The 54,825-nt window shown below is 57.4% G+C and carries 57 protein-coding genes and 7 tRNA genes (2 of these 64 cut by a window edge); 48 read left to right on the plus strand and 16 right to left on the minus strand.

The genetic code is table 11. From position 1 onward, the window contains the following. From rpsS to CLU84_RS20800, 8 genes are all read left to right on the plus strand, one after another. Positions 1–32, plus strand: the 3' end of a protein-coding gene (rpsS, locus tag CLU84_RS20765) for a 30S ribosomal protein S19 (RefSeq protein ID WP_099739882.1). It extends 244 nt beyond the left edge of the window; the window shows 32 of its 276 coding nt (coding positions 245–276); its start codon lies off the left edge, out of view; the stop codon is at positions 30–32. A 10-nt stretch (positions 33–42) separates the two neighbouring features. After that, positions 43–375 (plus strand): 50S ribosomal protein L22, encoded by a 333-nt coding sequence (gene rplV / locus CLU84_RS20770; protein WP_099739883.1) that lies wholly within the window; start codon positions 43–45, stop codon positions 373–375. A 16-nt stretch (positions 376–391) separates the two neighbouring features. After that, complete coding sequence (gene rpsC, locus CLU84_RS20775; protein WP_099739884.1) at positions 392–1,264, plus strand: 30S ribosomal protein S3; 873 nt, start codon at positions 392–394, stop codon at positions 1,262–1,264. 2 nt (positions 1,265–1,266) lie between these two features. Then, a complete protein-coding gene (rplP, locus tag CLU84_RS20780) occupies positions 1,267–1,683 on the plus strand; it encodes a 50S ribosomal protein L16 (protein WP_099739885.1) in 417 nt (138 codons plus the stop codon). Positions 1,684–1,693: 10 nt separating this feature from the next. Then, on the plus strand, positions 1,694–1,891 hold the full coding sequence (gene rpmC, locus CLU84_RS20785; protein ID WP_003059403.1) for a 50S ribosomal protein L29: 198 nt from the start codon (positions 1,694–1,696) through the stop codon (positions 1,889–1,891). 9 nt (positions 1,892–1,900) lie between these two features. Next, positions 1,901–2,170 carry a 30S ribosomal protein S17 gene (gene rpsQ, locus CLU84_RS20790; protein WP_099739886.1) on the plus strand — a complete coding sequence of 90 codons (270 nt, stop codon included), beginning with the start codon at positions 1,901–1,903 and terminating at the stop codon, positions 2,168–2,170. A 117-nt stretch (positions 2,171–2,287) separates the two neighbouring features. Beyond that, positions 2,288–2,794: a peroxiredoxin gene (locus CLU84_RS20795; RefSeq protein ID WP_099739887.1), complete on the plus strand. Its 507-nt coding sequence runs from the start codon at positions 2,288–2,290 to the stop codon at positions 2,792–2,794. Between the two features lie 12 nt (positions 2,795–2,806). Next, positions 2,807–3,139 carry a hypothetical protein gene (locus CLU84_RS20800; RefSeq protein WP_233210324.1) on the plus strand — a complete coding sequence of 111 codons (333 nt, stop codon included), beginning with the start codon at positions 2,807–2,809 and terminating at the stop codon, positions 3,137–3,139. A 90-nt stretch (positions 3,140–3,229) separates the two neighbouring features. Here CLU84_RS20800 and CLU84_RS20805 read toward each other — a convergent pair whose 3' ends face one another. After that, positions 3,230–3,718: a GNAT family N-acetyltransferase gene (locus CLU84_RS20805; RefSeq protein ID WP_099739888.1), complete on the minus strand. Its 489-nt coding sequence runs from the start codon at positions 3,716–3,718 to the stop codon at positions 3,230–3,232. Positions 3,719–3,800: 82 nt separating this feature from the next. Beyond that, positions 3,801–4,505: a cytochrome b/b6 domain-containing protein gene (locus CLU84_RS20810; RefSeq protein ID WP_099739889.1), complete on the minus strand. Its 705-nt coding sequence runs from the start codon at positions 4,503–4,505 to the stop codon at positions 3,801–3,803. A gap of 147 nt (positions 4,506–4,652) precedes the next feature. Here CLU84_RS20810 and CLU84_RS20815 point away from each other — a divergent pair, with 147 nt between their 5' ends. Then, the gene (locus CLU84_RS20815; protein WP_099739890.1) at positions 4,653–5,099 is read left to right on the plus strand and encodes a cytochrome c; all 447 of its coding nucleotides are present in this window, start codon (positions 4,653–4,655) and stop codon (positions 5,097–5,099) included. A 154-nt stretch (positions 5,100–5,253) separates the two neighbouring features. Here the strand turns inward: CLU84_RS20815 and CLU84_RS20820 are convergent, their stop codons facing one another. Further along, positions 5,254–5,766 (minus strand): TlpA disulfide reductase family protein, encoded by a 513-nt coding sequence (locus CLU84_RS20820; protein ID WP_099740093.1) that lies wholly within the window; start codon positions 5,764–5,766, stop codon positions 5,254–5,256. A 152-nt stretch (positions 5,767–5,918) separates the two neighbouring features. Between CLU84_RS20820 and CLU84_RS20825 the strand changes: the two genes are divergently transcribed. From CLU84_RS20825 to ptsP, 4 genes are all read left to right on the plus strand, one after another. Beyond that, positions 5,919–6,491: a hypothetical protein gene (locus tag CLU84_RS20825; RefSeq protein ID WP_099739891.1), complete on the plus strand. Its 573-nt coding sequence runs from the start codon at positions 5,919–5,921 to the stop codon at positions 6,489–6,491. A gap of 97 nt (positions 6,492–6,588) precedes the next feature. After that, positions 6,589–7,044 carry a PTS sugar transporter subunit IIA gene (locus CLU84_RS20830; protein ID WP_099739892.1) on the plus strand — a complete coding sequence of 152 codons (456 nt, stop codon included), beginning with the start codon at positions 6,589–6,591 and terminating at the stop codon, positions 7,042–7,044. After that, positions 7,013–7,282 carry an HPr family phosphocarrier protein gene (locus tag CLU84_RS20835; protein WP_099739893.1) on the plus strand — a complete coding sequence of 90 codons (270 nt, stop codon included), beginning with the start codon at positions 7,013–7,015 and terminating at the stop codon, positions 7,280–7,282. Before CLU84_RS20830 ends, CLU84_RS20835 begins: the two co-directional genes overlap by 32 nt. A gap of 202 nt (positions 7,283–7,484) precedes the next feature. Continuing rightward, a complete protein-coding gene (ptsP, locus tag CLU84_RS20840; protein WP_099739894.1) occupies positions 7,485–9,251 on the plus strand; it encodes a phosphoenolpyruvate--protein phosphotransferase in 1,767 nt (588 codons plus the stop codon). Between the two features lie 475 nt (positions 9,252–9,726). Here ptsP and lipA read toward each other — a convergent pair whose 3' ends face one another. Genes lipA through CLU84_RS20855 form a run of 3 tightly spaced genes read right to left on the minus strand, consistent with a single transcriptional unit; the run spans position 9,727 to position 11,766 of the window. After that, complete coding sequence (gene lipA, locus CLU84_RS20845; protein WP_099739895.1) at positions 9,727–10,707, minus strand: lipoyl synthase; 981 nt, start codon at positions 10,705–10,707, stop codon at positions 9,727–9,729. Between the two features lie 10 nt (positions 10,708–10,717). After that, complete coding sequence (gene lipB, locus CLU84_RS20850) at positions 10,718–11,410, minus strand: lipoyl(octanoyl) transferase LipB (protein ID WP_099739896.1); 693 nt, start codon at positions 11,408–11,410, stop codon at positions 10,718–10,720. Positions 11,411–11,448: 38 nt separating this feature from the next. Beyond that, on the minus strand, positions 11,449–11,766 hold the full coding sequence (locus CLU84_RS20855; protein ID WP_099739897.1) for a YbeD family protein: 318 nt from the start codon (positions 11,764–11,766) through the stop codon (positions 11,449–11,451). A 372-nt stretch (positions 11,767–12,138) separates the two neighbouring features. Here CLU84_RS20855 and CLU84_RS20860 point away from each other — a divergent pair, with 372 nt between their 5' ends. The 9 genes from CLU84_RS20860 (at position 12,139) to CLU84_RS20900 (ending at position 19,349) form a co-directional block, all read left to right on the plus strand. Next, on the plus strand, positions 12,139–12,609 hold the full coding sequence (locus CLU84_RS20860) for an ATP synthase subunit I (protein WP_099739898.1): 471 nt from the start codon (positions 12,139–12,141) through the stop codon (positions 12,607–12,609). A gap of 20 nt (positions 12,610–12,629) precedes the next feature. Next, the gene (gene atpB, locus CLU84_RS20865) at positions 12,630–13,493 is read left to right on the plus strand and encodes a F0F1 ATP synthase subunit A (RefSeq protein WP_099739899.1); all 864 of its coding nucleotides are present in this window, start codon (positions 12,630–12,632) and stop codon (positions 13,491–13,493) included. Between the two features lie 45 nt (positions 13,494–13,538). Further along, positions 13,539–13,790, plus strand: coding sequence for a F0F1 ATP synthase subunit C (gene atpE / locus CLU84_RS20870; protein ID WP_003059376.1), 252 nt, complete (start codon positions 13,539–13,541; stop codon positions 13,788–13,790). Positions 13,791–13,825: 35 nt separating this feature from the next. After that, a complete protein-coding gene (locus CLU84_RS20875; protein ID WP_099739900.1) occupies positions 13,826–14,296 on the plus strand; it encodes a F0F1 ATP synthase subunit B in 471 nt (156 codons plus the stop codon). 12 nt (positions 14,297–14,308) lie between these two features. Further along, positions 14,309–14,848, plus strand: a complete 540-nt coding sequence (locus CLU84_RS20880; protein ID WP_099739901.1) for a F0F1 ATP synthase subunit delta — start codon at positions 14,309–14,311, stop codon at positions 14,846–14,848. Between the two features lie 45 nt (positions 14,849–14,893). Continuing rightward, on the plus strand, positions 14,894–16,453 hold the full coding sequence (atpA, locus tag CLU84_RS20885; protein WP_099739902.1) for a F0F1 ATP synthase subunit alpha: 1,560 nt from the start codon (positions 14,894–14,896) through the stop codon (positions 16,451–16,453). A gap of 18 nt (positions 16,454–16,471) precedes the next feature. Continuing rightward, complete coding sequence (gene atpG / locus CLU84_RS20890; protein WP_099739903.1) at positions 16,472–17,338, plus strand: F0F1 ATP synthase subunit gamma; 867 nt, start codon at positions 16,472–16,474, stop codon at positions 17,336–17,338. 34 nt (positions 17,339–17,372) lie between these two features. Further along, the gene (gene atpD / locus CLU84_RS20895) at positions 17,373–18,782 is read left to right on the plus strand and encodes a F0F1 ATP synthase subunit beta (protein ID WP_099739904.1); all 1,410 of its coding nucleotides are present in this window, start codon (positions 17,373–17,375) and stop codon (positions 18,780–18,782) included. Positions 18,783–18,932: 150 nt separating this feature from the next. Then, positions 18,933–19,349 (plus strand): F0F1 ATP synthase subunit epsilon, encoded by a 417-nt coding sequence (locus tag CLU84_RS20900; RefSeq protein WP_099739905.1) that lies wholly within the window; start codon positions 18,933–18,935, stop codon positions 19,347–19,349. Positions 19,350–19,505: 156 nt separating this feature from the next. On the opposite strand, the gene CLU84_RS20905 is transcribed toward CLU84_RS20900, so the two are convergent. Continuing rightward, positions 19,506–19,775, minus strand: a complete 270-nt coding sequence (locus CLU84_RS20905; protein ID WP_099739906.1) for a hypothetical protein — start codon at positions 19,773–19,775, stop codon at positions 19,506–19,508. A 138-nt stretch (positions 19,776–19,913) separates the two neighbouring features. Here CLU84_RS20905 and CLU84_RS20910 point away from each other — a divergent pair, with 138 nt between their 5' ends. Continuing rightward, positions 19,914–20,408 (plus strand): cold shock and DUF1294 domain-containing protein, encoded by a 495-nt coding sequence (locus CLU84_RS20910; protein WP_233210325.1) that lies wholly within the window; start codon positions 19,914–19,916, stop codon positions 20,406–20,408. Positions 20,409–20,414: 6 nt separating this feature from the next. Further along, positions 20,415–20,588, plus strand: a complete 174-nt coding sequence (locus CLU84_RS22540) for a DUF1294 domain-containing protein (protein ID WP_304441944.1) — start codon at positions 20,415–20,417, stop codon at positions 20,586–20,588. Between the two features lie 69 nt (positions 20,589–20,657). Here CLU84_RS22540 and CLU84_RS20915 read toward each other — a convergent pair whose 3' ends face one another. Genes CLU84_RS20915 through CLU84_RS20925 form a run of 3 tightly spaced genes read right to left on the minus strand, consistent with a single transcriptional unit; the run spans position 20,658 to position 22,783 of the window. Next, positions 20,658–21,200 carry a TPM domain-containing protein gene (locus CLU84_RS20915; protein WP_099739907.1) on the minus strand — a complete coding sequence of 181 codons (543 nt, stop codon included), beginning with the start codon at positions 21,198–21,200 and terminating at the stop codon, positions 20,658–20,660. A gap of 1 nt (position 21,201) precedes the next feature. After that, positions 21,202–22,140: a YgcG family protein gene (locus CLU84_RS20920; protein WP_099739908.1), complete on the minus strand. Its 939-nt coding sequence runs from the start codon at positions 22,138–22,140 to the stop codon at positions 21,202–21,204. A gap of 25 nt (positions 22,141–22,165) precedes the next feature. Further along, positions 22,166–22,783 (minus strand): LemA family protein, encoded by a 618-nt coding sequence (locus CLU84_RS20925; RefSeq protein ID WP_099739909.1) that lies wholly within the window; start codon positions 22,781–22,783, stop codon positions 22,166–22,168. Between the two features lie 115 nt (positions 22,784–22,898). Here CLU84_RS20925 and CLU84_RS22590 point away from each other — a divergent pair, with 115 nt between their 5' ends. Genes CLU84_RS22590 through CLU84_RS20940 form a run of 3 tightly spaced genes read left to right on the plus strand, consistent with a single transcriptional unit; the run spans position 22,899 to position 24,595 of the window. Then, positions 22,899–23,024 (plus strand): hypothetical protein, encoded by a 126-nt coding sequence (locus tag CLU84_RS22590; protein WP_255409161.1) that lies wholly within the window; start codon positions 22,899–22,901, stop codon positions 23,022–23,024. Continuing rightward, positions 23,021–24,034, plus strand: a complete 1,014-nt coding sequence (locus CLU84_RS20935; RefSeq protein ID WP_099739911.1) for a YheT family hydrolase — start codon at positions 23,021–23,023, stop codon at positions 24,032–24,034. Before CLU84_RS22590 ends, CLU84_RS20935 begins: the two co-directional genes overlap by 4 nt. Positions 24,035–24,037: 3 nt before the next feature. Next, entirely contained in the window at positions 24,038–24,595 is a 558-nt protein-coding gene (locus CLU84_RS20940) for a DUF2946 family protein (protein ID WP_099739912.1), read from the plus strand. A 108-nt stretch (positions 24,596–24,703) separates the two neighbouring features. On the opposite strand, the gene CLU84_RS20945 is transcribed toward CLU84_RS20940, so the two are convergent. From CLU84_RS20945 to CLU84_RS20960, 4 genes are all read right to left on the minus strand, one after another. Continuing rightward, positions 24,704–25,573 (minus strand): cytochrome c5 family protein, encoded by an 870-nt coding sequence (locus tag CLU84_RS20945; RefSeq protein ID WP_099739913.1) that lies wholly within the window; start codon positions 25,571–25,573, stop codon positions 24,704–24,706. A gap of 195 nt (positions 25,574–25,768) precedes the next feature. Continuing rightward, on the minus strand, positions 25,769–27,205 hold the full coding sequence (locus CLU84_RS20950) for an efflux transporter outer membrane subunit (protein WP_099739914.1): 1,437 nt from the start codon (positions 27,203–27,205) through the stop codon (positions 25,769–25,771). Then, on the minus strand, positions 27,198–30,377 hold the full coding sequence (locus CLU84_RS20955) for an efflux RND transporter permease subunit (RefSeq protein ID WP_099739915.1): 3,180 nt from the start codon (positions 30,375–30,377) through the stop codon (positions 27,198–27,200). The genes CLU84_RS20950 and CLU84_RS20955 overlap by 8 nt, the downstream gene beginning before the upstream one ends. Before the next feature lie 14 nt (positions 30,378–30,391). After that, on the minus strand, positions 30,392–31,696 hold the full coding sequence (locus CLU84_RS20960) for an efflux RND transporter periplasmic adaptor subunit (protein ID WP_199173825.1): 1,305 nt from the start codon (positions 31,694–31,696) through the stop codon (positions 30,392–30,394). Between the two features lie 227 nt (positions 31,697–31,923). Between CLU84_RS20960 and CLU84_RS20965 the strand changes: the two genes are divergently transcribed. The 21 genes from CLU84_RS20965 to CLU84_RS21065 all read left to right on the plus strand — a co-directional run bounded on the left by CLU84_RS20965 (position 31,924) and on the right by CLU84_RS21065 (position 52,221). After that, positions 31,924–32,544: a TetR family transcriptional regulator gene (locus CLU84_RS20965; protein ID WP_099739917.1), complete on the plus strand. Its 621-nt coding sequence runs from the start codon at positions 31,924–31,926 to the stop codon at positions 32,542–32,544. 73 nt (positions 32,545–32,617) lie between these two features. Then, positions 32,618–32,693: transfer RNA gene (locus tag CLU84_RS20970), tRNA-Arg, on the plus strand. 78 nt (positions 32,694–32,771) lie between these two features. Then, positions 32,772–32,857: transfer RNA gene (locus CLU84_RS20975), tRNA-Tyr, on the plus strand. Positions 32,858–32,915: 58 nt separating this feature from the next. Further along, positions 32,916–32,989 (plus strand) — tRNA-Gly (locus tag CLU84_RS20980). Positions 32,990–33,033: 44 nt separating this feature from the next. Next, positions 33,034–33,108, plus strand: a tRNA-Thr gene (locus CLU84_RS20985). Positions 33,109–33,182: 74 nt separating this feature from the next. Then, positions 33,183–34,373, plus strand: a complete 1,191-nt coding sequence (gene tuf / locus CLU84_RS20990) for an elongation factor Tu (RefSeq protein ID WP_099739918.1) — start codon at positions 33,183–33,185, stop codon at positions 34,371–34,373. A 9-nt stretch (positions 34,374–34,382) separates the two neighbouring features. Continuing rightward, positions 34,383–34,458: transfer RNA gene (locus CLU84_RS20995), tRNA-Trp, on the plus strand. Positions 34,459–34,546: 88 nt separating this feature from the next. Continuing rightward, on the plus strand, positions 34,547–34,930 hold the full coding sequence (gene secE, locus CLU84_RS21000) for a preprotein translocase subunit SecE (RefSeq protein WP_099739919.1): 384 nt from the start codon (positions 34,547–34,549) through the stop codon (positions 34,928–34,930). Then, positions 34,930–35,517, plus strand: a complete 588-nt coding sequence (gene nusG, locus CLU84_RS21005; protein WP_099739920.1) for a transcription termination/antitermination protein NusG — start codon at positions 34,930–34,932, stop codon at positions 35,515–35,517. The genes secE and nusG overlap by 1 nt, the downstream gene beginning before the upstream one ends. Positions 35,518–35,642: 125 nt before the next feature. Beyond that, positions 35,643–36,074, plus strand: coding sequence for a 50S ribosomal protein L11 (gene rplK, locus CLU84_RS21010; protein ID WP_012202438.1), 432 nt, complete (start codon positions 35,643–35,645; stop codon positions 36,072–36,074). Continuing rightward, complete coding sequence (rplA, locus tag CLU84_RS21015) at positions 36,075–36,770, plus strand: 50S ribosomal protein L1 (protein WP_099739921.1); 696 nt, start codon at positions 36,075–36,077, stop codon at positions 36,768–36,770. It abuts the gene before it with no gap. A 226-nt stretch (positions 36,771–36,996) separates the two neighbouring features. Next, positions 36,997–37,521: a 50S ribosomal protein L10 gene (rplJ, locus tag CLU84_RS21020; protein WP_099739922.1), complete on the plus strand. Its 525-nt coding sequence runs from the start codon at positions 36,997–36,999 to the stop codon at positions 37,519–37,521. A 38-nt stretch (positions 37,522–37,559) separates the two neighbouring features. Further along, positions 37,560–37,937, plus strand: a complete 378-nt coding sequence (gene rplL / locus CLU84_RS21025) for a 50S ribosomal protein L7/L12 (protein WP_099739923.1) — start codon at positions 37,560–37,562, stop codon at positions 37,935–37,937. 276 nt (positions 37,938–38,213) lie between these two features. Further along, positions 38,214–42,326, plus strand: a complete 4,113-nt coding sequence (gene rpoB, locus CLU84_RS21030) for a DNA-directed RNA polymerase subunit beta (protein ID WP_099739924.1) — start codon at positions 38,214–38,216, stop codon at positions 42,324–42,326. A gap of 122 nt (positions 42,327–42,448) precedes the next feature. Beyond that, positions 42,449–46,675: a DNA-directed RNA polymerase subunit beta' gene (gene rpoC, locus CLU84_RS21035; protein WP_099740094.1), complete on the plus strand. Its 4,227-nt coding sequence runs from the start codon at positions 42,449–42,451 to the stop codon at positions 46,673–46,675. Between the two features lie 121 nt (positions 46,676–46,796). Then, positions 46,797–48,182: a 16S rRNA (cytosine(967)-C(5))-methyltransferase RsmB gene (rsmB, locus tag CLU84_RS21040; RefSeq protein WP_099740095.1), complete on the plus strand. Its 1,386-nt coding sequence runs from the start codon at positions 46,797–46,799 to the stop codon at positions 48,180–48,182. Positions 48,183–48,207: 25 nt separating this feature from the next. After that, a complete protein-coding gene (locus tag CLU84_RS21045) occupies positions 48,208–48,792 on the plus strand; it encodes a DUF4390 domain-containing protein (RefSeq protein WP_099739925.1) in 585 nt (194 codons plus the stop codon). After that, the gene (locus CLU84_RS21050; protein ID WP_099739926.1) at positions 48,792–51,116 is read left to right on the plus strand and encodes an ATP-binding protein; all 2,325 of its coding nucleotides are present in this window, start codon (positions 48,792–48,794) and stop codon (positions 51,114–51,116) included. Before CLU84_RS21045 ends, CLU84_RS21050 begins: the two co-directional genes overlap by 1 nt. 40 nt (positions 51,117–51,156) lie before the next feature. Continuing rightward, on the plus strand, positions 51,157–51,822 hold the full coding sequence (locus tag CLU84_RS21055; RefSeq protein ID WP_099739927.1) for a response regulator: 666 nt from the start codon (positions 51,157–51,159) through the stop codon (positions 51,820–51,822). An 83-nt stretch (positions 51,823–51,905) separates the two neighbouring features. Further along, a tRNA-Phe gene (locus CLU84_RS21060) sits at positions 51,906–51,981 on the plus strand. Between the two features lie 164 nt (positions 51,982–52,145). Continuing rightward, positions 52,146–52,221, plus strand: a tRNA-Phe gene (locus CLU84_RS21065). Positions 52,222–52,628: 407 nt separating this feature from the next. Here the strand turns inward: CLU84_RS21065 and istB are convergent. Further along, positions 52,629–53,414: an IS21-like element helper ATPase IstB gene (gene istB / locus CLU84_RS21070; protein WP_099735610.1), complete on the minus strand. Its 786-nt coding sequence runs from the start codon at positions 53,412–53,414 to the stop codon at positions 52,629–52,631. Next, positions 53,404–54,825: the 3' portion of an IS21 family transposase gene (istA, locus tag CLU84_RS21075; protein WP_099735609.1), read on the minus strand. Its footprint extends 105 nt past the window's final position; 1,422 of the gene's 1,527 nt are visible here — the last part of the coding sequence; the start codon falls outside the window, past its right edge; its stop codon occupies positions 53,404–53,406. The genes istB and istA overlap by 11 nt, the downstream gene beginning before the upstream one ends.

Here is a 54,825-nt window from a genome sequence, read left to right on the forward strand (position 1 = left end):
GACACCCAGCGGACAAGAAAGCCAAGAAGTAAGGAATAGAACATGTCTGAAACACGTGCTGTTCTCCGTGGCGTCCGCCTGTCTGTTGACAAGGGTCGCTTGGTCGCGGATCTGATCCGTGGCAAGAAGGTGGATCAAGCCTTGAACATTCTCCAGTTCACGCAGAAAAAAGCTGCTGTGATCCTGAAGAAGGTTCTGGAATCCGCTATCGCCAATGCTGAGCACAATGACGGCGCTGATATCGACGATCTGAAGGTTACGACCATCTACGTCGAACAAGGCACCACGCTCAAGCGTTTCACTGCTCGCGCCAAGGGCCGTGGCAATCGCATCAGCAAGCCTACATGTCACATTTATGTGACAGTTGGTAACTGAGGCCTTAAGGAAGAATATGGGACAGAAAATCCATCCTACCGGCTTCCGCCTTGCTGTAAGCCGTAACTGGGCTAGCCGTTGGTACGCTAGCAACCGTGACTTCGCCGGCATGCTGGCTGAAGACATCAAGGTGCGTGAGTACCTGAAGGCCAAGCTGAAGAACGCTGCTGTTGCACGCGTTGTGATTGAGCGTCCTGCAAAGAGCGCCCGCATCACGATCTTCTCGGCTCGTCCTGGTGTTGTGATCGGTAAGAAGGGCGAAGACATTGAGGCCTTGAAGAAGGAACTCACTGCTCGTCTGGGCGTGCCAGTCGCTGTGAACATCGAAGAAGTGCGCAAGCCTGAAATCGATGCCAAGTTGATCGCTGATTCCATCTGCCAGCAGCTGGAAAAGCGCATCATGTTCCGCCGCGCCATGAAGCGTGCTATGCAGAACGCCATGCGTCTGGGTGCTCAAGGCATCAAGATCATGTCTTCCGGTCGTCTGAACGGTATCGAAATTGCTCGTACCGAGTGGTACCGTGAAGGCCGCGTGCCTCTGCACACACTGCGCGCCGACATCGACTATGGCTTCTCCGAAGCCAAGACGACATACGGCATCATCGGTGTGAAGGTCTGGGTCTACAAGGGTGATACCTTGGGCCGTAACGATCTGCCCGCCGTTGAGACTCCTCGTCCTGACGACGAGCGTCGTCCACGTGGCCCTCGCCGCGATGGTCGTCGTGATAGCCGTGATGGCGCAGGCCGTGGTGGCCGCCGCCCCGCTGGCACCAATGCCGCTCCCGCTGACGGTAGCGACAAGCCTGCAGGCGCTGGTGCTGATTCCGTTAAGCGCGTTCGCAAGACTGACGCGCCCGCTGCAGCTGCAGCGGACGGTAAAGGAGAATAAAGATGCTGCAACCTGCTCGCCGCAAATATCGCAAGGAGCAAAAGGGTCGCAACACCGGTATTGCAACGCGTGGTAACTCCGTTGCTTTCGGTGACTTCGGCCTGAAGTCTACTGACCGTGGCCGTTTGACGGCCCGCCAGATCGAAGCCGCACGTCGTGCGATTTCCCGTCACGTGAAGCGTGGTGGTCGTATCTGGATCCGCGTGTTCCCGGACAAGCCAATCTCTACCAAGCCCGCCGAAGTGCGTATGGGTAACGGTAAGGGCAACCCCGAGTACTACGTGGCTGAAATCCAGCCTGGTAAGGTGATCTACGAAATCGTAGGCGTACCTGAAGAGCTGGCCCGTGAAGCGTTCCGCTTGGCTGCTGCAAAGCTGCCTCTGCGCACGACCTTCGTGTCTCGTCACATTGGTGCTTAAGGAGATCAACATGACTAAATCTGCTGAACTCCGCCAAAAAGACGTGGCCGGTCTGGAAGCTGAAGTGAAGTCCTTGCAAAAGGCTCATTTCGGTCTGCGCATGCAAAAAGCCACGCAACAACTGGGCAATACAGCGACTATCAAGGCTACTCGCCGCGATATCGCTCGTGCCAAGACCATTCTTGCTGAAAAGCAAGCCGCCAAGTAAGGAGCCGACATGACGGAAGCTAAAACATCCCTCAAGCGCACCTTGATTGGCAAGGTCGTTAGCGACAAGCGCACTAAGACTGTGACCGTTCTGGTTGAACGCCGCGTTAAGCACCCCCTGTACGACAAGATCATGATCAAGTCGAGCAAGTACCACGCTCATGACGAGCAAGGTGAGTACAAGCTGGGTGACGTGGTTGAAATCACCGAGAGCCGTCCTCTCTCCAAGACCAAGAACTGGGTTGCTACCCGCTTGGTGCAAAAGGCTGCTCTGGTGTAAGCCTAACTGGCTTTCCCGGCTGCAAAGCCCTTAAAAACGACCCACAATGTTGTGGGTCGTTTTTTTATTTGGGCCGCCGCAATGAGTGGCCCATGCTTTGCAACTAAGGAGATAGTCATGATTAAAGTTGGTGATGCCCTGCCCGCGGTTACCTTGATGGAATACGTGGAAGTGGAAGGAAATGGCTGCAGCCTTGGCCCCAACCCCGTAAAGCTGCCTGAAGCACTGTCTGGCAAGACTATTGCTCTGTTTGCTGTGCCCGGCGCTTTTACGCCCACGTGCTCAGAGAAGCATCTGCCTGGCTATATCGCCAAGGCGGAAGAGTTCAAGGCGGCAGGTGTTGATGAAATCTGGTGCCTGTCCGTGAACGACGCGTTCGTGATGGGTGCTTGGGGCCGCGATCAGAAGGCCGGTGGCAAGGTGCGCATGATTGCTGACGGCGATGCAGCCTTTGCCAAGGCGACAGGCCTGACTCTGGACCTCAACGGCAAGGGCCTGGGTCTGCGTGCAAACCGTTTCTCCATGCTGGTAAAAGATGGCAAGGTGGCTGCGCTGAATGTGGAAGGTCCCGGCAAGTTCGAAGTCAGCGACGCTGACACGATGCTGGCTCAAGTCAAGGCCTGATAACCGCCTCTATTGGATATCTCTGCCCTCAAGGGCATACATCCCACCGTGATGACTCCCAGTCACGATGACTACCGCTTCTTTGATGCAATGGTGGACCCTGTAACGCGTCGCTATCTTTCTGAGGACTACGGTTTTTGCCGTCTCTGGAGTGGCATGGGCGAACACATCTATGTTGACGCCAACTCAAACCTCTTGCACCAGGGCTCCAAGCTTTACAAAGGCAACTTTGCAGACAGGCTGAACCATGTACTGTCTTATGCCGTCAATGGCACAGCTGGGGCGAGGATGGAATTGCAGGGCTCGCAGTATCTGCAGCCTAATGAGATTGGACCTGCCGCGTAAGCACAGGCCTTGGCAAGCGCTGAGTTAATGCAAGGCGTCCGAATGCAAATTCGGATGCCTTTTCTGTTTCAAGAGCCCTTGCGCAGAGGCTTAAAGCAAAGCGGCCTTGAGATAGTGCGCCCCTTGCAAGGGGTTGTGATAGTAGGGCTCGATGGACTCAAAGCCTAGCTCTTCATAGAGCTTGCGGGCAGCCTCCATGTCGTCGAGGGTGTCCAGCAGCACATGGTCGTAACCCGCTTGGCGGGCTGTATCGAGCATGGCTTCGACCAGCTGGCGACCTAGACCCACACCGCGAAAAGCTTGGCGCACATACAGGCGCTTCATTTCGGCAGCGTTGGGATAGTCGCAATCGTCCAGAGGGCGCAGGGCGCAGCAGCCTGCAATGCTTCCATCCACGCGTGCGAGCAGAATCTGCCCTCGTGGTCCGGAATACTCGCCGGGAAGGTTGGTGAGTTCGGTTTCGAATCCTTGAAATTTCAGGTCGATGTTCAGGCTGTCCGCATATTCCTGGAAGATCTGGCGCACGGCGTGCATATCTTCCGGAGTGGGGATCAGCAAGTCCACTGCAGTCTTGTCCACGGCAACTAGGCGATGATGAAAGAAGAGTCAGTGTAGCGGCAAGCGCGCGGCATGGTTAAAGCGGGATGGGTGATGTCAGAACTCAGAAAGCAGCGCCTTGACCTAGCTGATGCACCCACCATGAAATGCCGCTGGCCACAACGGCCAGCGCAGCGGCCAGCACCCGCGTACCCATGGTGTCGTGGGCAGAAGGCACGGGTCCGTCCAGCAGCTTGTCTCCCGTCACCATGGCGGGCACAAGTTTGTCGCCCTTGAGGCTGTAGCCAATGACGGCCAGCAGGTGCAGAGCGACCAGAGCATAAATCAGATACTGCCCCCAGTGAGCGTGGTAGTTGGTGGCCTGAGAAATAAGATCGCCAGAGACAAAGCGCGTCAGCGGCCCGCTGAAGGCAATTTCGTCATCACTCAAGAGCCCACTTGCGATCTGTGCTATCAAAATAATTAGCATTGCGATGACTGAAAGTGCACCCAGTGGGTTGTGGCCAGCACGGTCTTGCGTTGTCGATACGCCGCGCACATAGCGCCCAAGTGCCTCAGGCGACGGAATAAAGCTGCCAAAGCGCGACCAGTACCCGCCCACCACGCCCCAGAGAATGCGAAAGACCAGCAAAGCCAGAACGACCTGACCCAATATCAAATGCCAGTTCATGGCATTGCCGCCCATCTTGGCGGTGACCACCAGGGCCACGATGCATGCAGCCAGTAGCCAGTGAAACAGGCGGGTTGGCAGATCCCAGATGCGTACTTTATGGGGTAGGGCAGAGGCAGGTGTGGTGGGCTGTGTCATGTTTTATTCAGTGCTGATAGGCACAAGCATTGTGCCCTGATGGGTGGGAAACCCCGTCTGAGGCGCAGTGCGCGCTTTCATCGGCCTCTGCCATACTGCTCGGGCAGCCGCTTGCGGCATGTTGTTGAACCAAGAAAGGATAACCCGATGAAAGCTTTCTCCTCCCTGGCTCTGGCCGCTGTGGTTGCCACCGCGGCCTTGCCTGCTTCGGCGCAATTTGCCAAATCCGAAGATGCCATCAAGTACCGGCAGAGCGCATTGAGCGTGCTGGGTACGCATTTCAGCCGCCTGGGTGCGATGGCCAATGGCAAGATTCCTTTTGATGCCAAGAGCGCTCAGGAAAGCGCGGAAGTCGTCGCTTTTATGTCCAAGCTGCCATGGGCTGGCTTTGGCGCGGGTACCGAAGGCGGCAAGGCCAAGCCTGAAGTGTGGAAGGAGCAGGCCAAGTTCCATGACCTGAGCGGCAAGATGGAGGCAGAAGTCGTCAAGCTCAACGCCGCAGCCAAGACGGGCAATCTGGATAACCTCAAGACCGCCTTTGGCCCTGCAGCGAACAGCTGCAAGAGCTGCCACGACAGCTTCCGCAACAAGTAATCGCTGCCCCTCTATTGGGCAGTCACAAAAAAAACCGGCATTGCCGGTTTTTTTGTGAGCTTCTTGCGCTTGTCTATATCGGGTCTCAGAGCTATTTCACTCTGAGATCAAGCAGGTACGCGCGCAAGCAGCTATGTTTTTTGCAAGTCAAGGCTCAGACGCTGGCGGGCTCGGCCAGCAGCTTTTCAATGAGTTTGTGGAGTTCCGCAAAGTCGGGTGCACCGATATAGCTCTTCACAATCTCGCCGCGCTTGTTGACGATGAAGGTGCTGGGGGTGAGCTTCACATCACCCCAGGCCTTGGCCACGCTGCCGGTGTTGTCCAGTGCCACTTGGAAGGGCAGTTTGCGGGATTCGACAAAGTTCACGACATAGCTGGGCGGGTCGTAGCTCATGGCCACGGCCAGCGTGTCAAAGCCCTTGTCCTGGTACTTTTGGTAGGTGCTGATGATTTGGGGCATCTCGGCCACACAGGTCGTGCAGCTGGTTGCCCAGAAGTTCACCAGTGTCACCTTGCCCTTCAGGTCATTGGTGGTCTTCTGGCTGCCATCCAGCAGTACAAAAGTGGATTGAGGGGCCGCGGTCTGCCCTGCGTTCGAATACACCAAAGCTCCGACGCCAATGACGACGGCGGCAACAACGCCTGCGATCCAATGTTTGCTTGCCATAGTGATGAATTGTGCACAAAACATCAGCACCTTGCTGATCTTGTGGATTGGTGTCTGAAACAACGACAAAGTTCAGTTTTTACTGCTTAACCCACGGGTCATCCCTAGCTTTGCAGGGTAAACCGTGCTCATGCGGCTGTTGATAATGGGCCATGAATAAAACAGGACTCTGGGTTGCTGCGGTGCTTGCCACTGCTGGGCTGCTGGTCGCCTGTGGTCCTGCGCTGAACTGGCGCACGGCGCAGCTCAAAGATGCGCCACTGCAAGTGCTGCTGCCTTGCGATCCGCAGACGGCCAGCCGCCCGGTGGAGCTGGGGTTGGGTCAGGTGCAGATGACGGTCTTGGGTTGCGAGACACAGGGCGCGACCTATGCGGTTTCGAGTTTTGCGGTGACCGAGCCTTCCCGCGCTGCAGAAGCGCTGATGTACTGGCAGCAGGCGGTGCTGGCACAACTGCGGCCTGAAGGTGGCGCAACAAGTTCCGCCACAAAGCTCAATGCCAGGGGCGATGGGCTCTGGGTCCTCAAGGGGGCGCTGAACCTGCCGCAATCCCAGCGTATGACATTTGAGGGCATCAGCGCCAAGGGGCAGAAAGTGGTGGCGCATGGCCTGTGGTTTGCCCGGCTGGAGGGCGCTGGCGCGCGGGTCTATCACGCGGTGATTTATGGCAGCAAGGCCCGGCCTGCAGAGGCGGAGATGTTCTTTTCAGGCCTGCAACTGCAATAAGAGGTGTATTCAGATCATGACCTTTGCTCTTCAACTGCCCATTGGCCTTGTTTGCGACGCCAACGCGCCATAATTTGCTATTAAGAACTGTGACCACATGACCACGCGCATCCTATTGCTCACTCACGCTCCTCTGGCCGCTGCATTGCGCGAATGCGCTTTGCACGTGTTTGCGGATAGCGCTGACGACTTGCTGGCTCTGGATGTGCCTTCAGAAGAGGCACCCGAAGCTACGCTGGAGCGTGCTCTGGCCATGCTGGTGGCGCATGGCGGGCTGGAGGCTCCTACGTTGGTGCTGACCGATCTGTTCGGGGCCACGCCTTGCAACGTCGCCCAGCGCCTGACGGGTTTGTTGCAGGCAAGGCTGGTGGCGGGTGTGAACTTGCCCATGCTTTTGCGCTCTATCGGTTACCGGCATGAGTCACTCGATGCCCTGGTTTCCCGCGCCATGGTGGGCGGCAGTCAGGGCGTGATGCAGGTCGCCAGCAGTTCAAGACAAAATCAAAGCGCACGAACTTCCAATGATCAAGACCAACATCACCATCAGCAATAAATTGGGCTTGCACGCCCGTGCATCGGCCAAACTCACCAAGCTGGCAGGTAGTTATCCCTGCGAGGTCTGGCTGACCAAGGGCGAGCGCCGCATCAATGCCAAAAGCATCATGGGCGTGATGATGCTGGCCGCCGGCATTGGCTCTGAGCTGGAGATGGAAACGGATGGCGAGCAGGAGCAAGAAGCGATGGACGCGCTGGTCGCGCTCATCAATGACAAGTTTGGCGAAGGCCAGTAAATGCTGCAGCCCTGCACAGTTGATTGACCGCGCAGGATGCGGCTGAACGATAAGTTCTTTTGACAGCAGGGGATGCCCTGCTATCTGTAGGTTAGAGCTACTTTCGTGCTGTGATGCAGTAGGAGTCAGCGCTGCACGCTGCAAAAATAAGAGCAAGAAGCAAGCAAAAAGCAATCGCGAGATTCGCGAAAGGGCATTCGCTATGACATTTGCCATCCACGGTTTGGCTGTTTCCCGAGGTATTGCCATTGGGCGTGCGGTCGTTGTGGCCTCCAGTCGAATGGAGGTGGTCCACTACTTCATTCGCCCAGATCAGGTGGAGGCTGAGATTCAGCGTGCCCGCACGGCGCGCAATGCAGTGATTGATGAACTGCGCCGCCTGCAGGAAGAAGTGCCCAAGGACGCGCCAGGCGAGCTGGATGCTTTGCTGGAAGTGCATTTGATGCTGCTGCAGGACCAGGCGCTGGGCGAAGCCATTCGCAACTGGATCTCAGACCGCCTCTACAACGCCGAGTGGGCATTGACCACGCAGCTGGAAATCATCTCGCGCCAGTTCGACGAGATGGATGACGAGTACCTGCGTGAACGCAAGGCCGATCTGGAGCAGGTAGTCGAACGTATTCTTCGGCACATGAAGGGTGCTGCAAGTCCCATCTCGCCGCCCATGGCTCCTGCTGGCGTAGTAGGTGCAACTGGCGGCCAGCAACTGCCCCTGGATGGCACGGTAGACACTCCGCTGGTGCTGGTAGCGCAAGACCTCTCGCCAGCAGACATGCTGCAGTTCAAAAGCAAGGTGTTTGCGGGCTTCATCACTGCCGTGGGCGGCAAGACCAGCCACACCGCGATTGTGGCGCGCAGCATGGATATACCGGCCGTGGTCGGTGCGCGTGCAGCCAGCCAGCTGATTCGCCAGGACGACTGGGTCATCATTGATGGCAACGAAGGCGTGGTCATCGTTGATCCCACGCCCATCATTCTTGAGGAATACAGCTTTCGTCAGCGCCAGAGCGAACTGGAGCGCGAACGCCTGGCGCGCCTGCGCTTTACACCGTCGCTCACCATGGACGGGCAAAGGGTGGAGCTGCTGGCCAATATCGAGCAGCCCAGCGATGGCGCAGCCGCCGTGCGTGCTGGTGCGGTGGGTGTGGGTTTATTTCGTACCGAGTTTCTGTTCATGGGCCGCAGCGGCAACCTGCCAGGCGAAGAAGAGCAATACCGCGCCTACTGCGAGGTGATCAGCAGCATGCATGGCATGCCCGTCACCATTCGGACGCTGGACGTGGGGGCCGACAAGCCGCTGGACAAGGCCCAGCCCAAGGACTACTACCTCAACCCCGCATTGGGCCTGCGCGCCATTCGCTGGAGTCTTGCCGACCCCGTGATGTTCCGCACCCAGTTGCGCGCTATCTTGCGTGCCGCAGTGCATGGGCCTGTGAAGCTGCTTTTCCCCATGCTGGCGCACCGCAGCGAGATTGAGCAAACCCTGGCCCAACTGCGCCAGGCGCAGGCGGAGCTGGATACGCGCGGGCTTTATTACGGCAAGGTCAAGCTGGGTGCCATGATTGAGATACCGGCTGCAGCCCTGACGGTGCGCAGCTTTCTCAAATACTTCGACTTTCTGTCTATCGGCACCAACGACTTGATCCAGTACACGCTGGCGATTGACCGTGCCGATGAAGCCGTCGCCCACCTCTACGACCCCATGCACCCTGCCGTGTTGCGGTTGGTGGCCGAAGTGATTGCCGCGGCCAATGCCGCAGGCAAAGAGGTTTGCGTGTGCGGGGAAATGGCCGGCGACCTGAGCATGACCCGGCTGCTGCTGGGGCTGGGGCTGCGCAGCTTTTCCATGCATCCCGCGCAGATTCTGGCCGTCAAGCAGGAAATTCTGCGGGCAGATTCCTGCAAGCTCGCGCCTTGGGCGAATGAGGTGCTCGACAGCGAAACCCCTGCGCAAATGATGGCCCACTGAGGCTTGCAGCAGGAGGCATTGCGCTCCAGTTGGCTGGAGTTAAATGCGTTCAGAAAATGCCGGTGTAAAAGCCGGTATTTTTATGTTTTATGTGAGATTGATTCTCATTTAATGCTGCTATGCATTCCAGCATGTAGCGCAGATCTCTGGTGGGGCTCCCGCGCTACATGACTCAGTTTCATCGTGGGGCGACTCGTCGGGCTTGTTCAGCTCACAGTCGTTTTTGCCAGCCAGCGGTTTGCCGGTTAGCCAGGCGTTTTTTCTCGATGTGGACTCTGGTGATTCTTCAAAAATCATAGCTGCTAGCGCAAGCAATTCATTGATTTCACTTTGAATGAATCGCCAAACCAATAGTTATCAAGCGTAAACAGCTCCTTTTTCAGGAGCTTTATTTTTGTGCAGATCTTGAACTTTCCATCTGCATCAGGCATGAAAAAAGCAGCCTCAAGGGCTGCTTTTGTGAGGTTATCAGCGCTTAAACGCCAGCGGCGTGCGCTTGCTGGTCTGCGTGATAGCTTGATCGCACCATGGCACCCACGGCGGCGTGGGTGAAGCCCATTTTGTAGGCCTCTTCCTCGAACATCTTGAAGGTGTCGGGGTGCACGTAACGGCGCACGGGCAGGTGGCTGTTGGTGGGGGCGAGGTACTGACCAATTGTCAGCATGTCGATGTTGTGGGCACGCATGTCGCGCATCACCTGCAGGATTTCCTCGTCCGTCTCACCCAGACCCACCATGATGCCGCTCTTGGTCGGCACGTCGGGGTGCAGTTCCTTGAACTTCTTCAAGAGGTTCAGCGAGAACTGGTAGTCCGAGCCTGGACGCGCTTCCTTGTACAGGCGAGGCGCGGTTTCCAGGTTGTGGTTCATCACATCGGGCGGTGCCGACTTGAGAATTTCCAGCGCGCGGTCGTCGCGGCCGCGGAAGTCGGGCACCAAAATTTCGATCTGTGTCTCGGGCGAGAGTTCACGAATGTTCTTGATGCACTCCACAAAGTGGCCGGAGCCACCGTCGCGCAGGTCATCGCGGTCCACACTGGTGATCACCACGTACTTCAGGCGCAGCGCAGCAATGGTGCGGGCCAGGTTCAGCGGCTCGTTCACATCCAGCGGGTCAGGGCGGCCATGGCCCACATCGCAGAACGGGCAGCGGCGCGTGCACTTGTCACCCATGATCATGAAAGTGGCCGTGCCCTTGCCAAAGCATTCGCCGATATTGGGGCAGCTGGCTTCCTCGCAGACGGTGTGCAAGTTGTTCTTGCGCAGGATGTCCTTGATTTCATAGAAGCGCGTGGTGGGGCTGCCAGCCTTGACGCGAATCCAGTCAGGCTTTTTCAGCACTTCGGCATGCTCGACTTTGACGGGAATGCGCGAAAGCTTGGCTGCCGCCTTTTGCTTGGCCAGCGGGTTGTAATCAGCTTGGGATTGCGCTTCGCGCACGACTTCATTGGTGCTCATGATCTTGCCTTCAGGGAGAGAGACGCGCCTTCAGTTGGCGACCCAGTACATGTGCGGCCTCGTCCCAGGTTGTCTGTACGCCGATTGTAGAAAGATCCACGGTCTTCAGTCCTGCGTATCCGCAAGGATTGATTCGCTCGTAGGGTTCCAAATCCATGTTTACATTCAGCGCGACGCCGTGGTAGGTGCTGTGGCGGCTGATCTTGATGCCCAGGGCTGCAATCTTGCCCAGACCGTCGAAATACGGTTCTGGCGCAGGGCTGCCCGCCTCGCGGTGTTGGGGGCGTTGCTCCAGCATGGCGTGGCTGCGCGGGTCTTGAAGGCGCACATAAATGCCGGGTGCGCCGGCCACGCGATGACCGGTGACGCCGAAGTGGTCCAGCGTGCGGATCACGGCGTCTTCAAGCCGGTACACATATTCTTTGACGAAATAGCCCATGCGCTGCAGATCGAGCAGGGGGTAGGCAACCACTTGTCCGGGGCCGTGATACGTCACCTGCCCACCGCGATTGGTCGCGACCACAGGAATATCGCCAGCGTTCAGAACATTTTCAGCTTTGCCGGCCAGTCCTTGCGTGAAATGCGGTGAGTGCTCACAAATCCATAGCTCATCACGCGTGTCCGCATCGCGGTTGCGTGTGAACTCCTGCATGGCCACCACGCAGGCTTCATAGCCTGTACGGCCGAGAAGGCGCAGGTCCATGGGTTCTGGTGGGGGCAATGCAGTCGTCTCACCCTCGCTCACAGCACAACCTTCACCAGCGGGTGAGCGGTCAGTGCGCGGTAGGTGTCGTCCAGCTGCTCGCGGCTGGTGGCCGTGATGGTGATGGTGATGCCCAGGTAGTTGCCGCCAGAGCTGGGGCGCAGCTCAATGGTGGATGGGTCATAGCTAGGGTCGAACTTCTTGGCGATCTGGGTAATTTCATGCACCAGATGCTCGTTCTTGACGCCCATGACCTTGATGGGGAACTGGCTCGGATACTCAATCAGTGAATCCTTGCGTGGGTCTTCTGGTTGAGCGTTCTCGTTGGCGGCAGAGGTGTTTGGTGTGTCGCTCATGAGTAATCCTTGGGCTGGGATGAAAAAAAGCCGCTCAAAACGGCCAAAACATACAAAAGATTGTGCGCCACGCCTGACAGCTTCGCGCACGTGGGCCTAATCCGTGGGGAGTGAGCCTTTTGGAATGGCAAAGGCCCCAGCGAGAGGCTGACAATTCAGGGTAATCAGGTCTTTCAACTCAGGCACACTCGCGCCTGCTGCAAAGCAGGGTTGCAAGATGTTGCTTGCTAGCGACAATCCTGTGCTCGTGCAAAAGACCTTTCACACATGACGGTATCAACCCTTACCTCGTGGCGGGGTTTTTACTTATAATCAGAGGCTGTGTAAAAAGTCGTTTCTGATTCTTGCTCGGTCAGCGGTGTGAAAGAAAACATGACAAACATGCCCGCTGATTTCGATAATGAGGACGAAGTTGAAGACTTCAAGCCCCTAACTGCTCAAGAAGCTTTGGCATGGCGTTCACGCTTTCCACAGGTTTCGGTCTGGCGCATTGTTGCGGTTCAGGCAGTGGTCGGTGTCGTAGTCGCCTTGCTGTTTTGGTTGGTGACCGGACGTCCAGCGGCGGGCTGGTCTGCAGGTTATGGTGCCTTGGCTGTCGTGCTCCCTGGAGCGATGTTTGCAAGAGCGATGGCGCGCCAGCAGGCCGGAGATGCCGGGGCCGCCATGGTGAGAATTTTTAGTTGGGAGTTGGTCAAGCTGGTGCTGTGCATTGCCATGTTGGCAGCCGCGCCGAAGCTGATTCCTGACCTGAGCTGGTTGGCCTTGCTGGCCGGCTTGATTGTTGTGATGAAAACGTATTGGGTCGCGCTTCTAGTGCGATCCGGTGTCCCAAAAACCGATTGATATTTGAGAGAAGTTGACCGATGGCCGCAGAAGCGCACGCACCAACTGCAAGTGAATACATCGTCCACCACTTGCAACACCTCCAGAACATCAAGCAGAAGTCCATCATTGACTTCTCCGTGTTCAATCTGGATTCGATTGTCGTGAGTGTGACTCTGGGCGCTCTGTGCCTGTTCGTCCTCTGGCTGGCCGCCCGCAAGGCGACCTCCGGCGTTCCTGGTCGCTTCCAGGCCGCCGTGGAGATGCTGGTCGAGATGGTTGACGATCAGGCCAAGGCCAATATTCACAATGCTCAATCCCGCAAGTTCATCGCTCCTCTGGCTCTGACCGTGTTTGTCTGGATCTTCGTGATGAACGCCATGGACATGCTGCCTGTGGACCTGTTGCCCTATCTGTGGCAAGGCGCCACCGGCGACTCCCATGCTTATCTGCGTGTCGTGCCTACGGCCGACCTGTCCACAACCTTGGGTCTGTCGACCGGCGTGCTGGTTCTGTGCCTGATCTACAGCGTGAAGATCAAGGGCATTGGCGGCTGGGCCCATGAACTGGTAACCGCTCCGTTCGGCACCAGCAAGAATCCCGTGTTTGCAGTGATCCTGGGTGTGATTAACCTGGCCATGCAAATCATTGAATACGTTGCCAAGACGGTTTCGCACGGTATGCGACTGTTTGGCAATATGTACGCTGGTGAGTTGGTGTTCTGTCTGATCGCCTTGATGGGCGGTGCGGCTGCCATGTCGCTCTCTGGTGTGTTGCTCCCCGTGGGGCACATCATTGCAGGTTCGATCTGGGCGATCTTCCACATCCTGATCATTACCTTGCAAGCCTTCATTTTCATGATGCTGACGCTGATTTATCTCGGCCAAGCACATGAAGCTCACTGAAATCCTTTCTTTCTCTCAACCTTTCTTTAATCCCTAGGAGTCATCATGGAAAACGTTCTCGGTCTCGTCGCTCTGGCTTGTGGTCTGATTGTTGGTCTGGGCGCTATCGGCGCTTCGATCGGTATCGCTCTGATGGGTGGCAAGTTCCTGGAATCCTCGGCACGTCAGCCTGAGCTGATCAACGAACTGCAAACCAAGATGTTCATCTTGGCTGGTCTGATCGACGCCGCCTTCCTGATCGGCGTGGCTATCGCTCTGCTGTTCGCTTTCGCCAACCCCTTCCAACTGGTTGCCTAAGCTCCACTCAACGCCCTAAATAGAAAGGTGTTGCCGTGAGTATTAACGCGACCCTGTTCGTTCAGCTTGGTGTTTTCCTGGTTCTGGCGCTGTTCACGATGAAGTTCGTGTGGCCCCCGATCGCGAAGGCACTGGATGAGCGAGCCCAGAAAATCGCCGATGGCCTCGCTGCTGCCGACAAGGCCAAGACTGAATTGACCGCTGTCAACAAGCGCGTCGAGGCAGAATTGTCCCAGACGCGCAACGAAACAGCTTCGCGGCTTGCGGACGCCGAACGTCGTGCACAGGCCATCATTGAAGAGGCCAAAGCCCGCGCGACAGAAGAAGGCAACAAGATTGTTGCTGCCGCCCGCGCCGAAGCTGACCAGCAAACCATTGCTGCCCGTGAAGCCCTGCGTGAGCAAGTGGCAGCGCTGGCCGTCAAGGGTGCCGAGCAGATCCTGAAGAAGGAAGTCAATGCCGGTATCCATGCTGATCTGCTGAACCGCCTGAAGACAGAGCTGTAAGGAAGCAACGAAATGGCAGAACTCGCCACCATTGCCCGCCCTTACGCTGAAGCATTGTTCAAAGCCTGCACCGATCAAGGTGCGGATTTGCACAGCACTGTCGCTTGGGTGGAGGAATTGGCGGCGATTGCCGCCAATCCGCAATTGCGCCAATTGGCCGGTAACCCGAATGTGAGCGGCACGCAAGTGTTTGATCTCATTACGGGTGTGGCCAAGTCTGCATTGCCTGAGACTGCATGCAATTTTCTGCGTGTGGCCCTCGAAAACGGCCGTCTGGACGTGCTGCCTGAAGTGGCAGTGCAGTTCCGCAGCCTCGTGAACAGCAAGAGCGGCTCTTCGGATGCTGTGGTGTACAGCGCTTTCCCCATTGAGGATGCAGCGCTGGCCGAGCTTGGCGCCACGCTGAATAAGCGCTTTGGCCGCAAGCTGAATCTCACCGTGAAGCTGGATGAATCGCTGATCGGTGGCGTTCGCGTCGTGGTGGGCGACGAGGTGCTGGACACCTCCGTCAAGGCCCGTCTGGAACAAATGAAAGCGGCCCTCACCGCGTAATGCGCCTGAGGTCTCGGCTAACACACAAGAAAGAAGGAAAGAGTCATGCAACTCAATCCCGCAGAAATTTCTGAACTGATCAAGAGCCGCATCGAAGGTCTGGCTGCTAGCACTGACGTCCGTAACCAAGGCACCGTGGTGTCGGTAACCGACGGTATCGTGCGTGTGCACGGCCTGTCGGACGTGATGGCTGGCGAAATGCTGGAATTCCCCGCCGCTGCTGATGGTCAGCCCACTTTTGGTCTGGCTCTGAATCTGGAGCGCGACTCCGTCGGCGCCGTGATTCTAGGTGCTTACGAGCACATCGCAGAAGGCAACACCGTCAAGTGCACCGGCCGTATTCTGGAAGTTCCAGTCGGTCCTGAACTGATCGGCCGCGTTGTGAATGCTCTGGGTCAGCCTATCGACGGCAAGGGCCCCATCAACGCCAAGATGACGGACGTGATCGAAAAGGTTGCGCCTGGTGTGATCGCACGTCAATCCGTGGATCAGCCTCTGCAAACTGGTATCAAGTCCATCGACTCCATGGTTCCCGTGGGTCGTGGTCAGCGCGAGCTGATCATTGGTGACCGCCAGACTGGTAAGACGGCCGTCGCTATCGACGCCATCATCAACCAAAAGGGTCAAGGCGTTACCTGCGTGTACGTGGCTATTGGTCAGAAGGCTTCTTCGATCAAGAACGTCGTGCGTTCGCTGGAACAAGCTGGCGCGATGGATTACACCATCGTTGTGGCTGCTACCGCTTCTGAATCTGCTGCGATGCAGTACGTGTCTGCCTACTCTGGCTGCACGATGGGCGAATACTTCCGTGACCGCGGTGAAGATGCACTGATCGTTTATGACGATCTGTCCAAGCAAGCTGTGGCTTACCGTCAGGTTTCGTTGCTGCTGCGCCGCCCACCAGGCCGTGAAGCTTTCCCCGGCGACGTGTTCTATCTCCACAGCCGTCTGCTGGAGCGTGCCGCTCGCGTGAACGCCGACTACGTCGAAGCCTTCACCAAGGGTGAAGTCAAGGGCAAGACCGGTTCCCTGACAGCTCTGCCTATCATCGAAACACAAGCTGGCGACGTGTCCGCTTTCGTTCCTACGAACGTGATTTCGATTACTGATGGCCAGATCTTCCTGGAAACCAGCCTGTTCAACGCAGGTGTGCGTCCCGCTATTAACGCCGGTATCTCTGTGTCCCGCGTGGGTGGTTCCGCTCAGACCAAGGTTGTGAAGGGCCTGTCCGGCGGTATTCGTACCGACCTAGCACAGTACCGTGAACTGGCTGCTTTCGCGCAGTTCGCTTCCGATCTGGATGCAGCGACTCGCCAGCAACTGGACCGTGGTGCCCGTGTGACTGAACTGCTCAAGCAAGCTCAGTACTCGCCCCTGTCGACCGCTCTGATGGCCTCTTCGCTGTTCGCAGTGAACAAGGGCTTCATGGACGACATCGAAGTCAAGCAAGTTCTGCCTTTCGAAGCTGGTCTGCATCAGCTGCTGAAGACTAGCTACAGCGCCTTGCTCGACCGTCTGAACGAAAAGCGTGCTTTCGACAAGGAAGGCAAGGACGAAGCTGAACTGACTGCAGCCATTACTGCATTCAAGAAGTCCTTCGCTTAATACTGGCGAGGAGTCATCATGGCAGCAGGTAAGGAAATACGCGGCAAGATCAAATCGGTGGAAAACACCAAGAAGATCACCAAAGCCATGGAAATGGTTGCTGCATCCAAAATGCGCAAGGCGCAAGAGCGGATGCTGGCAGCCCGTCCATACAGCGAAAAAATCCGCAACATTGCAGCCCATCTTGGCGAAGCCAACCCTGAATATGTGCATCCGTTCATGCAAGTGAACGATGCCAAAAAGGTCGGCGTCATCGTAGTGACGACCGACAAGGGTTTGTGCGGCGGTATGAACACCAACGTGTTGCGTATCGTCACCAACAAGTTGCGCGAAATGCAGGATGCGGGCATTGCGACAGAGGCAGTGGCCATTGGCGGCAAGGGAATGGGTTTCCTGAACCGAGTCGGCGCCAAGGTGGTCTCCCACGCTACAGGCCTGGGCGACACGCCTCATCTCGACAAGCTCATCGGGCCTGTCAAGGTGTTGCTGGACCAATATGCTGAAGGCAAGCTGAGCGCGGTGTACCTCTCGTACACCAAGTTCATCAACACCATGAAGCAGGAGTCGGTGGTGGAGCAACTGCTCCCCCTGTCGTCCGAAAAATTGCAAGCCGAGAAGACCGGTACTGCTTGGGAATACATCTACGAGCCTGACGCTCAGAGCGTCATCGACGAACTGCTGGTTCGTTACGTTGAGTCCCTCGTATACCAGGCCGTTGCGGAAAACATGGCGTCCGAGCAATCGGCGCGCATGGTGGCCATGAAGGCCGCGACCGACAACGCAGGTAGTGTCATTGGCGAGTTGAAGCTGATCTACAACAAGACGCGTCAGGCAGCGATTACGACCGAGTTGTCGGAAATCGTGGCAGGCGCAGCCGCTGTGTAAACGGCTTTAACGAACAAACAGATTGGAGCAAAAAATGGCTCAAGTACAAGGCAAGATTGTTCAATGTATCGGCGCCGTGGTGGACGTGGAATTTGCCCACGGCCAGGTGCCCAAGGTGTATGACGCCTTGAAGCTGGAAGGTACAGCCCTGACTCTGGAAGTTCAGCAGCAGCTGGGCGACGGCGTGGTGCGTACCATTGCCCTGGGTTCTTCCGACGGTATCAAGCGTGGCCTGATGGTCACCAACACCGGCAACCCCATCACCGTGCCCGTGGGCAAGGCGACTCTGGGCCGCATCATGGACGTGCTGGGTAACCCCATCGACGAACGTGGCGATGTGGACCAGACCCTGACTGCCCCTATCCACCGCAAGGCTCCTGCGTACGACGAACTGTCGCCTTCGCAAGAACTGCTGGAAACCGGCATCAAGGTGATCGACTTGATCTCTCCTTTTGCCAAGGGCGGCAAGGTGGGTCTGTTCGGTGGTGCCGGTGTGGGCAAGACCGTGAACATGATGGAACTCATCAACAACATCGCCAAGGGCCACGGTGGTCTGTCGGTGTTTGCTGGTGTGGGCGAACGTACCCGTGAAGGTAATGACTTCTATCACGAAATGTCGGACGCCGGCGTCGTGAACCAAGCCAACCTGAACGAATCCAAAGTGGCCATGGTTTACGGCCAGATGAACGAGCCACCAGGTAACCGTCTGCGTGTTGCGCTGACCGGTCTGACCATGGCCGAAGCCTTCCGTGACGAAGGCAAGGACGTGCTGTTCTTCGTGGACAACATCTACCGCTACACATTGGCCGGTACCGAAGTGTCCGCTCTGCTGGGCCGTATGCCTTCCGCCGTGGGCTACCAGCCTACTCTGGCTGAGGAAATGGGTAAGCTGCAAGAGCGTATTACCTCCACCAAGGTGGGCTCGATCACTTCCATCCAGGCCGTTTACGTGCCTGCCGATGACTTGACCGATCCTTCGCCTGCTACGACCTTTGCTCACTTGGACTCCACCGTTGTGCTGTCCCGTGACATCGCTTCGCTGGGTATCTACCCCGCGGTGGATCCTCTGGATTCCACAAGCCGTCAGCTGGACCCTCAAGTGGTTGGCGAAGAGCACTACAAGGTGGCTCGCCAAGTGCAAGGTACGCTGCAGCGCTACAAGGAACTGCGCGACATCATCGCGATTCTGGGTATGGACGAGCTGGCTCCTGAAGACAAGCTGGTCGTGTCCCGCGCTCGTAAGATTCAGCGTTTCCTGTCGCAGCCTTTCCACGTGGCCGAAGTGTTTACTGGTGCCCCCGGTAAGTACGTGTCGCTGGCTGAAACCATCCGTGGTTTCAAGATGATTGTGGCTGGCGAAGCCGACCACCTGCCCGAACAGGCTTTCTACATGGTTGGTACCATCGACGAAGCCTTCGAGAAGGCCAAGAAGCTGGCAGCCTAATTGACTTTCACCCCCTGAGCGGCTTTGCCGCTTCCCCCTCTCTTTAAGGAGGGGGCAACGCCCTCGCTGCGGGGCGGCCCTTGCTTGGCGTTTCTGGCTTGGGGGCGTGGAGGTTTTAGGACCAGTTTTTAACCTTTTCTAGGAGCAAAGATGAACACCATCCACGTTGATGTGGTCAGTGCCGAAGAGTCCATCTTCTCCGGTGAAGCGCGTTTTGTCGCTTTGCCCGGTGAATCGGGCGAGCTGGGCATTTTCCCCCGCCACACACCGCTGATCACCCGCATCAAGCCGGGTTCGGTGCGCATCGAAATGCCTGATGGCAGCGAAGAATTTGTCTTCGTGGCCGGTGGCATTTTGGAAGTGCAACCCAACTGCGTGACCGTGCTGTCCGACACCGCTATTCGCGGCAAGGATCTGGACGAGGAAAAGGCCAACGCGGCCAAGGCCTCGGCAGAAGAAGCTCTGAAGAATGCCAAGAGCGAACTGGACCTGGCCAAGGCTCAGTCCGAACTGGCCGTGCTGGCAGCCCAAGTGGCCGCTCTGCGCAAGTTCCGCCAGAAGCGTTGATGAACATGCCTTAGGGCATGGAACATCGGCACAAAAAAGCCACCGCATGCGGTGGCTTTTTTATGTCTGTTTGCTCTTGATATTGCAGCGCGAAGCGCTTGATATATAAGGGCTAGAGCTCGAAAATATCAAAAATTCAGGCAGCAGCTGTGTGAATTAGCTGTTGCAGGCAGCCTGATAGGCGTAGACCACGGAGTTGTCCACGGGATCCACATGGCGCGACTTGCGCACTACGGCTTTGCTGGGGTCATCGCACAGGGCACGTATCTGGGCTTCGCACTTCTTCGGGTCATCTTCCTTGAGCTTACAGCTCAAAGCGTAGTCATATGCGGCTGGTGCTTCCGCGCCCTTGGGGCTGATGGAGGAGCAGGCGCTGAGCGCAAAGGCGGCGCTGACGATGGCCAGAGAGAACAAGGATTTCTTCATGCAATGTGCTTTCTTAAAAGAGACGACTGCCCTGAAACTAACACAGGCACAGGGTTTGTTGACTTGATTCTGTGAAGAACAAGCCAGCCTTCTGACGATGGCGCCGAATTCAGGACGGCAAAACAACAAAGGAAAGACATGAGAGACATGCGCTATGGCGGCACTTTGAGCCAATGGAACGATGACCGGGGCTTTGGCTGGATTGAGGCCGATGGCGGCGGCGAGCGCCTCTTTGTGCACATCAGCGCTTTTGAGCCGCGCCCTTCGGCCGAGCAGCGACCCAGGCCCGGTCTGCGGCTGGAGTTTGCCGTGGGCATGGAGCAGGGCAGAAAACGTGCGCTCAGGGTGGCGTGGCGCGCTGCCAGTCCGGCTGCTGCTGTACCCAAGGCCGCGCCGCGTAGCAGTCGCCTCGCATCTCGTTCAGAAGCCAGAGCGCCTCAGGGCTGGCACGGCTCCAGCCGTTTCAGCTACGGCGTGCTGCTGTTGTGGTTGATCTTGATGCTGACCGCTGCCGTCATCTGGAGCGTGCCGCGTTTCATCTGGCTGGTGTATGCGGGTTTGAGCGTGCTGACCTTCATGGCTTACTGGCAAGACAAATGGTCTGCCCAGAAGGGCCAGTGGCGCACGCCATAGAAAACGCTGCAGACCATGGCGCTGGCGGGCGGCTGGCCTGGCGCTTTGCTGGCCCAGCAGTGGCTGCGCCATAAAAGCAGCAAGACCCGCTTTCAGCAGGAGTTCTGGCTCGTGGTGCTGATCAATGTGGCGGCCGTGCTTTGGCTGTGTTCGCCTTATGGCCGTAATGTGCTGGGTTGAGCAACTTTTTAGCCTTTAACGCTTGATAAATAAGCGCTAGCAGCTATGAAATTTGAATCTTGATGGACCTCAGCGATCCCGGTGAGGCAGGTGGCGCTCGACCACCGGCGCATCGGGCAGATTGCGTGAGTCAGCGATATGGTTGGACTTGCGCGGAAAGTGCGTCTGCAACTGGCGGCTGACCCGATCCAGCGCCGTGATCAGCCCCACGTGGAAATGACCGCTCTTGAAGGCCGATTGCATATCGCTGATCAAGGTCTGCCATTGCTCGGCACTCATGGTGCGGTCCAGCGCGCGGTCGGCGACGATTTCGATGGCGTGGTCGGCCAGCAATAGATAGATGAGGGCACCGTTGTTGTGCTCGGTATCCCAGACATGGAGCTTGGCAAACTGCGACAGCGCCCGCTGGCGGGCCGTGGCATCACGCCAGATATAGCTCCAGGGCAGGCCCGCTTCAACACAAATGCGTACCTGGCCGCTGTGGCCCAGCTCGCTTTTGGCAATCAGCAATTCCAGCTCGCGCAGGGTGGAGGCGGGCAGGGACTTGCGCAAATGCTGCTCGGCCCAGCGATGGCGCACCAGACGTGCAAGGCGATGGAAAATATTGCTCATCTCACCAATCTCCTGAAGCGCCGCCGCCACCAAAGCTGCCACCACCACCGGAGCTGAAACCGCCTCCAGAGCTGGAACCACCGCCTCCACCCCATCCGCCTCCGCCTCCGCCGCCAGAGCTGATGTAAGGGCCGCCGCCACCTCGCGAGAGGTTGGACAACAGCGTAAACAACAGTCCGATGAAGGCAGCTACACCCGCAATCAGCATGCTGGTGGTGATGAAATAGGCCGCCGCACCGGCGATGCCGCCCACAATCAGCGAGCCCAGTACCCGGCCAAAGAGAGCGCGGGCAATGGCAATACCGAGGGGGAAGCCGAAAAACAGCAGGGGCAGCAGAAAGTCCAGGCTCTGCGACCAGGAGCTGCTCTGGCTTTGCTGCTGCGCCGGGGCTGGCAGCTTTTCACCGCGAATCAGCAGGCTCATCTGATCGATGGCAGCAGAGAGCCCGCCCGCATAGTCATCGACGCGAAAGCGTGGCTTCATGGCGCCGTCAATGATGCGGCCCGCCTGAATATCGGAAATCGCCCCTTCCAGCTTGCGAGCTACTTCGATGCGCATGCGCCTGTCGTTTTTGGCCACGACGATGAGGCTGCCGTCACCAATGTCTTTGCGCCCCAGCTTCCAGTCGCTGGCCGCGCGCCAGGAATAGGCCGCAATGTCTTCGGGCGCAGTGCTGCCGACCATGAGGATGACGACTTGCGCACCGGTTTCGCCTTCCAATGTTTTGAGCTTTTCGCTCAGCGCCTGCACATCACTGCTGCTGAGGGTGTTGGTCTGGTCGATGACCCGGCCTGAGAGTTCAGGCACGGGTTGGAGCTGCGTTCCTGCTCCGCCGATCGTTGTCTGGGCCAGTGCGGGCAGTGCTGCAAAAAGCATAAGCCATGCCAAAACAAGAGCGGCAAGCGCTTGATGGATAAGGGCTGGAGCCTTGTTTTGCATGTAAACCTTGTAAAGCGCGTACGGCTTACTTGGCGGTAGCCGGAGCCGCAGGTTTGGAGAAATCCACAGCCGGCGGCTGAGAAATCTGGGCCTCGTTCTGCACCGTGAAGGTGGGCTTGACGGCGTAGCCGAATACCTTGGCCGTGATGTTGGTCGGGAAGCTGCGCGCCAGTATGTTGTAGGCCTGCACGGTGCCTATGTACTCGTTGCGGGCCACGGTGATGCGATTTTCTGTGCCTTCCAGCGTCAGGCGCAGGTCGCGGAAAGCCTGATTGGCCTTCAGGTCTGGATACTTTTCTGCCACCACCATCAGGCGAGACAGTGCGCCTGAGAGTTCGCCCTGTGCCTGCTGGAACTTGTTGAAGGCTTCGGGGTTGTTGATGAGTTCGGGCGTGGCCTGAATGGATGTGGCTTTGGCACGCGCCTCGATGACCTTGGTCAGCGTGTCTTGCTCAAAGCTGGCTTCGCCCTTGACGGTGGCGACGATGTTGGGAATCAGGTCCGAGCGGCGCTGGTACTGGTTCAGTACCTCGCTCCATGCGGCCTTGGATTTCTCGTCCAGACGCTGAAAGTCGTTATAGCCGCAGCCCGTGAGGGAGAGCATGGAGGCAGCAGTCGCAATGATCAGGAGCCAGCGTTTCATGGGGGTTTCCAGTCACGAAATAGATGCGGAAACCATAGCACAAGGGCTTGGGATTAGCACGTGCGCCCAAGACCTGTGCTTCTGTCCGATGCCGTGTGGCGCTAGCATTGCAACCATGCTCACTCTTTCCTTCTTTAACTGCCCGCCGGGCATTCACGTCGCGCCGCCAGAGCGGGTCTGGCGTGCGGCGCAAAAGAATGGCTTGCAGGCAGAGCTGCAGGATTGGCTGGGGCAGGTATGAGCTTTGAACAATTCCGCGCCCCTTGGTGGCAGCCCGGCGGCCATGTGCAGACCATCTGGGCATCGCTTTGCGCACGCTATCAGGCCAAGGGCGCACAGCCCCAGCCGTGGCGGCGCGAGCGCTGGGATACGCCGGATGGCGATTTTCTTGATGTCGATTTCTCAAGCCATGCGGTGGCTGCGAATGCGCCCACGCTGGTACTGTTTCATGGGCTGGAAGGTTCGTCGTCCAGCCACTATGCCAAGGCAACAGCGCTGGCCTGTGCGCAGCGTGGCTGGCGTCTGGCGGTGCCGCATTTTCGCGGCTGTAGCGGCGAGCCCAACCGCCTGCTGCGCGCCTATCACTCTGGGGATGTGGACGAGGTGGACTGGATTTTGAGGTGGCTGCGGCAAGGCGCTGGCGGCGACTTGCTGGCCATGGGGATATCGCTGGGCGGCAATGCACTGGCGCGCTGGGTTGGGGTGCAGCAGCAGGCGGCGGCGCAGCTTATCCAAGGGGCTGCGGTGGTGTGCGCGCCGCTCGATTTAGTGGCGGGCGGCGTCAGTCTGGGGCGGGGGCTGAACCGCTGGATTTACACACCCATGTTCCTGCGCACGCTGGTGCCCAAGGCGCTGGGCAAATGGCAGCAGTCGCCGGGGGTGTTTGACAAAGCCGCGCTGCTCCGCGCCCGCACGCTGCATGAGTTTGATGATGTGTTTACCGCACCGGTGCATGGATTCAAAAATGCGGATGATTACTGGATTCGTGCCTCGGCCAAGCCCTTGCTCAAACAGGTGGCTGTGCCGCTGCTGCTGCTCAATGCGCTGAATGACCCGTTTGTGCCTGCGCACAGTCTGCCCACGTTGAGTGATGTGAGTGCATCGGTGCAGCTGTGGCAGCCGCCGCATGGCGGGCATGCAGGCTTTGCCAGCGGAGCATGGCCGGCCCATGTGCAGGCCATGCCGCAGGCGGTGACCCAGTGGCTGGCGCAGTGGTTGCCCGCGCCGCAACAGAACAACAAGGAGATATAGCGAATGGATGACATCGTGAAGCAGGCCATGGCCAAGTGGCCGAATGTCCCCGCCTGCAGTGGCTGGCTGGGTCTGGATGCACGCGGGCAATGGTGGCTGCGTGACGATCAGGCGCAGGCCTGTGGTGCCTTTACCAGCGGCAAGCCCGGTGCCAAGGGCAATGCGCTGCGCCATGAAAAGCTGGCCGACTTCATTGCCCGCAACTATTTGGCCGAGGCTGATGGGCGCTGGTACTTTCAGAACGGCCCCCAGCGCGTGTATGTAGAGCTGGAATCTGCCCCGTGGATATGGCGTGTGCGCTGCACAGAGCAAGGTCTGCAGTTGCACAGCCACACCGAAAAGGAGTTGCTAGTGGCACAGGTGCAGCAGGTGGTGATGGATGAGCTGGGGCGACTGTTCCTCGCCCTCCCGCAAGGTCTGGGCATGGTGCATAGCCTTGACATGCTGGATGCCGCCAATGCGCTGGAACGCGGTGATTTACCCGAGGTGCAGGAGCTGGACAGCGCCTTGCTGCCCAAACAGTTCGGCTTTGTGCTGAGTCCTGCCGCCATGCAAAATTGATAGCTGCTTGCGCTTATCTATCAAGCGCCAGAGGCCAAAAACGATAAAGCCGGCTCAAAGCCGGTTTTATCGTTTGAAGCGTAAGCCTCTTTGTTGCTGTGGCGTTGCTTACTTGGCTGCATCCACCATGTACTGGATGGCGGCCTTGAAGTCTGCATCAGATGCCGTAGAGCCGCCTTTGGGTGGCATGGCGCCCACGCCTTGTGTGGCTTTTTTCACCATATCGTCCATGCCCTTGGCGATGAAGGGCGCCCAGGCCGCCTTGTCACCAAACTTGGGTGCGCCGGCCACGCCGCTGCTGTGGCATGCCATGCAGGTTGTGTCATAGATGCTCTTGCCCACATTCGATGCTGCAGCTGGTGCTGGCGCAGCCGTTGCGGGAGCGGCTTCAGCGGCGGGCGCTGCAGCGGGTTCGGCGGCTGCTACAGGTGCTGCGGCAGGGGCAGGTGCTGCATCAGCACTGGCTGCACCCGCTGCACCGGCAGGGGGCTTGGGTTCAGGGAAGCTGCCACCAGCGGCATTGGCCATGTAGACCACGCCGCGGGCAATTTCTGTGTCATTGAACTCGCCACCGCCTTGGGCTGCCATGGCGCCCTTGCCGGCCAGAGCTGAGTGGACCAGTGTGTCCAGACCTTGCTTCAGGCGAGGCCCCCAGGCCGCAGTGTCCTGAAACTTTGGTGCACCGGCTGCGCCAGTGGCGTGGCAGGCCGCGCATTGCGATTTGTAGACTTCTTCACCACCGCGCAGAGGGCGGTTGGCGTCACGGATCTCAATCGTGCCCACTTTTTGCAGGCGCACGGCCTTGGCCATTTCGGGGTTACCGGTGCCAGGGCCTGTTGTCTCTGAGGAGGTCACGAACTTGACCAGGCCGATGATGACAAAAATGGGCACCACAAACGAGAAGAGGACAGCCAGCAACAGCTGCTTTGGTTTTTTGATGGGGCCGGTATGGGCTTCTTCGTGGTGTTGCTCGCTCATGAAGTCCTCTGAGATCGTGGGATTGGGGTTAACAAACCATTATAGAAGTGAGGGTTAAGAATGCCAGTGCACGACGATACGGGTTGACGACCGCTGCATAAAGGAGTTGAGTTGGATCAACCTTGGGCAATTTGTGGTGGCCCATGAAAAAAGGCGTCCGAAGACGCCTTTGTGGATGGATACAAAAACTGCAGCTTATGGGGTGCCCGTCGCTGGGGCCGCAGCGTTGTTGCTGGCCACAGGCTCAGTCCAACCGCCACCCAGAACCTTGTAGAGGTTGACCTGGTTTTGCAGCTGCGCCAAGCGCACTTGCACCACGGATTGCTCCAGTGCAAACAGCGAGCGCTGTGCATCCAGCAAGTCCAGATAGCTGGCCACGCCGTTGGTATAGCGCAGGTCAGACAGCTTGTAGCGAACCTGCTCGGCTTCCAGCTGGCGCGACTGGGCGTCGAGCTGATCTTTCAGGGAGCGGCGGTTCACCAGCGTGTCAGACACTTCGCGGAAGGCAGACTGGATGGAGCCCTCGTATTGCGCCACGGCAATTTTCTCGTTGGCCTCTGCTACTTGCAAATTGGCGCGGTTGCGGCCAGCGTTGAAGATGGGCAGATACAGCGAGGGCGCAATGGTGAAGGCGGCAGAGTCCGAGCTGAACAGGTCAGAAACTTTCGAGTTCACAAAACCCGCCGATGCGGTCAGCGAGATGTTCGGGAAGAACAGCGCGCGCGCCGTGCCAATGCTGGCGTTGGCCGCAATCATGCTTTGCTCGGCCTGACGGATGTCAGGGCGGCGCAGCAGCAGCTCAGAGGGCAGGCCCGAAGGCACATCGGCCAGCGCAGGCAGCTCGCGCAGCTGTTTGTCTTGCATGCTGCTCAGCAGATCGGCAGGCAGGGACTGGCCTGCAAGCAGGGTCAAGGCATTGACATCACGCTCGCGCTGACCGGCTTGCAGAGCTAGCGTAGCGCGGGCGCTCTCGGTCAGCGACTGAGCCTGGCGGTAGTCAAGCTCGGAAGTCACGCCTGCATCCAAGCGCAGCTTGGTCAGCTTGATGGACTGCTCGCGTGTGCTGAGAGTGCGGCGTGAAATGGCCAGCAGCTCTTCATCCGCCTGCAGGTTGAGCCAGGTGTTGGCGACATTGGCAATCAGGCTGATCTGCGCGGCTTTGCGGCCTTCTTCTGTCGCCAGATACTGGGCCAGAGCTTGCTGCTTGAGGCTGCCGATGCGGCCCCAGAAGTCAATCTCCCAGCTGGGCATGGACAAGCCCACCATGTACGAGTTGCCATAGCGGCCCGTGATGGTGCTGGGCTGGCGGCTGGCGCTGCCAGCAACGCCGAATTCAGGGAACTGGGCTGCACGCTGAATCTGGTACTGGGCCTGAGCTTTCTCGATATTGAGAACAGCCACGCGCAGGTCGCGGTTGTTGTCCAGCGCGAGCTGGATGACTTGCTGCAGACGCGGGTCTGTAAAGAACTGTTGCCAGGGAATATCCGCCGCGGCTGTAGCGCCCGCCTGCTCATTGGCGGCAGAGAAATGCTCTGCCACCGGGGCGGCAGGGCGATCCAGCGTGGGGATGAAGGAGCAGCCGCTGGCCAGCAGCGCGCCGGCCAGTGCTACGGGTAGCAAGGTCTTATTCATGTTGCGAGCCTCCCTGTGCTGCAGAAGTTGCTGCCGGGGAATTGGCGTTGGTGTCTTGCTTGGATTTTTTGCCAAACAGATTGAACACGGTCACAAAGAACACAGGCACCAGGAAGACGGAGATTGGCGTGCCAATCACCATGCCCCAGAACACGCCGGTACCGATTTCCTTCTGGCTGGCTGCGCTGGCACCCGAGGCGATGTACAGAGGCACCACACCCAGAATAAAGGCCAGCGAGGTCATCAGAATAGGGCGGAAACGCAGGTGACCTGCTTCCAGTGCGGCTTCCAGTGCGGTTTTGCCTTCGGCATGCAGGTCCTTGGCGAACTCCACGATCAGAATGGCGTTCTTGGCCGAGAGACCAATGACCGTAATCAGCGCCACCTGGAAGTAGATGTCGTTAGGCATGCCGCGCATCAGCACACCGGCCACCGCGCCGAACACGCCCAAGGGCACGACCAGCAGCACGGACAGTGGAATGCTCCAGCTTTCATACAGGGCAGCCAGACACAGGAACACGGCCAGAATAGAGAACGCGTAGAGCAGCATGGCGGAGGAGCCAGCCTTCTTTTCGTCCAGCGACTGACCTGTCCATTCATAGCCGAAGCCTTCAGGCAGATCCTTGGCCAGCTGTTCCATTTCTTTCATGGCATCACCGCTGGTAAAGCCGGGCTTGGCCTGACCCGTAATGCTCATGGAAGGGTAGCCGTTGTAGCGGGTCAGCTGCATGGGGCCGCTGATCCACTTGGCGCTGACCATGGTGGACAGCTCAACCAGTTGGCCTTGTGCGTTGGGCACGGTCAAACGCATCACGTCTTCAGGCTGCATGCGGCGAGTTGCATCGGCCTGAATGGTCACGCGTTGCATGAACCCGTTGTTGGGGAAGTCCGTGGAGTTGGACGAACCCAGGGCGGTTGCCAGCGTGGAGGCCAGATCGCTCATGTTGACGCGCTGGGCATAGACGGCATCGCGGTTGATGTCGACCTTCCATTGTGGAGCGTCATCCACACCATCAAAGCGTACGCCAGCCAGCACCTTGCTCTGGTTGGCCTTGGCAATCAGCTGGTTGCGGGCCTCCAGCAGTGCAGCATGGCCCTTGCCGCTGCGGTCTTGCAGGCGGAAGGTGAAGCCGTCGCTATTGCCCAGCTCAGAGATGGACGGCGGTACCAGCGTGAAGATGAAGCCATCGCGCAGCTTGGACATGGCGCCCATGGTGCGACCAGCAAAAGACTTGGCATCCGAGCCGGGGGCGGTTCGTTGAGTCCAGTCTTTGAGTGTGGTGAACGCAAGGCCCACGTTCTGACCCTGACCCATGAAGCTGAAGCCCAGAATGCTGACGATGTGATCGACTTCAGGCTGGCTCAGTACAAATTGCTCCAGTTCTGCAACGGTCTTGCTGGTGCGCTCCAGGCTGGCACCAGGAGGCAGCTGCGTCAGCGAGATGACGTAGCCCTGATCTTCGGTGGGCAGGAAAGCGGTTGGCAGTCGCATGAACATGAAGATCACGCCCGCGATGACGATCAGGTAGACGATGAAGGCTTGTACGGAGCGTTTGACCACACTGGAGAGTGCGGAGGAATAGCGCTGCGTACCTGCTTCAAACTTGCGGTTGAACCAGTTGTAGAACGGACCAAGCAGGCCGGTCTTTTTGTCGTGTGCATGGCCCTTGGGTATGGGCTTGAGCATGGTGGCGCACAGCGCGGGCGTCAGCGTCAGCGCAAAGAAGCCGGAGAAGAAGATTGAGATAGCCATCACCAGCGAGAACTGACGATAGATATTGCCGGTTGCGCCGGAGAACGCAGCCAGTGGCAGGAACACAGTCACCAGAATCACGGTAATGCCGACCACGGCACCTTGAATCTGGCCCATGGCCTTGATGGTGGCATCCTTGGGCGACAAGCCTTCCTCGGACATGATGCGTTCGACGTTTTCCACGACCACGATGGCATCGTCAACAACGATACCAATCACCAGCACCATTGCGAACATGGCCAGAATGTTGATGGTCAGGCCGACCATCAGCATCACGGCAAAGGTGCCAAGCAGCGCAATAGGCACCACGATCGTGGGAATCAAGGTGTAGCGGATGTTCTGCAAGAAGATCAGCATCACGATGAACACCAGCACAATGGCTTCAATCAGCGTGTGCACCACCTTTTCGATGGAAATCTTCACGAACTTGGAGGTGTCGTAGGGCGAAGACCATTTCACGCCGGTAGGCAAGAAGGGTTCCATCTCGGCCATCTTGGCCTTGACCAGTGTGGCCGTTGCCATGGCGTTGGCAGTCGACGTCAGCTGTACAGCCATAGCCACGGCAGGCTTGCCATCCAGACGGGACTCGAAGGCGTAGCTTTCGATACCCAGCTCGATGCGTGCCACATCCTTTAGACGCACGGTTGAGCCATCAGAGTTGGAGCGCAGCACGACTTCACCAAACTGCTCAGGTGTTGTCAGTTGGCCAGGTACGACAATGGTTGCCGTGGTGCTTGTGCCCGAGGTGCTGGGCAGGTCACCCAAAGCGCCACCAGAAATTTGCTGGTTTTGCGCGGCGATGGCTGCATTGACGGATGTAATCGACAGCCCAAAGCCTTGCAGCTTGGCTGGATCGATCCAGACGCGCATGGCACGACCCGCAGCAAACAGCTGTGCCTTACCCACGCCATCCAGACGTTGGATTTCAGGCACGACATTGCGGTTTACATAGTCGGCGATGTCGTCACGCGAGGTCTCCCCGGATGCTGCTTGAAAAGCCAGAATCATCAGGAAGTTGCTCATGGACTTGTCGACCCGCACGCCAAGTGCCTGAACCACCTGCGGCAGACGGGGCAGAACACGAGCGAGGCGGTTTTGCACGTCCACCTGAGCCAGGTCAGGGTTGGTGCCGGGGGCAAAAGTGACGGTCAGGGTACCTTGACCACCCGCAGGTGCCGAGGACTCCATATACATCAGACCTTGCGCGCCGTTGATTTCGCGCTCGATCAGTTGCAGTACAGAGTCGGTCATGGTTTGTGACGTAGCGCCTGGGTAGGTCGCTGTCACGTTGATAGTGGGGGGCGCGACCGATGGGAACTGCGCTATCGGTAGCTTTGTGATGGAGATCACGCCCGCAATGATCACGAAAATCGCAATCACCCAGGCAAAGATCGGTCTGTGAATGAAAAACTTAGACATGGATCGTATGCCTGTTATTTAGCCGTTTGAGCGTCGCCAGCGCCTTCAGCCGCCGCTGCAGGTTTGTCTTGCGCGGGTGCTTCTGGTGCAGCCGGGGCCGGCTGTGGCTGAGCGGCTGGGGTGGCATTAAATTCCACAGGTTTGACCTTCTTGGCACCCATGCCAACCTTGATCAAGCCATCGACCATGACTTTTTCGCCATTCTTCAGGCCGGATGTCACAACCCAGTTGTTGCCGTTGGACTGGCTGATCTGCACAGGGCGAGGGGCTACCGAGCCATCTTCGGCAACGACCATGACAAAGTTGCCTTTTTCATTGCGAGTTACGGCCTGTTGAGGAATCAGTACAGCATTTTCAATCTGAGCTTGCTCCAGGCGCACGCGTACATAGGTGCCGGGCAGCAGCATTCCATCAGGGTTGGGCAACTCTGCACGCACGCTGACTTGGCCGGTTGTCGGGTCCACGGTCAGGTCGGTGAACAGCAGCTTGCCGGCGTGGGCGTACTGCTTGCCATCGTCCAAATAGACGTGGACACGGGCTGCGTTGTCACCTACTTTTGCTAACTTGCCAGAAGCCAACGCTTCACGCATGCGCATGATTTCAGAGGACGACTGGGTCAGGTTCACATACAGCGGGTTGACCTGCTGAATGGTTGCCAGTTGCGTGGCTTCGCCTTGCCCAACCAGTGCGCCTTCAGTTACCAGTGCACGACCGATTCGGCCGGAGATGGGAGCTGCTACGCTGGCATAGCCAAGGTTGACGTTGGCATTAGTCACTGCGGCCTTGCCTGCGACTACTTGAGCGAGCGCTGCCTTTTCGTTGGCGATGGCGGTGTCGTACTCTTGCTTGCTGATGGCATTGGCCTCAACCAAGGGCTTGTAACGACGAGCCGTGGCAGAGGCCTGAGCCAGATTGGCTTCAGCTTGTGCCAGTGTGGCTTGGGCGCTTTGCAGGTTGGCCTTGTAGGGCGTGTTGTCGATCTGGAAAAGTACCTGGCCGGCTTTTACGTCAGAGCCTTCTTGGAACAGACGCTTTTGCACGATACCTGCTGCACGGGCGCGAACTTGTGCAATACGGGAGGCTTCGAGGCGGCCGGGTAGGTCAGAAATCAAAGGCAAGCTTTGCAGAGTTACCGTAACCACTCCCACTTCGGGTGGCTGCGCTTGTGCTGCAGCTTGTGCTTTTTGAGGATCTTCTTTTTTGTCACCGCAGGCGGCAAGGCCCAAAGCTGCGATCAGGCTCAGGCTTATGGCCATGGAGCGTGTGCAGGAGGCGGCAAATTTGGGCTGATTGTCGAGAGCCTTGTGTTCTTCATACATCGGGTGCATGAACGTCCTTCCGGTTGACATTGTGGAAAAGAAAAAAGAGCGCAGTCCGGGTCGGAGCGCTCATTTAAGAGTAATCCCTAAGGGAAACTTTGTGCATCAGTCTTGAAGAAATTATACATACATGCATAAATGTATAATTGAAAAACCTGTGTAAAAGCGGGTAAAGCAAGCGGATCTCGTCGTGCATTGCTGCGGGCGAGTAATGAAAAGGGTGAGTAATGGCTCGAAGAACCAAGGCAGAAGCAGATGAGACGCGCACCAAGCTGCTGGATGCGGCAGAAGAGGTGTTTTTTGAAAAAGGCGTGTCCCGAACATCGCTTGGGGATATTGCGCTGCGTGCAGGGGCGACGCGAGGGGCGGTGTATTGGCATTTCAAGGACAAGATGGATGTCTTTGTTTCCATGCTGGGGCGCATATGTTTGCCTTTCGATGAAATCTGCGACGACCGCTATGCCGAGTTGCCACCGTTAGAGCGTATCCGTCACTCTATTCAGCACGTATTCGAGAGTCTGGATGAGGATGTGCGCAGGCGCAAGGTCTTTGAGACGGCGCTCTTCAAGATGGAATATGTTGGAGAGCTAGCCGATGTGCGCTTGCAACACGTTAAAAATTCATGTGAGGCTCGCGAGAAGTTTGCGCGAGATTTGGCCGCAGCTGCCGAAGAGCAGTCGGTGCAGTTGCAAGTGTCGCCCGAGGAGGCTGCGCTAGGTCTGCATTCCCTTTTTGTGGGTCTCATCCATGGCTGGACTCTTACCGAGGGCAGTTTCTCATTGCTCAAGATTGGGTCGATGTCGGTGGATGTCTATTTGTCCGGACTAGGATTTCGAGTGAGTTTGTAATTTTGGTGCTTAAACCCGTGCATAATTGCGCCTGTTGAATTGTTGTTGGTTGTGCAAGCGATCTAACGGGTTCGCGGCTGTAGCTCAGTGGATAGAGTATTGGCCTCCGAAGCCAAGGGTCGTGGGTTCGATCCCCGCCAGCCGCGCCAAGCTAAGTTAGATAAACAAAAAGAAATTTCAGATTTCTTTTTGAGTTAAAAAAACGATGCTATAATTCAAATCTCTTCGGAGGGGTGGCCGAGTGGTTAAAGGCAGCAGACTGTAAATCTGCCCGCTAACGCGTACACAGGTTCGAATCCTGTCCCCTCCACCAGCAATGGTGAAGAAGAGCGATTACCTAGAATGGTAATTACGTGCAGTAGTGAATCTGTGCGGGAGTAGTTCAATGGTAGAACCCTAGCCTTCCAAGCTAATGACGCGGGTTCGATTCCCGTCTCCCGCTCCAGTTTGCGAGCAAAAATTCTTTTGAAGTTGCTTGGCAACTTCATTGCCCATGTGGCTCAGTGGTAGAGCACTCCCTTGGTAAGGGAGAGGTCGCGGGTCCGATTCCCGCCATGGGCACCATTTTCTGGTGCACTCACTTATGGGGTAGCGCCGAAATCATCTTGTAGTCAATTAGTTTTTTCGGAGTCGGAAAAATGGCAAAAGAAAAATTCGAGCGCACAAAGCCCCACGTTAACGTGGGCACCATCGGTCACGTTGACCACGGCAAGACCACTCTGACTGCTGCTATCGCTACCGTGCTGTCCAAGCACTTCGGCGGCGAAGCTAAGGATTACTCGCAGATCGACAACGCTCCCGAAGAAAAGGCTCGTGGTATCACGATCAACACTTCGCACGTTGAGTACGAAACTGCTGCTCGTCACTACGCTCACGTTGACTGCCCCGGTCACGCTGACTATGTGAAGAACATGATCACTGGTGCGGCTCAGATGGACGGCGCTATCCTGGTTTGCTCCGCTGCTGACGGCCCCATGCCCCAGACTCGCGAGCACATCCTGCTGTCGCGTCAAGTTGGCGTTCCTTACATCATCGTGTTCCTGAACAAGGCCGACATGGTGGACGACGAAGAACTGCTGGAGCTGGTCGAAATGGAAGTGCGCGAGCTGCTGTCCAAGTACGACTTCCCCGGTGATGACACTCCTATCATCCGTGGCTCCGCCAAGCTGGCTCTGGAAGGCGACCAATCCGAAAAGGGTGAACCCGCTATCCTACGTCTGGCTGAAGCTCTGGACACATACATCCCCACTCCCGAGCGTGCTATCGACGGCGCCTTCGTGATGCCCGTGGAAGACGTGTTCTCGATTTCCGGTCGCGGCACTGTGGTGACTGGCCGTATCGAACGCGGCATCATCAAGGTCGGCGAAGAAATCGAAATCGTCGGTATCACAGATACACAGAAGACCATCTGCACTGGCGTGGAAATGTTCCGCAAGCTGCTGGACCAAGGTCAAGCTGGCGATAACGTTGGCCTGCTGCTGCGCGGCACCAAGCGTGAAGACGTTCAGCGCGGCCAAGTTCTGGCCAAGCCCGGCTCCATCAAGCCCCACACACAGTTCACTTCCGAAGTGTATGTGCTGTCCAAGGACGAAGGCGGTCGCCACACTCCTTTCTTCAACAACTACCGCCCTCAGTTCTACTTCCGTACAACTGACGTGACCGGCTCCATCGAACTGCCAGAAGGCAAAGAAATGGTGATGCCTGGTGATAACGTGTCGATCACTGTCAAGCTGATCGCTCCTATCGCCATGGAAGAAGGTCTGCGCTTCGCTATCCGCGAAGGTGGTCGTACTGTTGGTGCCGGTGTGGTTGCCAAGATCATTGCATAATAGATTTGTAGGGGTATAGCTCAATTGGCAGAGCGTCGGTCTCCAAAACCGAAGGTTGTAGGTTCGATTCCTACTGCCCCTGCCACCTCTTAATGGTGGAATCAACGAGAGCCCGCCTTTGGCGGGCTTTTGTGTCTTGAAATTGCACAAGTTTTGTGCATTTGAAACGAAATATGGCCACTACTCAGGTTGAAACAGTCAGCTCCATGGCTGACAAAGCAAAAATTGCCGCAGTTGCGGCTTTAGTTGTTGCTTCTATTGCTGGCTTTTATCTGCTGAGCAAGCAAGGTGCACTGGTGCAATGGTCGGCCTTGATCGTTGGTCTGGTGTTGTCTGCATTCGTTTTTCTGATCTCTGAGCCAGGTAAGCGTTTCATCGGCTTTGCCCGTGATGCCTGGCGTGAAGTGAAGAAGGTCGTCTGGCCAACCCGCAAAGAAACGATGCAAATGACTTTGTATGTCTTTGCCTTTGTAGTGGTGATGGCCTTGTTCTTGTGGTTCACCGATAAGACGCTTGAATGGGTCTTGTACGACCTGATTTTGGGCTGGAGGAAGTAATGGCTGATACTGTCGAAACAGATGTGAATGGTGGGGCAGCGGCATCCGCCAATCCCGATCTTCGCTGGTATATCGTCCATGCCTATTCAGGTATGGAGAAGGCTGTCGAGCGTAATATTACCGAGCGCATTGCGCGTTCGGGTATGCAGTCCAAGTTTGGCCGCATTCTGGTGCCTTCTGAAGAAGTGGTGGAAATGCGCAATGGCGTGCGCCGCACTACAGATCGCCGCTTGTTCCCAGGCTATGTCTTTGTCGAGATGGTCATGGAAGATGACACTTGGCACTTGGTCAAGCACACCAGCAAGGTGACTGGCTTTGTTGGTGGTGCGAAGAATCGTCCTGCGCCCATCTCTGAAGAAGAAATTCGCAAGATCGTCGACCAGATGCAGGAAGGCACTGAAAAGCCGCGGCACAAGGTCGAGTTCATGGTCGGTGAGCTGATCCGCGTCAAGGAAGGTCCGTTCGCAGACTTCAATGGCTCGGTTGAAGAAGTTAACTACGAGAAGAATCGTTTGCGCGTATCGGTCACTATCTTTGGCCGGGCAACTCCTGTGGAATTGGAGTTCTCTCAAGTTGAGAAAACTTGAGATTCGCAATAGAATCTAGGGCTTCGCGTTTTTTGACTCAACGCGAAGCTTTTTTATAGAGTCAAAAACCTCGGGGAGCTGCTTGCACGGGTTGCATGTGGCGTTATACCCGTAAGGAGCTCAACATGGCGAAAAAAATCGTCGGCTTCATCAAGCTGCAAGTGCCAGCTGGTAAGGCCAACCCTTCCCCTCCCATCGGTCCTGCGCTGGGTCAGCGTGGCCTCAACATCATGGAATTCTGCAAGGCGTTCAACGCCCAGACCCAAGGTGTCGAGCCAGGTCTGCCTTTGCCTGTGGTGATCACGGCTTTTGCTGATAAGAGCTTCACGTTCATCATCAAGACGCCTCCCGCAACTGTTCTGATCAAGAAGGCTATCAAGCTGGACAAGGGTTCCTCGAATCCTCTGAAGAACAAGGTTGGCAAGATCACTCGTGCTCAGCTGGAAGAAATTGCTAACACCAAGCTGAAGGACATGAACGCCGCTGACGTCGACGCTGCTGTGCGTACGCTGGCTGGCTCTGCCCGTTCGATGGGCGTGATTGTGGAGGGCGTGTAAATGGCCAAGTTGACCAAGAAGCAAAAAGCTCTCCAGGGCAAGGTTGATTCCAACAAGCTGTACGCTTTCGCTGACGCTGTGGCGCTGGTGAAGGAAGCTGCAACTGCCAAGTTCGATGAATCCATCGACGTGGCTGTTCAACTGGGCGTGGATGCTAAGAAGTCTGACCAAGTGGTTCGCGGCGCTGTTGTGCTGCCTCACGGTACCGGTAAGACTGCGCGCGTGGCTGTGTTCGCACAAGGTGCCAAGGCTGAAGAAGCCAAGGCTGCTGGCGCTGACGTGGTCGGTATGGACGACCTGGCCGCTATGGTCAAGGCCGGCGACATGCCCTTCGACGTGGTGATCGCTGCTCCTGACGCTATGCGCGTTGTGGGTCAGTTGGGTCAGATCCTGGGCCCACGTGGCCTGATGCCTAACCCAAAGGTTGGCACTGTGACTCCTGACGTCGCTACGGCTGTGAAGAACGCCAAGGCTGGTCAAGTGCAGTTCCGCGTGGACAAGGCCGGTATCATCCACGGCACCATCGGCCGTCGCTCGTTCGACTCCGACAAGCTGCAGGGTAACCTGGCTGCTTTGATCGACGCCCTGAACAAGGCTAAACCTGCTACCAGCAAGGGTCAGTACCTGCGCAAGGTGGCAGTGTCGTCGACTATGGGTGTGGGCGTTCGCGTCGATACACAATCCATCTCGGCGTAATTGCTAGAAATCGTCAGATGAGCTTGGCTCATCTGGTGTGGTGGGCTGCAGGAGTTGTTGCTCTTGCAGGTCATCCAAGACCGTTGGTGTGATTGGATCACTTAATCACGAAGGCCAACGCAGATGGCGATCCCGCTGCAGATGGAATTCTTTCCTAAACAGTTGGTCGCTGCAACAAGAGCGCGCATGAGGGACTTGTCCTGAGTGTGCATTTAAGGAGTAGACCTTGAGTCTTAATCGCAGTGAGAAAGAAGCGGTCATCAACGAAGTGACCAGCCTCGCCGCTAAAGCTCAAACGCTTGTGATCGCGGAATACCGTGGCATCACGGTCGCCGACATGACCAAACTGCGTGCTGATGCTCGCAGCAAGGGTGTGAGCCTGAGCGTGTTGAAGAACACCCTGGCCCGCCGTGCTGTCGCCGGTAGCGCGTTTGACGTGGTGGCTGACCAGATGACTGGTCCTCTGATCTATGGCTTCTCTGAAGACGCAGTGGCCGCCGCTAAGGTGGTGGCCGACTTCGCGAAGACCAACGACAAGTTGGTGATTCGCGGTGGCGCTTTCGGTGGCAAAGCCCTGGACGTGGACGGTGTGAAGCAACTGGCTAGCATTCCTTCCAAGGAAGTTCTGCTGGCACAAGTGTGCGGCTTGCTTATGTCCCCCATGTCGCGTACAGCCGTTGTGCTGGGCGCTCTGGCGGCAAAGAAGAGCGAAGGCTCTGCCGAAGTGGCAGCCGAAACAGCCGAAGCCTAAGCGCTCGGCAAGTAACCAACAAATTTTAGGAAATCAAAATGGCATTCGATAAAGACGCATTCTTGACCGCCCTGGACAGCATGACTGTTCTGGAACTGAACGACCTGGTCAAGGCTATTGAAGAGAAGTTTGGCGTGTCCGCCGCTGCTATGGCTGCTCCCGCTGCTGGCGGCGCTGCTGGCGGCGCTGCTGCAGCTGAAGAAAAAACCGAGTTCAACGTCATGCTGCTGGAAGCTGGCGCGAACAAGGTTTCCGTGATTAAGGCTGTGCGTGAAATCACTGGCCTGGGCCTGAAGGAAGCTAAGGATCTGGTTGACGGCGCTCCTAAGGCTGTCAAGGAAGCTGTTGCCAAGGCTGACGCTGAAGCTGCTGTGAAGAAGCTGATCGAAGCCGGTGCTAAGGCTGAACTGAAGTAATTCAGTAAAATCAAGGGCTGGAGACTCTTAAAAGGGTCTCCAGCCTTTGGCGCTTGTGGAACGCGCTGAAAGAACACACCAGAAAGCAGGTTTCTTTGGGAGTCTGCTTTTTAGTGTCTTCTGACAATCCGACAGCAGAAGATGCCTTGGTTCGGGCGGTGTGCAACGCATCGCCGTCAGCCATGGTTGGTAGTGGCCAACCGCCAAGCCCGCAGGGTGATCCCCTGTGGGGCAGTCGTCGCAGACCCAGGACTCATGTCTTTGCCCGGAGATCTCATGGCCTATTCTTATACCGAACGCAAGCGAATCCGCAAAAGCTTCGGGAGCCGCGATAGCGTGCTCGAAGTGCCTTATCTGCTGCAGATGCAAAAAGATGCCTATACAGCATTCCTGCAGGCAGATGTAGCCCCCAAAAAACGCACCATTGATGGCCTGCAAGCGGCCTTCAATTCCGCTTTCCCTATCGTCTCTCACAATGGTTTTGTGGAGATGAAGTTTGTCGAGTACAACCTCGCCAAACCCGCTTTCGACGTTCGTGAGTGTCAGACCCGTGGTCTGACATTTGCTTCCGCTGTGCGCGCCAAGGTTCAGCTGATCATCTATGACCGTGAGTCTTCGACATCACAGTCCAAGGTGGTCAAGGAAGTGAAGGAGCAAGAGGTCTACATGGGCGAAGTGCCCCTGATGACCGAAAAGGGTTCGTTCATCATCAACGGTACTGAGCGCGTGATCGTGTCTCAGCTGCACCGTTCGCCCGGCGTGTTCTTTGAACACGACAAGGGTAAGACCCATAGCTCGGGCAAGCTGCTGTTCTCGGCACGCATCATCCCTTACCGCGGCTCCTGGTTGGACTTCGAGTTCGATCCCAAGGACTTGCTGTACTTCCGCGTTGATCGTCGTCGCAAGATGCCTGTCTCCATTCTGCTCAAGGCTATTGGCCTGACACCTGAAACCATCCTGGCGACGTTCTTCGTGAACGACAACTTCCGCCTGATGGACAGCGGTGCGCAGATGGAATTTGTGGCTGATCGTCTGAAGGGCGAAGTCGCTCGTTTCGACATCACCGACAAGGCTGGCAAGGTTGTCGTCGCCAAGGACAAGCGCATCACTGCGCGTCACACTCGCGAACTGGAGCAATCTGGCACCAAGTTCGTCAGCGTGCCTGAAGACTTCCTGCTGGGCCGTGTGCTGGCCAAGAACATCGTTGACCCTGACACTGGCGAAATCATTGCCAAGGCCAACGAAGAGCTGACCGAAGCGCTGCTCAAGAAGCTGCGCAGCGCTGGTGTGCAAGATGTTCAGTGCATCTACACCAACGAACTGGATCAAGGCGCTTACATCTCGCAGACTCTGCGTACCGATGAAACCGTGGACGAGTTCGCTGCCCGCGTTGCCATCTATCGCATGATGCGTCCCGGCGAGCCGCCAACCGAAGATGCAGTGCAGGCGCTGTTCCAGCGCCTGTTCTACAACGCTGACACGTACGATCTGTCGCGCGTGGGCCGCATGAAGTTCAACGCCAAGATCGGCCGCGAAGGCGCGACCGGTCCCATGGTGCTGTCCAACGAAGACATCCTGGCTGTGGTCAAGATTCTGGTGGACCTGCGCAATGGCCGTGGCGAAGTCGATGACATCGATCACCTGGGCAACCGCCGCGTGCGTTGCGTGGGCGAACTGGCCGAGAACCAGTACCGCACCGGTCTGGCTCGTATCGAAAAGGCGGTGAAGGAACGTCTGGGTCAGGCTGAGCAAGAGCCCCTGATGCCTCACGACCTGATCAACTCCAAGCCCATCTCGGCTGCTCTGAAGGAATTCTTCGGTGCGTCGCAGCTGTCGCAGTTCATGGACCAGACCAACCCTCTGGCAGAAATCACGCACAAGCGTCGTGTTTCCGCTCTGGGCCCAGGTGGTCTGACTCGCGAACGTGCAGGCTTTGAAGTGCGTGACGTGCACGTGACCCACTACGGTCGCGTTTGCCCTATCGAAACGCCTGAAGGTCCAAACATTGGTCTGATCAACTCGCTGGCTCTGTACGCCCGCCTGAACGAGTACGGTTTCATTGAAACCCCGTACCGTCGCGTGGTGGATGGCAAGGTCACGATGGACATCGACTACCTGTCGGCCATCGAAGAAGGCAAGTACGTGATCGCCCAGGCGAATGCCGAGCTGGATGCCGCTGGCAATCTGGTGGGTGATTTGGTGTCGGCCCGTGAAAAGGGTGACTCCACTCTGGTGTCGGCCGAACGCGTTCAGTACATGGACGTGTCGCCTGCTCAGATCGTGTCGGTTGCTGCTTCGCTGATTCCATTCCTGGAACACGATGACGCGAACCGTGCCTTGATGGGCGCCAACATGTCGCGTCAGGCTGTGCCTGTGCTGCGCCCTGAAAAGCCCATGGTCGGTACCGGTATCGAGCGCGTTGCTGCGGTTGACTCCGGCACTGTGGTGACGGCCAAGCGTGGCGGTATCGTTGACTACGTCGACGCGACCCGTATCGTGATCCGTGTGAACGACGACGAAGCCGTTGCTGGCGAAGTTGGCGTGGACATCTACAACCTGATCAAGTATCAGCGTTCCAACCAGAACACCAACATTCACCAGCGTCCTATCGTCAGCCGTGGCGATAAGCTGGCCAAGGGTGATGTGCTGGCTGACGGCGCTTCGACCGATCTGGGTGAAATCGCTATCGGCCAGAACATGCTGATCGCGTTCATGCCCTGGAACGGCTACAACTACGAAGACTCGGTGATGATCAACGAGCGCATCGTGGCTGACGATCGCTATACCTCGATCCACATCGAAGAACTCGTTGTGATGGCTCGCGACACCAAGCTGGGTGCCGAAGAAATCACACGCGACATTCCCAACCTGTCCGAGCAGCAACTGAACCGCATGGACGAGTCGGGCATTATCTACGTGGGTGCAGAAGTGCAACCCGGCGATGTGCTGGTGGGCAAGGTCACTCCTAAGGGTGAAACCACGCTGACGCCTGAAGAGAAGCTGCTGCGCGCCATCTTCGGCGAGAAGGCTTCCGACGTGAAGGACACTTCTCTGCGTGTGGATCAGGGCTCTTCGGGCACCGTGATCGACGTACAAGTGTTCACGCGTGAAGGCATCCAGCGCGACAAGCGTGCTCAGCAAATTATTGATGATGAGCTGAAGCGCTTCCGTCTGGACCTGAACGACCAGCTGCGTATTGTTGAAGCTGACGCTTTTGACCGTATCGAGAAGCTGCTGACTGGCCGCGTGGCCAACGGTGGTCCTCAGAAACTGTCCAAGGGTGCCAAGATCGACAAGGCGTATCTGGACGGCGTGGAGAAGTTCCACTGGTTCGATATTCGTCCTGCAGAAGACGATGTGGCCGCTCAGCTGGAGTCCATCAAGAACTCCATCGAGCAGCAGCGTCACACGTTTGACCTGGCGTTCGAAGAAAAGCGCAAGAAGCTCACGCAAGGCGATGAGTTGCCAGCTGGCGTGCTGAAGATGGTCAAGGTGTACCTGGCCGTCAAGCGTCGTCTGCAGCCTGGTGACAAGATGGCCGGTCGTCACGGTAACAAGGGTGTGGTCTCCAAGATCACTCCCGTGGAAGACATGCCTTTCCTGGCTGATGGCTCCACCGCTGACATCGTGCTGAACCCGCTGGGCGTGCCTTCGCGTATGAACATCGGTCAGGTGCTGGAAGTGCACTTGGGCTGGGCCGGTAAGGGTCTGGGCCAGCGCATCGGTGACATGCTGCAAAAGGAAGCCCGTGCTGCTGAAGTGCGCGCCTTCTTGGAAGAGATCTACAACCGCAGCGGTCGCAAGGAAGAGCTGTCTCACCTCGACGACGGTGAAGTCATGTCCATGGCCAAGGAATTGACCACGGGCGTGCCTTTCGCAACCCCTGTGTTTGATGGTGCTTCTGAAGCCGAAATCAAGGACATGCTGCAACTGGCCTATCCTGAGGACGTCGCAAAGGCCAAGGGCCTGACCGAACCCCGCACTCAGGCCTACCTGTATGACGGCCGTACTGGCGAGCGCTTTGAGCGTCCGACCACCATCGGCTACATGCACTACCTGAAGCTGCACCACTTGGTCGACGACAAGATGCACGCCCGCTCCACAGGTCCTTACTCGCTGGTTACGCAGCAACCTCTGGGCGGTAAAGCTCAGTTCGGTGGCCAGCGTTTCGGTGAAATGGAAGTGTGGGCGCTGGAAGCTTACGGCGCCGCATATGTGCTGCAGGAAATGCTGACTGTGAAGTCCGATGACGTGGTGGGTCGTACCAAGGTGTACGAGTCCATCGTCAAGGGCGAGCACTCGATCGAAGCGGGCATGCCCGAATCGTTCAACGTGCTGGTCAAGGAAATCCGCTCTCTGGGCTTGGATATCGAGCTCGAGCGTTCTTAACGCCTATTAAACAGAGAGCTGCAACCGCTTGAAAACAAAGGATTTGCGCTTGGTTCTTTCCTCAAACCAAGGCAAATCCAGCGGTGGCTGCAATGATTTTTGACGAAAAGGGAAAGAGTTACATGAAATCGCTACTCGACCTGTTCAAGCAATTTACGCCTGACGACCATTTTGATGCGATCAAAATTGGTCTGGCTTCTCCCGAAAAGATCCGTTCGTGGTCTTTTGGTGAAGTGAAGAAGCCTGAAACGATTAACTACCGTACCTTCAAGCCTGAGCGTGATGGTCTGTTTTGCGCCAAGATCTTTGGCCCAATCAAGGACTACGAATGCCTGTGCGGTAAGTACAAGCGTCTGAAGCACCGCGGTGTGATCTGCGAGAAGTGCGGCGTTGAAGTCACACAGACCAAGGTTCGCCGCGAACGCATGGGTCACATCGACCTGGCTGCGCCTTGCGCTCACATCTGGTTCCTGAAGTCCCTGCCTTCGCGCCTGGGCCTGGTTCTGGACATGACGCTGCGTGACATCGAGCGCGTGCTGTACTTTGAAGCCTACGTGGTGACCGACCCCGGCATGACTCCGCTGAAGAAGTTCAGCATCATGACCGAGGACGACTACGACGCTAAGCAGATCGAATACGGCTACGACGAATTCACCGCCAAGATGGGCGCTGAAGGCATCAAGGACCTGCTGGAAGGCATCGATATCGACATCGAAATCGAACGCCTGCGCAACGACTTGACCGGCTCTGAAGTCAAGGTCAAGAAGAATGCAAAGCGCCTGAAGTTGCTGGAAGCGTTCAAGAAGTCTGGTATCAAGCCCGGCTGGATGGTGATGGAAGTGCTGCCTGTGCTGCCTCCCGATCTGCGTCCTCTGGTGCCTCTGGACGGCGGTCGCTTTGCGACGTCCGACCTGAACGACCTGTACCGCCGCGTTATTAACCGTAACTCGCGTCTGCGCCGCCTGCTGGAGCTGAAGGCTCCGGAAATCATTGCTCGCAATGAAAAGCGCATGTTGCAAGAAGCGGTTGACTCGCTGCTGGACAATGGTCGTCGCGGCAAGGCTATGACGGGCGCCAACAAGCGTGCTCTGAAGTCCCTGGCCGACATGATCAAGGGTAAGAGCGGTCGTTTCCGCCAGAACTTGCTGGGTAAGCGCGTCGACTACTCCGGTCGTTCCGTGATTACCGTGGGTCCTTACCTCAAGCTGCACCAGTGCGGTCTGCCCAAGCTGATGGCTCTGGAGCTGTTCAAGCCCTTCATCTTTGCGCAGCTCGAGCAGCGCGGCATTGCCACGACCATCAAGGCTGCCAAGAAGGAAGTGGAAGCCGGTACGCCCGTGGTGTGGGACATCCTTGAAGAAGTCATCAAGGAACACCCCATCATGCTCAACCGTGCGCCTACGCTGCACCGTCTGGGTATCCAGGCGTTTGAGCCCATCCTGATCGAAGGCAAGGCCCTGCAACTGCACCCGCTGGTTTGCGCTGCGTTCAACGCCGACTTCGACGGTGACCAGATGGCTGTTCACGTGCCTTTGTCTGTGGAAGCACAGATGGAAGCCCGCGTTCTGATGCTGGCCTCTAACAACGTGCTGTTCCCCGCTTCGGGCGAACCCTCCATCGTTCCTTCTCAGGACGTGGTGCTGGGTCTGTATCACGCCACGCGTGAAAAGATCAACGGCAAGGGCGAAGGCATGGTGTTTGCCGACCTGATGGAGCTGCAACGCGCTCTGGACGCCGGTGAGACCGAGCTGCACGCCAAGATCAGCGTTCGCCTGACGGAGTGGAGCAAGAACAAGGAATCGGGCGAATTCGAGCCTGTGACCTCGCTCGTGGAAACCACTGTGGGTCGTGCTCTGATGTCTGAAATCCTGCCCAAGGGTCTGGCTTTCAGCAACATGAACAAGGCGCTGAAGAAGAAGGAAATCTCCAAGCTGATCAATGCCTCTTTCCGCAAGTGCGGTCTGAAGGCAACGGTTGTGTTTGCGGACAAGCTGCTGCAAAACGGCTTCCGTCTGTCCACCCACGCTGGTATCTCGATCTCCATCGATGACATGCTGGTGCCTCCACAAAAGGCCGACATCCTGGCACGCGCCGAAGGCGAAGTGAAGGAAATCGAACAGCAGTACGTTTCGGGTCTGGTGACCTCCGGTGAGCGCTACAACAAGGTTGTGGACATCTGGGGCAAGGCCGGTGACGACGTGTCCAAGGTGATGATGGACCAGCTGAAGGTTGAAAAGACCACTGACCGTCACGGCAACGTGGTGGACCAGGAATCGTTCAACGCCATTTACATGATGGCTGACTCCGGCGCCCGAGGCTCCGCAGCTCAGATTCGTCAGCTGGCCGGTATGCGTGGTCTGATGGCCAAGCCTGACGGTTCGATTATTGAGACGCCTATTACCGCGAACTTCCGCGAAGGCCTCAACGTGCTGCAGTACTTCATCTCCACCCACGGTGCTCGTAAGGGTCTGGCGGATACGGCGTTGAAGACCGCGAACTCGGGTTACCTGACTCGTCGTCTGGTGGACGTGACGCAAGACTTGGTCGTGAACGAACAAGACTGCGGTACCTCCAACGGTTACCTGATGCGCGCCATCGTCGAAGGCGGTGAAGTGATCGAGTCCCTGCGCGACCGCGTGCTGGGCCGTACCACTGCCGAAGAAGTGCTGCACCCAGAAAATCGTTCCGTGCTGCTGCCTGCTGGCACCTTGCTGGACGAAGACCTGCTGGAAGAGCTGGAAACCCATGGCGTGGACGAGATCAAGGTGCGTACTGCTTTGACCTGCGAAACCCGCTTTGGTCTGTGCGCAACCTGCTACGGTCGTGACTTGGGTCGCGGCGGCATGATCAACCTCGGCGAAGCCGTGGGTGTGATTGCTGCTCAGTCCATCGGTGAACCCGGTACACAGCTGACCATGCGTACGTTCCACATTGGTGGTGCGGCTTCGCGTGCGGCTATCGCTTCGAGCGTGGAAGCCAAGTCCAATGGTTCCATCGGCTTCAACAGCACGATGCGCTATGTGTCCAACACCAAGGGCGAGCTGGTGGTGATTTCCCGTTCCGGCGAAATCGTGATCAGCGAAAACGGCCGTGAGCGTGAGCGTCACAAAGTGCCTTATGGCGCCATCCTGACGATCAAGCCCGATGAAGCCATCAAGGCCGGCAAGATCCTGGCGAACTGGGATCCTCTGACTCGACCCATCATTACGGAATACGCCGGTCGCGTGAATTTCGAAAATGTGGAAGAAGGTCTGACGGTTGCCAAGCAGGTCGACGAAGTGACCGGTCTGTCCACTCTGGTGGTGATCGATCCTAAGCGCCGCGGCTCTGCCAAGGTGGTTCGTCCTCAGGTCAAGCTGATTGACGCGAACAATCAGGAAGTCAAGATCCCCGGTACCGATCACTCGGTGACGATTGGCTTCCAGGTTGGCGCGCTGATTCAAGTGCGTGACGGCCAGGAAGTGGGCCCTGGCGAAGTGCTGGCCCGTATCCCTGTTGAAGGTCAGAAGACCCGAGACATTACCGGTGGTCTGCCACGTGTGGCCGAGCTGTTCGAAGCCCGTACGCCCAAGGACAAGGGTACTCTGGCAGAAATGACCGGTACCGTGTCGTTCGGTAAGGAAACCAAGGGCAAGATCCGCCTGCAGATCACTGATCTGGAAGGCAAGGTCTCTGAAGAGCTGGTGCCTAAGGAACGCAACATTCTGGTCCACGAAGGCCAGGTGGTGAACAAGGGTGAATCGATTGTGGACGGCCCAGCCGACCCACAAGACATCCTGCGTTTGCTGGGTATCGAAGAGTTGGCTCGTTACATCGTTGACGAAGTGCAGGACGTGTACCGCTTGCAGGGCGTGAAGATTAACGACAAGCACATCGAGGTGATCGTTCGCCAGATGCTGCGTCGCGTGATCATCGAGAACTCTGGCGATACCACCTACATCCAGGGTGAACAGGTCGAGCGTTCCGAGGTGCTCAACACCAACGAAGCCATGCAACGCGAAGGCAAGATCCCTGCCACGTACTCCAACGTGCTGCTGGGTATTACCAAGGCGTCGCTGTCGACCGACTCGTTCATCTCTGCGGCTTCCTTCCAGGAAACCACACGTGTTCTGACCGAAGCTGCCATCATGGGCAAGCGCGACGAACTGCGTGGTCTGAAGGAAAACGTGATCGTGGGTCGTCTGATTCCTGCTGGTACCGGTCTGGCTTACCACCAGGCTCGCAAGGCCAAGGACGAGATGGACGACGCCGAGCGCCGCGCCATTGCCGAGGCTGAAGAAGCTGAGCTTGCCGGTGTTCTGTCCGACGACGCCGAAGTTGCTCCTGCGGGCAACGCATCGGCCGAGTAAGCAAAGCCCTGATCTGGAGCTGGCAACGGCTTCAGATCATTGCTGATGCACCGCGCTCCCGCTCTGCCTTGTGCAGACGGGAGCGTTTTTCATTGATTCAAAATTTTCAGGCCTGCATTTCATGACTTCCACGCCGTCCAAACCCAAGAACGCCAGCCAAGGTGCTGCCACGCCCAATGCGCCTGCCCTGTGGCAACAGCTGGATGCAGTGGCCAAGGCTCTGCATGGCATTCAGGGTGGCCAGTCCAGCAAGACCGTGCTGGTACAGGTGCCGCAGCGGTTGCGTCCGGGGGTGCAGGCTTTGCTGTTTCAGGTGCTGCGCAATCTGGGTCGTGCTCAGGCGCTGCAGAAGCAGCTGGTATCGCGTGCGCCTGCACCCAAGGTCAGCGCCTTGCTGAGCACGGCTCTGGCACTGGCATGGGATGAAGCCCATGCGCCTTATCCGCCGTTCACGCTGGTCAATCAGGCCGTTGAAGCCGCCAAGAACGGTGCCGCCCGTGCGCAATCTGGCTTTATCAACGCCTGCCTGCGCCGTTTCTTGCGCGAGCGGGATGAACTGGTCTCGGTCACGGAAAGCGATCCGGTTGCGGTGTGGAATCATCCCGCCTGGTGGATAGCACGCCTTAAAAAAGACCATCCTCAGGATTGGCAGGCCATTCTGGCGGCCAACAATGATCAGCCGCCCATGACCTTGCGTGTGAATACGCAAAAATGCACACCAGCGCAATACCAGTCAGCGCTGGTAGCTATGAATTTGAATGCGAAAGCCGTTGCTGAATCAGGCCTTCAACTCGAGCATGCCGCTCCCGTGCATGAACTGCCGCACTTTGAAGAAGGCTGGGCCTCTGTACAAGACGGTGCAGCGCAGGCCGCCGCGCCTTTGCTGTTGGACGGAATGGTGTTGCCTGAAGGTCGCCCCCTGCGCGTGCTGGACGCCTGTGCCGCCCCCGGCGGCAAGACCGCTCACCTGCTGGAGCACGCCGCGCCCGGCAGCATTGAAGTGACAGCGCTGGAAATTGAACCCGAGCGTGCCCGCCGCATTGGCGAGACGCTGGCTCGTCTGGGTCTGCAAGCCAAGGTGGTTGTGGCCGATGCCTCTAAGCCTCAAGACTGGTTTGAGTCTGAATGCGGTGGTCTGCCTTTTGATGCCATTTTGCTGGATGCGCCATGCACGGCCTCGGGCATTGTTCGCCGTCAGCCCGATGTGCGCTGGTTGCGCCGCGAAAGCGATGTGGCCCAGCTCGCCACTATCCAGTCCAAGTTGCTCGATACCCTGTGGCCGCTGTTGCAGCCAGGCGGCCGTATGGTTTATTGCACCTGCTCCGTTTTCAAGTCCGAAGGCGATGTGCAGATGCAAGCGTTTCTTATGCGCAACACTACAGTGACCAGCTTGCCTGCTCCGGGGCATTTATTGCCCGGTAATTCGGCAAAAGACGGCTCTGTGTCTGACAATCCCTTAGGTGATCACGACGGCTTTTTTTACGCTCTGCTGGAAAAATCGCGCTAACGCTGCGGCGGGGGCTGTACGGCGTATGGCCTGGGCCTGCGTTACAGCGCTGCTGCTGTGGTGCAGCCTGACGCAGGCACACGCCGATACCGTGATCCCCGACATCAGCTCCATGCAGCTCACCCGCACTGATGAAGGCCTCTTCCTCTCTGCCAATCTGCAATTCGAGTTGCCCGGCCAAGTGGAAGATGCTCTACGACAGGGCATCCCCATGTATTTCGTTGCTGATGCACAGGTGCAGCGAGAGCGCTGGTACTGGTCTGATCAGCAACTGGGCGTGGCAACGCGGTACTTCCGCCTCACGCACCAGCCGCTGACAAGGCGCTGGCGCCTGCATATCTCCAATACTGCCTTCACCAGCTCCGGGACGGGGCTGGCGCTGGGGCAGACCTATGAACAACTGGAAGACGCTGTGGCTGCCATTCAGCGCATTAACCGCTGGAAGATTCTGGAGCCTGCGCAACTCAGCTCGACCTCTGGTGTTTCCGTGCAACTGCGCTTTCGAGTCGATCTCTCTTCGCTGCCCAGACCCTTGCAGATAGGCGCTCTGGGCCGCTCGGGCTGGAATTTGCAGCTCTCTCGCACTCAGGCTCTGGAGGCAGCGCCCTGATGGCCGAGTTTCAGCATCTGGACGCGGAAGGCCGCACGGCAACTGTAGGGCGCTGGTCACGGACCACGCGCTGGGCCGTGGGTTCGGGCGTGGTCCTGATGGTGGTGGTCGGCGTTTTGCTGCTGTTCTTGCTGACCATGGCGACCAACAACCGCCTAGCTTACGAACGCAATTACAACTGGTTGTTTGCCGCCAATGTGGTGGCTGCCTGTCTGCTGCTGCTGGTGCTGCTTTGGGGCGGCCTGCGGCTGGCACTGCGGCTCAAGCGTGGGCGCTTTGGCAGCCGTTTGCTGCTCAAGTTGGCAGGCATCTTCATGCTGGTGGGTTTGCTGCCGGGTTTGCTTATTTATGTGGTGTCTTACCAGTTTGTCTCGCGCTCCATCGAGAGCTGGTTTGATGTCAAAGTTGAAGGTGCACTGTCTGCGGGTGTGAGCCTGGCCAGTTCTACGCTGGATACGGTGGCCAACGACATGGCCAACAACACCCGTACTGCGGGCATCCAGCTGTCCCAGGTTTCGGATGCTGGTGCAGCTTTGATGCTGGAGCGCATTCGTGACCAGATTGGTGCGACGGATGTGGTGCTTTGGAATGCATCGGGTAAAGCCATTGCCAGCGCTGGACAATCGCAATTCAGTTTGGCACCCGATCGCCCCACTCCCCAGCAGCTACGCAACTTGCGTGAACAAGGCGGTCAGCGTGCCGTTGCCAGCATCGAAGGACTCGATGACGCAGGGGATGCGACCGCCGAAAAAACTGCTATCAATGCCAAGGTGCGCACGCTGGCGCTGGTCCCTAGCTCGACGGTCAACCTGCTGGAAGAAGCTCGTTATCTGCAGGCCATGATCCCGCTGCCAGAGACACTGGTCATCAATGCATTGGCTGTGCAAGAGGCTAATCGTGAATACCAGGAGCGGGCACTTGCTCGCGCTGGATTGCAGCGCATGTACATCGGAACGCTTACGCTGGCTCTGTTTTTGGCCGTGTTTGGCGCGGTGGTGCTGGCCGTGGTGCTGGGCAATCAACTGGCCAAGCCTTTGCTGCTGCTGGCGCAGGGCATGCGTGATGTGGCGCGTGGGGATTTACGCCCCAAACCCGCGCTGCAAACCGGGGATGAAATTGGCGGGCTGACGCGCTCTTTTGCTGTCATGACGCAGCAGCTGGCCGATGCCCGCTCTGACGCCAACCGCAACTTGCTCCAGCTAGATGCTGCACGCAGCAATCTGCAGACCATTCTGGATAACCTCACATCGGGCGTCATCGTGCTCGATAAAAACTGGCGCATTGTGCTCAGCAACCCGGGTGCCACACGCATTCTGCGTGCGCCCATGGCGGTGTTTCAGGGCAAGCGTCTGGGCGATGTCTCTGGCCTGCAAGACTTTGCCCGCGTGGTGCAGGAGCAGTTCGATATCTTCCTTGGCGATGTCTCTGGCGAGCAAGGCCGAGACCGCTGGCAGCAGGTTTATGAGCTCGATGGCGGCAGCGGCAATGGCGATGTGGTGCACAACACCACAAGCCTCGTCATGCGCGGCGCAGAGCTTCCCGATGACCAGCGCCTGCTGGTGTTTGACGATATTTCAGAAATTGTCTCGGCCCAGCGTGCTCAGGCATGGGGCGAAGTGGCCCGCCGCGTCGCCCATGAAATCAAGAATCCGCTGACCCCGATTCAGCTGTCTGCCGAGCGCATGGCCATGAAGCTGACGGACAAGCTCCAGCCCACAGAGCAGGCGCTGCTGACCAAGTCCGTCAAAACTATCGTCGATCAGGTTGCAGCCATGAAGCGGCTGGTCGATGAGTTCCGCGAATACGCGCGTTTGCCCGCCGCCAATTTACAGCCGCTGGACCTGAATGCATTGGTTGCAGATGTTTTGCAGCTCTATGGTGAAGAGAATGCGACGGTGCGTGTGGACGTATCGCTGGACGAAACCTGCCCTTTGATTCAAGGCGACAGCCAGCAATTGCGCCAGGTCATCCACAATCTTTTGCAAAATGCACAAGATGCGACTGCGCAGAGAGCCCAGGAAACAGGGCAGACTCCGGGCTCCGTCACAATCGAGACCCGCTGGAACGATGCGGCTCAGCGCGTGCGTCTGAGCATCAGCGACAGTGGCACGGGTTTTGCTCCTAATATTTTGCAAAGAGCTTTCGAGCCCTATGTCACCACCAAAACTCGCGGAACGGGTCTTGGCTTGGCTGTCGTCAAGAAAATTGCAGATGAACACGGCGCAAGAGTAGACCTGGGTAATCGAGAGGAAGACGGGGTAGTTCAAGGCGCGCGAGTGTCGCTATCATTTGTACCCAACGATCGCACAGAGGCGGACGCTTGATTGCGCCTCTGGACAATGCACAGCAATAGGCTTTAGACACATGGCAAACATACTGGTGGTCGACGACGAACTGGGGATCCGGGATTTGTTGTCGGAAATCCTCAACGACGAAGGTCATAGTGTGGACGTGGCAGAAAACGCCACGCAGGCACGCGTATCCAGAGCAACCCATAACTACGATCTGGTTCTGCTCGACATCTGGATGCCCGATACGGACGGCGTCACCTTGCTTAAAGAGTGGGCGACCGCAGGCCAGCTCACTATGCCCGTCATCATGATGAGTGGCCACGCCACCATTGAAACGGCGGTCGAGGCAACGCGCATCGGCGCACTCTCCTTCCTCGAAAAGCCCATCACCATGCAAAAGCTGCTCAAGGCAGTGGAGCAGGGTCTGGCTCGTAGCACAGCAAGCCAGAATGCTGAGGCCGCGTCTTCAAGCAGTAACGGCACAGCGCCTTCTGCCACCGCAAGCATTACCGCGCAGGCCGCTGAAGACAACTTGCCCAACTCTCACCAAGGCTTTGACCTGGACCGTCCGCTGCGCGAAGCACGTGATGGTTTTGAAAAGGCCTACTTTGAATTTCACCTGGCGCGCGAAGGCGGCTCCATGACGCGTGTGGCGGAGAAGACCGGTCTTGAGCGTACCCACCTCTATCGCAAGCTGCGACAGCTGGGCGTGGACCTTGGTCGCAACCGCCGCGGTTAATTTTCAAAAAAATCGCGAGTTTCGATTTGAGGCTGAAAAGTATGCCTATAATCGTGGCTTCAGCATCCAAGGGTGATGAAAAAGGCCCGGTAGCTCAGTCGGTAGAGCAGAGGATTGAAAATCCTTGTGTCGGCGGTTCGATTCCGTCCCAGGCCACCAGATTCAAAGCCTCAGTACTGAAAAGTCCTGAGGCTTTTCTGCATCTCGGGCCGCTTGCCTCTATATAAGCTCTGTGATGAGCTGGTTCACCTGCCGGGGTCGGAATTGAGGCCGAAAAATATGCCTATAATCATCGCTTCAGCGAACACATGCGCTGAATAAAAGGCCCGGTAGCTCAGTCGGTAGAGCAGAGGATTGAAAATCCTTGTGTCGGCGGTTCGATTCCGTCCCAGGCCACCAAACATGAAGCCCTAGATCATTTCTGATCTAGGGCTTTTCTGTTTGTGCTTGAGGAAAAAAATCCTTGGTTCCCGGTGCAATGCTGGGACTATCGCTTACAGCTATGTCCGATGCGCGAACGGTTGGGCTCCGGCAGTTGCAAGGAATGAGCCTGCAGCTCGAATTGCTTTTCCGAGTGCGTCAGTTCGCGCAAGTTTGATAGTTCGTGCCCAGCTGGTTGCCTATTTCAACAAGACCTAGGTCATTCATTCGGTACTAGATGGGTAAGATACAGAAGCATTGCCATGAAACAATAAATGAAAAATCGTATGAGTGACTCAGTGTTAATTTCCACGCAAATCTGACCCGCAATTTCCATCTCAAACTGACCCACCCTTTGGCTTGAGCCGCAAGGCTCAAGATGTGGATCAGGTTTTGTTTCTCTCCTTCTTCATGGGCGGTTGTTGGACTGCACTGCTGTGCTTGAAGCGGTAGCTGTCGTTGCCTGTTTCCAGAATATGGCAGTGGTGGGTCAGGCGGTCCAGTAATGCGGTGGTCATCTTGGCGTCCCCAAACACGCTGGCCCATTCGCTGAAGCTCAGGTTGGTGGTGATCACTACGCTGGTGCGTTCGTAAAGCGTTGAGAGCAGATGAAACAGTAGCGCACCACCAGATGAGCTGAAGGGCAGATAGCCCAGCTCCTCGAGTATCACCAGATCGGTATGCACCAGCCTGTGGGCGAGCTGTCCGGCTTTGCCTTGTACTTTCTCTTGCTCCAAGGCATTAACCAATTCCACCGTAGAGAAGAAGCGCACCCTTTGACGGTGGTGCTCAATGGCCTGAATACCCAGGGCCGTAGCGATGTGCGTCTTGCCAGTACCGGGGCCTCCGACAAGCACCACATTGTTGGCCTTCTCGATGAATTCACAGCGATGAAGGCTGCGCACCAAGGCTTCATTGACCTCGCTGTGTGCGAAGTCAATGCCTGCCAGATCTCTGTAGACAGGGAACTTGGCCACCTTGAGCTGATAGGCAATGGAGCGCACTTCTCGCTCTGCGCTCTCGGCCTTGAGCAGTTGCGAGAGTATGGGATGTGCTGCTTCAAAGGCTGGTGAGCCTTGCTCGGCAAGTTCTGTCACGGCCTGGGCCATGCCAAACATCTTGAGTTGGCGCAGCATGATGATGATCGCAGCAATGGCGGGGTCATGACGCATGGCGCACCTGTCGGAGTTGGTCGTAGCGCACGACGTTGGCCTGGGGCTCAACGATCAAGGCCAAGGCTTGGGGTGAATGGATGGGCTCAGGTTCCGGTGTTCCATCAATGAGGCGGTGCAAGACATTGATGATGTGGGTCTTGCGGGGTGCGCCATCCTCCAGAGCCAACTCGACAGCGGCCAGGACGGCCTGCTCATCGTGCTGCAACACCAAGGCAAGCACCTCCACCATCTCACGGTCGCCACCGGGCTGCTTCAGGAGTAGTGCTTGCAGGCGCTTGAACGCATCTGGCAGTTCGACGAACGGAGCACCATTACGCAATGCGCCGGGCTTGCGCTGCAATACGGCCAAGTAATGACGCCAGTCATAGACCGTACGCCCAGAGCCTTGGTGATTGCGCTCAATGATGCGCGGGTGTTCACAGACGAACTGGCCTTCGGCCACGACGACCAGGCGGTCGGCATACACCTGCAAGCTCACAGGCCGGTTGGCATAAGAGGCCGGCACGCTGTATCGATTGCGCTCGAAGTGAACTAGGCAGGTGGGAGAGACTCGTTTGGCATGCTCGACAAAGCCGTCAAACGGCCGAGGCATGGGCATCAAGGTTGAGCGTTCTTGCTCCCACACATCAGCAAGTGAGCCAGGCAATTGGCCATGCGCAATCTCTTGCCATAACTGTTGACACCGTTGCTCTAGCCAATCGTTGAGGGCTCTGAGTGTCGGAAACGCTGGTACAGATTGCCAGATACGATGGCGAGCGTCCCGAACATTCTTCTCGACCTGTCCCTTCTCCCATCCCGAGGCCGGATTGCAAAACTGTGCCTCGAACAGGAAATGGCTGGCCATCGCACTGAAGCGGGCGTTGACCTCTCTGAGCTTGCCACGGCCGACACGATCGACGGCTGTGCGCATGTTGTCGTAGATCCCCCGCCTAGGGACGCCTCCAAACACCGCAAAGGCACGGTTGTGGGCATCGAACAGCATCTCATGGGTTTGCAGGGGATAGGCCCGCAGATAGAAGGCTCGGCTGTGGCTGAGCTTGAAGTGAGCCACTTGCAGCTTGGTGCGTACACCCGCAATGACAGCCCAATCCTCGCTCCAATCAAACTGGAAGGCTTCTCCAGCGCCGAAGACCAGGGGCACAAAAACGCCTCGCCCTGATGTCTGCTCCGCCGCATGACACTGAGCCTTCCATACTCTGGCAAAGGCAGCGACTCGGTTGTAGGAGCCGGTGTAGCCCAACGCCTCCAAGTCCAGAAACATCTGCTTGATCGTGCGCCGCTGCTTGCGAGAGCGGTTGACTTCTGTACGCAGCCAGCCTGACAGCTTGCTGGCGAAGGGGTCGAGCTTGGTGGCAATGGTGCGCTGTGCAAGTTGAGGTTGCACAACGTCGGAGCGCAAATACTTGCG

Source organism: Comamonas sp. 26, from assembly GCF_002754475.1.
GTDB lineage: Bacteria > Pseudomonadota > Gammaproteobacteria > Burkholderiales > Burkholderiaceae_C > Comamonas.

Coding starts and splice junctions, on each gene's coding strand:
- CLU84_RS20940 (WP_099739912.1), top strand. CDS start 24,038: ATGGATGACATCGTGAAGCAGGCCATGGCCAAGTGGCCGAATGTCCCC.
- CLU84_RS22590 (WP_255409161.1), top strand. CDS start 22,899: ATGCTCACTCTTTCCTTCTTTAACTGCCCGCCGGGCATTCACGTCGCG.
- rpsQ (WP_099739886.1), top strand. CDS start 1,901: ATGACGGAAGCTAAAACATCCCTCAAGCGCACCTTGATTGGCAAGGTC.
- nusG (WP_099739920.1), top strand. CDS start 34,930: ATGGCTGATACTGTCGAAACAGATGTGAATGGTGGGGCAGCGGCATCC.
- rplP (WP_099739885.1), top strand. CDS start 1,267: ATGCTGCAACCTGCTCGCCGCAAATATCGCAAGGAGCAAAAGGGTCGC.
- CLU84_RS20935 (WP_099739911.1), top strand. CDS start 23,021: ATGAGCTTTGAACAATTCCGCGCCCCTTGGTGGCAGCCCGGCGGCCAT.
- rplK (WP_012202438.1), top strand. CDS start 35,643: ATGGCGAAAAAAATCGTCGGCTTCATCAAGCTGCAAGTGCCAGCTGGT.
- CLU84_RS20920 (WP_099739908.1), bottom strand. CDS start 22,140: ATGCAAAACAAGGCTCCAGCCCTTATCCATCAAGCGCTTGCCGCTCTT.
- CLU84_RS20905 (WP_099739906.1), bottom strand. CDS start 19,775: ATGAAGAAATCCTTGTTCTCTCTGGCCATCGTCAGCGCCGCCTTTGCG.
- rpmC (WP_003059403.1), top strand. CDS start 1,694: ATGACTAAATCTGCTGAACTCCGCCAAAAAGACGTGGCCGGTCTGGAA.
- CLU84_RS20860 (WP_099739898.1), top strand. CDS start 12,139: ATGACAAACATGCCCGCTGATTTCGATAATGAGGACGAAGTTGAAGAC.
- rpoC (WP_099740094.1), top strand. CDS start 42,449: ATGAAATCGCTACTCGACCTGTTCAAGCAATTTACGCCTGACGACCAT.
- CLU84_RS20830 (WP_099739892.1), top strand. CDS start 6,589: ATGACCACGCGCATCCTATTGCTCACTCACGCTCCTCTGGCCGCTGCA.
- CLU84_RS20900 (WP_099739905.1), top strand. CDS start 18,933: ATGAACACCATCCACGTTGATGTGGTCAGTGCCGAAGAGTCCATCTTC.
- CLU84_RS20965 (WP_099739917.1), top strand. CDS start 31,924: ATGGCTCGAAGAACCAAGGCAGAAGCAGATGAGACGCGCACCAAGCTG.
- lipA (WP_099739895.1), bottom strand. CDS start 10,707: ATGAGCACCAATGAAGTCGTGCGCGAAGCGCAATCCCAAGCTGATTAC.
- atpE (WP_003059376.1), top strand. CDS start 13,539: ATGGAAAACGTTCTCGGTCTCGTCGCTCTGGCTTGTGGTCTGATTGTT.
- atpD (WP_099739904.1), top strand. CDS start 17,373: ATGGCTCAAGTACAAGGCAAGATTGTTCAATGTATCGGCGCCGTGGTG.
- secE (WP_099739919.1), top strand. CDS start 34,547: ATGGCCACTACTCAGGTTGAAACAGTCAGCTCCATGGCTGACAAAGCA.
- CLU84_RS20825 (WP_099739891.1), top strand. CDS start 5,919: ATGAATAAAACAGGACTCTGGGTTGCTGCGGTGCTTGCCACTGCTGGG.
- CLU84_RS21045 (WP_099739925.1), top strand. CDS start 48,208: ATGGCCTGGGCCTGCGTTACAGCGCTGCTGCTGTGGTGCAGCCTGACG.
- istB (WP_099735610.1), bottom strand. CDS start 53,414: ATGCGTCATGACCCCGCCATTGCTGCGATCATCATCATGCTGCGCCAA.
- CLU84_RS20950 (WP_099739914.1), bottom strand. CDS start 27,205: ATGAATAAGACCTTGCTACCCGTAGCACTGGCCGGCGCGCTGCTGGCC.
- CLU84_RS20915 (WP_099739907.1), bottom strand. CDS start 21,200: ATGAGCAATATTTTCCATCGCCTTGCACGTCTGGTGCGCCATCGCTGG.
- CLU84_RS20815 (WP_099739890.1), top strand. CDS start 4,653: ATGAAAGCTTTCTCCTCCCTGGCTCTGGCCGCTGTGGTTGCCACCGCG.
- CLU84_RS21055 (WP_099739927.1), top strand. CDS start 51,157: ATGGCAAACATACTGGTGGTCGACGACGAACTGGGGATCCGGGATTTG.
- rplA (WP_099739921.1), top strand. CDS start 36,075: ATGGCCAAGTTGACCAAGAAGCAAAAAGCTCTCCAGGGCAAGGTTGAT.
- rplV (WP_099739883.1), top strand. CDS start 43: ATGTCTGAAACACGTGCTGTTCTCCGTGGCGTCCGCCTGTCTGTTGAC.
- CLU84_RS20880 (WP_099739901.1), top strand. CDS start 14,309: ATGGCAGAACTCGCCACCATTGCCCGCCCTTACGCTGAAGCATTGTTC.
- ptsP (WP_099739894.1), top strand. CDS start 7,485: ATGACATTTGCCATCCACGGTTTGGCTGTTTCCCGAGGTATTGCCATT.
- CLU84_RS20925 (WP_099739909.1), bottom strand. CDS start 22,783: ATGAAACGCTGGCTCCTGATCATTGCGACTGCTGCCTCCATGCTCTCC.
- rplL (WP_099739923.1), top strand. CDS start 37,560: ATGGCATTCGATAAAGACGCATTCTTGACCGCCCTGGACAGCATGACT.
- CLU84_RS21050 (WP_099739926.1), top strand. CDS start 48,792: ATGGCCGAGTTTCAGCATCTGGACGCGGAAGGCCGCACGGCAACTGTA.
- CLU84_RS20855 (WP_099739897.1), bottom strand. CDS start 11,766: ATGAGCGACACACCAAACACCTCTGCCGCCAACGAGAACGCTCAACCA.
- CLU84_RS20810 (WP_099739889.1), bottom strand. CDS start 4,505: ATGACACAGCCCACCACACCTGCCTCTGCCCTACCCCATAAAGTACGC.
- lipB (WP_099739896.1), bottom strand. CDS start 11,410: ATGGACCTGCGCCTTCTCGGCCGTACAGGCTATGAAGCCTGCGTGGTG.
- CLU84_RS20955 (WP_099739915.1), bottom strand. CDS start 30,377: ATGTCTAAGTTTTTCATTCACAGACCGATCTTTGCCTGGGTGATTGCG.
- atpB (WP_099739899.1), top strand. CDS start 12,630: ATGGCCGCAGAAGCGCACGCACCAACTGCAAGTGAATACATCGTCCAC.
- rsmB (WP_099740095.1), top strand. CDS start 46,797: ATGACTTCCACGCCGTCCAAACCCAAGAACGCCAGCCAAGGTGCTGCC.
- CLU84_RS20960 (WP_199173825.1), bottom strand. CDS start 31,696: ATGTATGAAGAACACAAGGCTCTCGACAATCAGCCCAAATTTGCCGCC.
- rpoB (WP_099739924.1), top strand. CDS start 38,214: ATGGCCTATTCTTATACCGAACGCAAGCGAATCCGCAAAAGCTTCGGG.
- CLU84_RS20795 (WP_099739887.1), top strand. CDS start 2,288: ATGATTAAAGTTGGTGATGCCCTGCCCGCGGTTACCTTGATGGAATAC.
- CLU84_RS20945 (WP_099739913.1), bottom strand. CDS start 25,573: ATGAGCGAGCAACACCACGAAGAAGCCCATACCGGCCCCATCAAAAAA.
- CLU84_RS20910 (WP_233210325.1), top strand. CDS start 19,914: ATGAGAGACATGCGCTATGGCGGCACTTTGAGCCAATGGAACGATGAC.
- CLU84_RS20835 (WP_099739893.1), top strand. CDS start 7,013: ATGATCAAGACCAACATCACCATCAGCAATAAATTGGGCTTGCACGCC.
- tuf (WP_099739918.1), top strand. CDS start 33,183: ATGGCAAAAGAAAAATTCGAGCGCACAAAGCCCCACGTTAACGTGGGC.
- atpG (WP_099739903.1), top strand. CDS start 16,472: ATGGCAGCAGGTAAGGAAATACGCGGCAAGATCAAATCGGTGGAAAAC.
- rpsC (WP_099739884.1), top strand. CDS start 392: ATGGGACAGAAAATCCATCCTACCGGCTTCCGCCTTGCTGTAAGCCGT.
- CLU84_RS20820 (WP_099740093.1), bottom strand. CDS start 5,766: ATGGCAAGCAAACATTGGATCGCAGGCGTTGTTGCCGCCGTCGTCATT.
- atpA (WP_099739902.1), top strand. CDS start 14,894: ATGCAACTCAATCCCGCAGAAATTTCTGAACTGATCAAGAGCCGCATC.